Origin of the sequence: Neobacillus mesonae (assembly GCF_023715155.1) — a bacterium.
Classification (GTDB): Bacteria; Bacillota; Bacilli; order Bacillales; family Cytobacillaceae; genus Neobacillus; species Neobacillus mesonae_A.
Genome location: NZ_JAMBNQ010000011.1, coordinates 57,672 through 115,342, shown reverse-complemented (window position 1 = coordinate 115,342; position 57,671 = coordinate 57,672). Strand labels below are relative to the sequence as shown.

Sequence of the window (57,671 nt, the reverse complement as noted above, 5' to 3'; positions counted from 1 at the left end):
TTCCTTAGGAAGCTGTCCGGTTACTTTTGACCCTTTTCCGAGTACAACAGCTTCAAGTCCGGCATCCTTTAAGCTATTTACGGTTTGTTCAACAGATTCCCCTTGATAATCGCCCAGCTTAAAGGAAGTTGTCTTTTCTTGCTTAGAAGGCTGGATATTTAAATAATGAAGGCTGTTTTCCATTACAGGATTAAAAACGGCTGATACCGGAATCGCACCTTGCCCAGCCTCCATTCCCGTTAATTTAGGCTGCTGAACAGCGACATAGACAATTAATTTTGGGTTTTCCTTAGGGGCCATTCCTAAAAATGAAAACATATAATTATTGACGCCTGTCAAATATTTCCCATCTGGTCCCGGAATATTGGCTGTCCCGGTTTTCCCAGCGACACTGTAACCATCAATTTTATACCTGCCGCCAGTTCCTTTAGGCGAGGTAACAACCGTCTCCAGATAATCCCGCACCTTTTTTGCTGTTTCAGCAGAAATTGGCTTGGAAACCACTTCTGGGACGGTTTTTTTAATCGTCTTCCCAGTATCATGGTTAACAATCTTTTCAACAACATGAGGCTTCAGCATTTTTCCATCATTGGCAACCGCCGTCGCTGCCTGAATTTGTTGTATCGGTGTAATCGCTGTTCCTTGACCATATGCTGTTGTTAATTTTTCAATCGGCCAAGTAAACATAATTTTCCCTGAGGTTTCATTGGGTAAATCGATTCCTGTTGGTTTATCAAACCCAAACTTCGATAGATATTTTCTAAATGTATCAAACCCCAATTTTTCCTTCGCGATTTTTGCAAATGCCACATTTGAAGACCGCTGCACTCCCTCAAGATAAGTAATACTGCCCCAGCCAACACCATTATGATCATGAATAGGCTGGTCTTTTTTAGTTACACGATAGGAGCCGGACATATATTTTTCATTTGGATTAAAGACGCCTTCCTGAACAGCAGCAGCTAGTGTGAATATTTTCATAGTCGAACCTGGCTCAAAGGAAGTTTCAATCGCCTCATTATGCCAGCTCTCACTGATGCCTTCTTTTGTTTTAGGGTGAAATGACGGGCGCTGCCCCATTGCTAAAATATTCCCTGTCTTAGGGTCTGCCACAATGGCAATTATCTTTTCCGGCTCATATTCTTTAGCTACTTTATCCATTGCATCTTCTAAAAAGGTTTGGATTTTCTTATCAATGGTTAGATATACATCATTACCATTTTTAGCAGGAGTGATTTTTTGTTTATCACCTGGCAGGATGTAGCCCCATACATCACTATCAAAATTAACTTTTCCATTTTTCCCGGTCAGTTCCTTATTTAGGGATTCTTCAATACCCATTTTCCCGACTGTTTTATAAGTTCCATCCTTTTGTTCAATCTGATCCGCGTAACCTACTAAATGGGAGGCAAAAACTCCATTTGGATAAAAACGTTTGGATTCACGTTGAAATGTGATTCCTGGTAATTGAAGCTTTTCAATTTTTGATTTTATATCGTAACTGATATCCTTTCCAGCCTTCCCAAATTCTACTTGAAACCTTTTTTTCTTTATTCCATCTGTGAGAATTTGATAAATTTCCGATTCTTCCATATCCATGTACTTTGCTAATTCCTTTGCCGTTTTCTCAGGATTTTTTACATGCCTTGGCTTCTTAGGATCCGTTGTCATCTTTTTACTCAAAATGGCGACTAACTTATAGGCTGCCGTATCTTCTGCTACAATTTCTCCATTTCGGTCTAAGATTTCTCCTCTTGCTGCCTGCAGGACACTTTGATGGCTGTATTTCTCCTGTGCTTTTGCAGCAAGCGGCTGACCTGCTGCTTCCCCTGTAATTTGAATAGAAAAGTATCTAAAAAGTACTACAAAAAAGAGCAGACCGAATATCACAAACAATATCGCTGCTCCAACATTCATATATGGCTGTTTTTTGTTCATTGTGCAGGCACTACCTTGACGTTATTATTATTAAGCTCGAGGCCCATCTTTTTCGCTTCTTTATAAATTCGTTCATATTTGCTTAAATCTTTTATTTCTACTTGCAAATCAGCATTCACCTTTTGCTGTTCATTAATTTTCGTTTCAACGTTTTGAATTTCCTTATTCATCTCATAAATTTCCGCTTGATTCGATATCAGGTGGACAGCACCAAAACAAACCAGTCCAGCAAATGCTACTCCAATTATTTTTTCTCCTGGAGTCAGCCAGGACTTTTTTATTTTTATTTTTCTTTCTTCCTGTACAGTTTGTTCTACCCGCTGTTCTCCGATTTTCCTGGCAAGATTACTCACGCATTTCCCCTCCAGTTTATTTTTTAGATTTTTTCTCCAATTCTGAGCTTCGCTGATCTCGCACGATTATTTTGTTCTAGTTCTTCATCAGAGGGAAGAATCGGTTTCCGTGTAATTAATTTCAATATAGGCTTGTATTCGTCAGGAATTACTGGAAGCCCATGGGGTAGTTCGGGGGTTGAACTCGCACTTTTAAATGCCGCTTTACAAATTCTATCCTCTAAAGAATGAAAAGTAATTACACAAATTCTTCCACCTGGCTTTAATAAATGAATGGCTTGGTCAATTGATTGTTCAAAAACACCTAATTCGTCATTAACTGCAATCCTGACAGCCTGAAAAATTCGTTTGGCTGGATGTCCGCCTTTCCTTCTAGCAGGCGCTGGAATTGCTTCCTTGATTAGTTCAACTAATTCTTCTGTTGTTTCAATCGGTTTGATCTGCCTGGCAGTTTCAATTTTCCTGGCAACTTGCTTTGAAAACTTCTCCTCGCCATATCGAAAAAATATACGAACTAAATCCTCATATGGCCAATCATTAATCACATCATAAGCCGAAAATTGTGAATCTTGATCCATTCTCATATCTAATGGTGCATTATGATGATAACTAAATCCTCTTTCAGGCGTGTCCAATTGTGGAGAAGACACACCAAGGTCATAAAGAATACCGTCAACTTTAAAAACTCCACGACTTTCGAGCTCTTCACGCAAATGAATAAAATTGCTTTTTATAATTTCAAAGCTGTTCCCATATTCAGATAGTTTCGTCCTAGCATGTGCTATAGCTGTTTCATCCTGATCAAATGCAAATAATTTTCCGCCATCTGTAAGCTGTGATAGAATTCTGGAGCTATGTCCTGCTCCACCTAATGTACAATCTACATAAATTCCATTTGACTTAATATTTAAGCCATTAACAGCTTCCTCTAACAGCACAGTTGTATGATTAAACATGTTTGTACCACCTTTTCCAATCTCATCCACAGAACATATATTGATATAACTTTTCCATTATATATCAAAGCCAATCATATTTTCTGCTATTTCCGCAAAAGAATCTTCAGACTGTGAAAAATAGTCTTCCCAAATCTGTTTGCTCCAAATTTCAATTCGATTGGAAACTCCTAAAATTACACATTCCTTTTCCAATTTTGCATATTGCAAAAGTGGTGCCGGGATATTAATTCTTCCCTGTTTATCAAGTTCACTCTCTGTTGCCCCTGAAAAGAAGAATCGGGTAAAGGCACGGGCATCTTTTTTCGTCAAAGGTAATGCTTTTAATTTTTCTTCAATAACCTTCCACTCTGTTAATGGGTAACCAAACAAACATTGATCCAAACCTCTGGTGATTATGAACATTTCGCCAAGATCATCCCGGAATTTGGAGGGCACTATTAAACGTCCTTTGTTATCAATGCTGTGATGGTATTCACCCATGAACATACCCACTACCCCCACTTTCTATTAAAAATGTACCACATTCCCCCACTTTCCACCACCTATTTTTAAAGTATTCGCCCCTTTTTCTTTAAAATCCTTTTTTATTATGGAAAATTTTTATAAAAAAGGCTGTATTAAACGCAACTATTTCATTGGCTCAAATCAACTTGTTAACCAAAAACAGCAAAAAACTCCACTGTATGGAGTGGAGTTTTTCTATAGTTTGATTACTTTATGAGATCCATCAAAGGAAAAATGCAGCTTCATTAAATTTCTAATGAAATTTAGACCATAACAATTTAAATAATAAAATACATTCCACACTCGTTCTTGCGGGAAGCCATCTGGCCGCAATGCCAATTGAACGCGCGCAAACTTTTGCAGGACAACATCATGTTTCAGTTGTACTGCTTCTTCCATTTTGGTTTGCATAAATTGAATTTCTTTTAATAAATAAGACTCATTTTTCTTCAACAGCGGTAATAGGCCGCGATCCAGCTCAATGGTTTTGGCTTCTATCACTTGATACCGTTTTACCAACTGTTCTTTAGCAGCTGAAAATAACTCTTCAATCTCTTGGTCCTTTATAGATTCCAAGTATCTTTCCCTGCTGTCTGCAATTCCCAATTGTAAAACCGATAAGAGGTCTAGATTTAATTCGGTTAAATCTGTTTCAACTGAACGGTCCAAAAATGTAATATTTAACCGAGGCACTATTGGCGGCATTTTGATATGGAAATGTTCAAAAACCAGCTTTAGTTCGGCCCAATAAGAAATTTCACCAGGTCCCGCAATAAAGGCAATAGTAGGAAACAGTAATTCCTGCATTAAGGGTCTTGTTACCACATTGTTACTCAAATATCCCGGATTCTCATTTGCAATTACCACCAATTCAGATGCAGTAAAAGAAATTGCACCACTTTTCCCCACAAAACAGTCGGTTTCACGATCATACTCAAGTAAAATTCGTTCATGCCGTTTTTGATCATAATAAAAGAGGTTGGCAGATTGTTCACTAGCATCAATCGTAATTGGAAAACCTTTAGATTCTATCTGCTTTTGCTGTTCTAATAATGAAAATGTAATTGCATCATGGTGTTCAATTTGCTGGGTTAGAAACCCTTTTTGCAGCTGTCGGAATGACGAATTGCCTGAATCAACCAGCAGCAGTCCATCGTCCTTAAACAATTCCATAATAATATTAGCAAAGAAGTCAACAAAGGTTGTAGATTGGGATACCTGCATACGGGCAAAATCTAATAAAGAATTCGTATGTTCTGTTTCACCAAATGTCTCAATAATATTTGTCACCCATGAAAGACAAATCTCTTTATCCAACTGGACTTCTGAAACCATTTTCTTTTGTAAAACTTTCTCAGGATACTGCCACTTAAAAACGTCCTTATCAAGAGGAACATTTATATGATTCACTTCTTGGAAATCGTGGTCTTCACCGGCAATCCAAAAAACTGGAACTACTGGGACTCCTAATTCTTTTTCCTTTTGTTCTGCCAACTTAATAATGGATATGACTTTATGTATTGAATAAAGGGGCCCTGTTAAAATTCCTGCCTGCTGACCGCCAATGACAACCACACTATTTTTTTCTCTTAACTTATCAATCGATTTATTTACCGCTTCCGATGATGGATATTGCTTCATAAAGTCTCTTATGTGGTCCGCAACCTCTGTTCTTGGAAACTGCCGGTCGCCCAGTTCCGTTAAACGATTCACATCTTCGTTTGAATCATTATACCGGTAATGAAAAAACGGTAGAATTTCTGCAGATTGTTTCAAATAATTTGAAGCAAACCGATTGGTTGCTGGTAGAGAGAGATTTAAAATCTCCATTCATGTACTTCCTTTCTGGTCACCCAAATTCGTTCTCTTTAGCAGTATACCATTCACCGCCTATTTTAAAAAAAACTTTGCCTAGAATTTTTTAAGTAAAGGCTATGTTAAACTTGGCTGTTGTTTTTCACTCCCCAAGGCAGTCTTTATCAGCATGGGTATCGCACGACTAAAAGCGATAGCTTTTAGAAGGAGGCACAAGCGTTCCGTGGATGCTCCTCGGCGCTAACGTCTGCGGGGTCTCCCCTGGCACGTACTCCCGCAGGACATTGAATTACGTCCTTGAATTCTCCCACGCACGAAGGAATTGCGTTAGCAATTACGAGGATTCTTCGTACCTTTCGCTGCAATCAACAGGGTTTTAAAAATTTCACCCCTCTTTTAACAGAGCCTAAGTAAAAAAAGTAAATACCACAGCCCGGTAAATCAAACCATAAAGTGTTAAACCAACATAGGCTAAGAAAAAGAAGATAAAGTTAAAACGCCAAAAACCCTTTAAAACTCTTTTATAATCAATTTCTCCCTTTACTTTCCAATGAACAAGGACGAATGTCATGGCAATGACAATGATAATGAGAAGAATAAAGCCAAATAAAGAATGACCCCAAATTGTTTTAATTAAAAAATGAACTGAAATAATAAATAAAATTGTCGTGTAATCAAGTGCTTTATGCACTGATTTGCGGGTATTTTTTGATACCAGCTTATAAATCATAAAAATAAACAAAAAACCAAAAATCGGCATGGAAAAGAATAAGGTCAGAACATTTGAAAGAATTCCCGTCATCTTAGTACCTCTTTTCCGCCGGTTTCTTTCCCTTTAATTAAATTATAAAGACTTTCAGTCAAGGGAGCTTCCTTACCATGTTTCTGAGCCTCAGTTAGAATAAATCCTAATATGGCGTCAATTTCTGTCCTCTTGTTCGCCTCCAAATCCTTTAACATTGAAGATTTATTCTCTGAGGTTGTTCGGCAAATGTCCATTACTTGTTGAAAATAGGACAAATCATTTTCAAATTTAAAAATGGTGGAAAGTTCCTCAAACAATTTTTCCATAGTTTTAAAATAATAGGGATTTTGCATTAATGCACCATTTTTTACTTGAAGGATTGCTGTTAATGGATTAACAACCGCATTTACAATTAATTTGTTCAGCAGCATTTCATGAAAATGATGTTTCAAAACAAATGGAAACTCCACTGGTGCAGAATTTATAAAAGAATGTAAAGCGTCTAATTTCCCTTTAAATAAAGCTACATTTGTTGCTCCGGCACCATTATGATGAACAGTATAAGGATTTTCTCTCAAAGCCCCATGTTCAATAGAGCCTAAATAAATATTCGGAACCAAGAGATATTCCAATTGTTTTAAATGGCTCATTCCATTTTGTAAAAACAGAAGATTTTCTGGGGCAGAATGCATTTCTATGATTGATTCAAGAATGTCGTTCAACTGGTACTGTTTTACAGTAATAATCGCGAGATCCTCCATTGCCTCCCACCTTGTTATTGGCAATGCAGAAACAAAAGAAATAGAGCTTCTAGATTCTTTTTTTAGTAGAATACCATTCTTATTAATTTCTTGAGCCTGTTCTTCAGTTCTTGTATAAATAATGACATCAAAATTTCTGCTTAAATAGGCAGCATATAACAAGCCAATGGATCCAGCACCAACTATGCCAAGCTTCATAGAATTATCCCTCATTTAATCGAAAGTCTTTACAGGTATTTTATCAGATAATTCACGTGTGATGGTAAAAAACAATGATGAAAAAATTACTGTCCATGAATACAAAGATTTTCATTTTACAAGAACATGATTTTTCTAGTTGATTAAAAATTTCTTTCCATTTTCGTAAGCGTTTCCGAGTGTTTACTTGAAGAATTTTTTATAAGAATGTAATATAATGTAGATAATCCATTTTGAATAATATGAAAAGTTATTCACTTTATGGTATTCAAGCCAAGAAAAAAACAAAAAATATATGAAAATAAGAAGGTAATTTAGGAGGGGCGCAATGAAAGCAACGGTGGAAAGATTAAAAATAAATTTTAAAACATTGGAAGAGTTTAAGAAATTTAAAGAATATGGAATTCAAGAACTTTCTATGCTCGAAGACCTTGAAGCAAATATTATCGACAATGATAGCGAATCACCTTTTTATGGAATTTATTTTGGTGACAAACTTGTTGCCCGGATGAGCTTATATCAAATCGATGCCAAATTCGACCGCTATTTCTATCCGCCGCAAAATTATTTGGAATTATGGAAGCTCGAAGTATTGCCAGATTATCAAGGCAAAGGGTTTGGAAGCCAGCTTGTAGAATTTGCAAAAAGCTTAGGACTGCCACTTAAGACCAATCCAAGAATGCAATCCCGAGGATTTTGGGAAAAGATGAATTTCACCAGTGTTGATTACGAAATGGAACGTGACCTTGGTGAAAACCCGCTTGTCTGGTATCCTGAAGGTGTCGAAGCACAAAACAATAAAGAGTAATACAAAAAGCGGACCCGTTGTCCGCTTTTTGCTATTTTTCAACTCGTTCAAGATTACCGTTTTTGTCCATTTGAAATTTTACCTTTGGCTGCCTTTCCTCCTCTTGAAAAACCACCATTTTTCTAGCCCTCTCCATAATTTCAATGAGAGAACGGTAATCTTCTTCAATCGCTTTTAAATTTTTCGTTAGTCTTTCATTCTCAGCAGCCAAATAATATGTCTTCTTCTCCAACTCTTTTATTTTCTCAACAGCATTTTCACGTTCTAATGCCATCTCGGCTTGGGATTCTGCTTTTTTATTGAGTTCTTCTAAAAAATCAATGACAGATGCAAAAGTAATTTTTCCAGTGTTTTGTTCTTTTACCACTGGTGATTGTTCAATTATTGGTTCTTCTTCTTCTAGCGCAGCTTCTTCATTAATTGAGGTACTTTGCAATTTTAATTCTTTACGTTGTTTCTTTGCTAACTCGATGCCAGATTTGTATTGCTTTCTTACATATGAGTTCCAGCGAAAACCACAGGCTGCTGCAGTCCGCGAAAGCTGTTTTCCAACTTCCTCAAAGGCCTGCAGCTGTGTACCGCCATCACGAATATGTCTTAATACAACCTCAGCAAGCAACAAATCCTCATCTTGGGACCACGCATCTTGACGGGTTGAAGTCATAAGAATATCCCTCCTAGTAGTGTTTTTATCATTCATATGCTGCTACTAGAAAAGATAGACTTAAACTAAGCTCGTGTTTTATCGATTTTTTCTTTACTTTCACCTTTTTCCAATAAATTGTTTTACATAGTTATGATGAGCCTCACTCTCCCACAAAACAGCACATCTTTTCACTTCATCTTCTATTCTTCCACGAAGCTTCGACTCTTCCCACTTTGCAATCCATAATTTTTTATAGGCTTGCAATACTGAACCATCCGCTTCCAACATATGTTCAAGAAATAATTCACACGCTTGGAGGGAATCCCCTTCGTAGAGCTGTTGGATGAACCCTTGTTTAAGTAAATATTCTGTAGTATGTCGCTCCGCCCCCATTAGAAGATTCATCGCATTCGATGCAGGCAGTTTCTCTGCAAGGATTGAACCGCCGCCCCAACCTGTCGTAATTGACTGCTTTCCCTGTACAAAACCAGCTTTTACTCCTTTTCTCGCAAGGCGGAAATCACAGGCAGAAGCTATTTCACATCCGCCTCCTATTGCGGTACCGTTAATCAATGCAATAGTTGGTTTAGGCAAAGTTAATAGTGAGTATAGAATATTACTCATTTTTGTAAGCATTGGCAGTACTTCTTCCCTTGTCCGAAGGTGATGAAAAACAGATAAATCTCCTCCTGAACAAAAAGCTTGTTCCCCTTCACCCGTAATGACAAGCGCTTTAATGTCAGCAGCTGCTGCATCACTAATTGCCTGAGTTAATCCTTCCATTACTTCCTCATTGATTGCATTTCTTTTTTCACTTCTTGCAATCGTAAACAATAAATAACCTTTTTTATGTTTTTCAATATTATAAGCCAAATTCCCCTTCCTCCTCACTTGATCAAAACTCCATATATAACAAAAGCACAAGGGCTTTACGCACCTTGTGCTTTGTATCAAAGTTGTTATTAGTCGTTAACTACTTCTTTTCCTTTGTATGTCCCGCAAGCTTTGCAGACGCGGTGAGCAAGTTTCATTTCACCACAGTTTGGGCATTCTACCATACCAGGAACATTTAATTTAAAATGAGTACGACGTTTTCTTTTTGCAGTTTTAGAAGTTCTTCTAAAAGGTACAGCCACTTCAAACACCTCCTTAAAGAGTATAAATAAAGTTTAAAGAAACCGCAAGTGGTTCTTTACTTATTTCTTTGATTGTCATTATCAAAAAACTTAGCAAGTCCTGCTAGTCTAGGGTCAATTTTTTCGGACTCTGCTTCTTCAGTAATCACTTCCCAATCCTTGCCGGATTGTGGTGCAGCATCCTCAGAATCGCCATCCTCGCAAAAAACCTGCATCGGTATTTCAAGTAAAAGAATCTCTCTGATGATTGGCTTTAAATCAATCATCTCACCTTTTACTTGATGAACTTCCTCATCAGCCTGATAAACAGCATTCTGAAGAAGAAATGTTTCTGTTGTTTCTACATTAATTGGGAGTTTTACGTCCACTAAAGTTCGAGAACAAGGAAGAATTAAATAACCCTCAATTTTGAAATGAAAGGTTATTTTCGTCGAGTCAATATCTCCGCGGCCAGTGATATGCATAGGAGAAACTTCTCTTATAGTTGGATCATCTTTTTTTAGATCATCAAACTGAATGATTTCATCAAACGAAAATTCCTTGTTTCGATATTTTTGTAATTGACTAATCGTCCATTTCAATTGAATCACCTCAAGGCAACAAAGGTAATTATAGCCTTCGATAAAATTTTTGTCAATATTTTTTCTTTACACACAGGAAAGAAGAAGCCATTGGAAATAGTACACCATGTTTTTGATTTTAGTATTATTAATAGTTTATCCATCTCTCTTATATACAAACGTTTTCCAACCATTATACCTTTACATAAAAATTTTGCTATAATAAAAAATTATTTAGGTAAGGAGAGAATATATTTGAAATCTGTTGGTCTAGTTGTTGAATATAACCCTTTTCATAATGGGCATGCCTTTCATTTACAAGCATCTAAAAAAAAGGCAGAGGCAGATGTTGTCATTGCAGTAATGAGTGGAAATTTCCTACAAAGAGGTGAACCTGCACTTGTTTCCAAATGGTATCGTACTCAAATGGCCTTATTAAATGGAGTGGATATCGTATTTGAGCTGCCTTATTGTTTTGCTGTTCAAAAAGCAGAGACGTTTGCAAACGGAGCCGTTTCGATTTTAAATGCAGCAGGATGTAATTCTTTATGCTTTGGAAGTGAGAGCGGGGAGATTTCAGACTTTCTAGAAACCATTGCATATTTAAAGGACCAGCACAAGGTTTTTAATGAAAATATCAAACACTTTATGGAGACAGGGTTAAGTTATCCGAAAGCTATTGCATTGGCATTTCAACAGCTGCCAAACTCGGAAAAGTATTTAGATCTGTCAAAGCCAAATAATATACTCGGCTTTCAGTATATACAAGCGATGCAGGAGCATGGCAGTACGATGAAGCCCTTGACTGTAGCAAGAAAGAATGCAGACTACCATGACGAGCATTTCGCCTCTGAAACAATAGCAAGTGCAACAAGTATCCGAAAAGCTATTTTTTCAAAAGAAAAAGAAAATGTCAATATAGGACAATATGTTCCTGGGCCAACTAACATGTTATTACAAGAATATCAGCATCGTTTTGGCCGTTTCCATTGCTGGGAAGATTATTGGGACCTCCTTCAATATCGGCTCATTACCTCTTCCCCTGAAGAACTTCAGAATGTGTACGAAATAGAAGAAGGCCTTGAAAATAGATTAATTGAGGCAGCCCATACTTCAACTAATTTTCAAGATTTTATGAGCCAAATGAAAACAAAACGGTATACGTGGACAAGATTACAGAGATTATCCGTTCATGTGCTGACAAATTCCAAAAAAACCGAGATGAAAAGCTTATCTGGAAATGCTGCATACTTAAGACTTTTAGGGATGACCTCAACAGGAAAAGAATATTTGAACAAGATGAAAAAACATTTCAGCCTGCCGCTTGTGGCCAAATTATCGGCATATAAAAACTCTGACATATTACCTGATATAAAAGCAGCACGTGTGTACGCTATGGCGTTCCCCAAAAATATAAGAAAGGAAATGCTTCTCCAAGAATTTAAACAGCCGCCTATTTTTATACCATCTTAACGAAAAATTCCCCCCCTTAGCTCAAGGGAAAGGGAAACTATCCAGGCTGATTGAATTTTCACTTTATAAAAGGCTGTTTTCGTAAACTATGTTGTTATGCCAAGAAAAGCGGTGGTTTATTCAATTTAGGAATAAGCGGACTCTGCGAAAAAGCTGGATTACAGGATAGCCCCCTTGGAAGTAAAAAATAAGCGGAAGTTTTCCCGTTATTTGCAAAATGAAGCTTAAATAGTAAAAAATAAGCGGAGTTTTTTCCGTTATTCAATGAAAAGCACCCGATTTTAGCAGTTTAAAATCAAATAAGGGAAATTCCTCCGTCTATTTCAGCTAATTAACATCCAATTTCCTAAATAACGGGAATTTCTACCTCCATTTTTTGAACGAATCTTAAAAAGGGAGCAAAAAGCAACAATCTTTTAGAATAGAGCCTTATAAAAAAATAAGATGGTGTAAGAGTCACCATCTTATTTTTTTACTGGCATCTTTTCGAGGTATTGTATAGCCTCATTAAAATTATCAATTGGTATTATTTTCATTTTCGTTTTAATATCGCGGGCGGTTTTCACTGCAGCCCGGTAGTTAGAATCTTTTGCCCCTTTTTCATTTGGTGCAAAAAAGATTTCTGCTCCTGCCTTATCAGCAGCAACAATTTTTTGTTCTATTCCTCCAATAGGACCAACTGTTCCATCTACATCAATGGTACCTGTACCGGCAATCTGGTATCCCTTTGTAAAATCTTCCTTTGTCAGCTGATTATAAATTTCTAATGTAAACATCAATCCTGCTGAAGGGCCGCCAATATCATCTGTTTTTACTTTTACTTCAGGAGCTACCACAATTTCTTTATCATCAACTAATGTAATCCCAATTCCAGCACGCTTTGGGTCTTGTTTCAAAGGCTTAAGCGTTAATGTAACTGTCTGTTCCGCCTTTTTTCTTGTAAAAGTTAAGGAAACTTTATCACCTGCCTGTTTTTTTCCTACGTATTCGATAAATTTTTCTGAGGAGGAAAATTGTTTTCCATCAATTTTATATATGCGGTCACCAGCCTGAAGTGCCCCATCAGCAGGCATCCCAGGGAATACCTGCATAACATATATTCCCTTATACTTATAATTTATCGGCAGACCCGCCTTACGATAAGCCACTTCTATAGCATTCAGCTTCGATGACGCCATTAAATGCAGCTGTCTGACATTATATTCTTCCTCTGTTTCCTGTTGATTTAATATCAATTCTTCGGGATAAATTTCTTCATATTTTCCCATTTTTGCTTCCAAATAAGAGTAAATATTTGCTCTGCCCATACGGACAGTCGTTAACATAAAATTCCCCTTTTCCTTATAACCATCCTCCACCGTAACGATGGGTGAAAGTTCTTTTGCCATACCAGGCTTTGAAACATAATAAGGTAAAGAAAAATACATTCCGCCAGTTAGAATAATCACAAGGATTAAAACGGAAATAAAATAAATTTTTTTACGCAAGCTAAGTTCTTCCCTTCCATTGCTCGATTTCTGCTGCTATTTGTTTAATATGCTTTTTCGCTTCTTCTTCTCCAAGCTTAATAATTTCTTCAATATTCGTGAAGGCCCTAGAGCTAAATTCCTCTACAGGGGGCCTAATCATAATATTAGCAGCATTTTCCTGACTATTAATAATTTCAGTTTGCATAATATCAATACTTTGCATGATTACATCATAAATGGAAGTGATCTCGGCACCTTTCTTAACCCTTGAAACATCAACAGCAATGACAATATCTGCACCCATTTCCTTTACAACCGAGATGGGGACCCGATCTGTCACACCGCCATCAACTAGAAGTCTCCCTTGATATTTGACCGGTACAAAAATCCCCGGAATCGAGATACTCGCTCTTACTGCTTCGGCTGTGGGACCTTTAGTAAAAATAACTTTTTCCCCTGTTAATAAATCAGTTGCAACTACAGAAATAGGAATCGATAATTCTTCAATATTTTTATTATGTGTAAAAATCCTAATGAGTTCTTTAACTTTCTTCCCACCGATGAAGCCCATCTTTGGAACGGTAAAATCCAAAAAATACTTTCTTTTAAAGGCTGTCGAAAATGTATATAATCGGTCAAGGTCAATTCCCGCTCCATAAAAACATGCAACAAGTGCCCCCATGCTGCTGCCGGCAATTAAATCGATTGGAATGCCAGCATCTCTCAAAACTTTTATGACACCTAAATGAGCAAACCCACGAGCACCGCCAGACCCAAGCGCCAAGCCAATTTTTGGGGACTCCATTTATGTTACCTCCCAACCTCATTAAGAAAAACAGACTTCGCTTTTAGGAAATCTCGTTCAATTTTATGGTCTAAATTAATGTTCTATGAGTATATTTCTTTTATATGGGGACAGGCAATACACAAAGCTTTATACAAAGAATATTCTTATTTTAACATTTCAATTATGGAATTTACTAGTGACACCACCTCTAGGAGGGAGGACTATAATTTTGTTTAGCTCTAAATTTAAAACAGTAGTATTATCAGTATCTGTATCGATATTAGCTGTATCGCTTATTTTTTTTCCGCAAGAGTCTTTAGAAGCCTCTAGGAGAGGCCTTGATATGTGGTGGAAGATCGTTTTCCCATCCCTTCTTCCTTTTTTTATTGTATCGGAATTATTAATTGGCTTTGGAGTTGTCAAATTTATCGGAGTTCTTCTTGAGCCATTAATGAGGCCTTTATTTCGCGTACCAGGTGCTGGGGGATTTGTTTGGGCAATGGGTCTGGCTTCTGGTTTTCCAGCAGGGGCAAAATTTACGGCAAGGTTACGGCAAGAAGGTCAATTATCGCAAATTGAGGCGGAAAGACTGGTCTCGTTTACCAATTCCTCAAATCCATTATTTATTTTTGGGGCTGTTGCAGTAGGTTTTTTTAAAAATGCACAATTAGGCATTATTTTAGCACTTGCGCATTACTTAGGTAATTTTTGTGTTGGAATCATCATGCGATTTTTCGGAAAAGAACCATCTAAGGAGTCAAAGAAGGAGAAAAACAGCATTTCTATCCGAGGAGCACTTTCCACCCTCCATCAAACCAGATTAAAAGATAATCGTCCAATCGGAAAACTACTAGGAGATGCCGTCAATACCTCTATTCAAACATTGCTGATGGTTGGCGGATTTATAATCATTTTTTCGGTAATCAACAAAATACTTTATATATTACATATTACAGAAGCATTAGGGAAAATAGTGGAAGTGATGTTCTCTAGTCTCGCTTTTCCGGAAATGTTAAGTATACCTTTTATTTCAGGTATTTTTGAAATTACGTTAGGCAGCCAGCTGACAAGCAATGTTGGAGCTGCTACATTGTTGCAGCAAGCGATGATTACAAGCTTTATATTAGGTTTTAGCGGTTTGAGTGTTCATGCCCAGGTGGCTAGCATTTTGGCTCAAACAGATATCCGTTACAAGCCGTTTTTCATCGGAAGAATCCTTCAAGGAATTTTCGCAAGCTTGTTTACCTTACTATTTTGGAAGCCTGTTTATACGCGTTTAAATAACAAAGAACAGCCTGCAGACGTGCTGCCAGTTGGATTTTTTGGTGAGGGATCATGGAGCCATGACATTTATCAAAAAATGATTGAATTAGGTCCATTGATCACACTATCCTTTCTTATTTTATATGTATGCATTCTATTTTTCCGCTTAAAGAAGACATGATAACAGCCAGAGATGTCTATCCCTGGCTGTCAAAATAATTATTTATTATATTTCTTTTTCAGTTCTTTCTCAACAATTGGCGGAACAAGTGCTGTAATATTCCCATGAAATTTTGCTGCTTCTTTCACAATACTCGAACTTAAGAATGAATATTGATTATTCGTCATCATAAAAAAAGTCTCAACATGATCGTTTAAATATCTGTTCATTGAAGTTATTTGCATTTCATATTCAAAATCAGAGACCGCACGCAACCCCCTTAAAATGGCTGTTGCGTTCACACTTTTTGCATAGTCAACCAAAAGTCCAGAAAATTCATCAACTACAACATTTGGGATTTCTTTTGTTACTTCCCTGATTAAATTAATTCGTTCTTCAACTGTAAACAATGGGTTTTTTGCCGAATTATTTAGAACTACAACATATACCTTTTCGAAAACTCTGGCTCCCCTGCGGATAATGTCTAAATGACCATATGTAATTGGATCGAAACTTCCTGGACAAACGGCTATGCTGGCCAAATGATCTCCCCCTTAATCCCCTTTTAATCTTGAATAAATTGTTACCGCGATAATACCATATTGTTCGTGTTTTATTTGTACAAGCTTACCTACTGTATGAGGTAATTTTACGTCAAAACTATGTTCACAGACAACTAATCCGTTTTCATTTATGATATTATGTATATCCATTCTTTCCATTAATGCAGTAAGCTGCTGTTTTTTATAGGGTGGATCAAGAAAAATATAATCAAAACGGATTTCTCTTTTCATCAGTGCCTTTAAAGCACGATCAGCATCATTTCGATAGACCTCTGCCTGTTCTTCAAAATTGCAGGCTTTAATATTATCATATATAGTTTGGACAGCCTTAGCCTCCCGGTCAGTAAATATTACCTTATTAAGTCCTCTGCTAAGAGCTTCTATTCCTAATCCACCGCTGCCTGCAAAGAGATCCAGACCAATGCCTCCTTCAAAATAAGGCCCAATCATATTAAAAATTGCTTCTTTCACTTTATCAGTAGTTGGTCTCGTTGAATTCCCCGGTACTGCCTTCAACGGCCTGCCCTTACACATACCAGAAACCACTCTCATGTATTATCACCACTTTGTTAAACTCTAAAAAATCATGTTTCCTATTTATCCTATCATAATCTAACAAAATCAGACAAACCACGGGAGATATTGTCATTTTTAAACATTGAAGCGAAAAATAAAAAAAATACGTATAAGCTTCTTGGATGTGGAAATAATGTAATTAACAACATCAATTCGAGGATGTTGTTGCCAACCGCGGAGAAGACTTACGTTTCCCCATAAGTTCTTCCTCCGGTTTCTCCTCTCCCTTTGCCTTCTATCCTTTTAGGAGGATATAGAAGGACCCTGCGGATTAGATCTGCAGGGTTTTTTTTGTTACTCTTTTGTCAATTAATTTGCGTGTTCAAGGTTCAAACGGTTTTACGGGCGGTTAACAAAGCACCTGGGCTAAAGGATTGTGGTGGTTCCCCCGTACTCCCGCAGGCATTGAATATCACCATTCTATTCTTACCATCAAAAAAATAAAAAAAAGCGAGGATTTCTCCTCACCATTTAGATTCCCATTTTATAATCATATTCCTTTGCTTTATCCGGGGTTGAATTCTCATACTCCATTTTCAAGAAAGGCTTATAGGACGGCTCTACTTTTTTGACAAATGAGAAAGAATTCAACTTCTCCATAATGTCTTCAATATCATCCTGATTGCAATATAACACGACGTATTTTAATTTTTTTGATACATAATGGACATTTCCGAACCTTCTAAGCATTTTTGCATGTTTTAAAGAATAAAGCCATACAACAAGTCCTTGTCTTTGAATAAACATAACGTTTCCCCTTCAATAAACCATCTTTACATTAAGTCTAGCATATCAAAACATTCTATTTCAATTTAAAGCTGAAATGAAAAGAAAGAAACCGGCCTAATCACCGATTTCTATTATTAACCACAGCCGCAGCTGCCGCCGCTTCCACAGCCGCCGCCATGTCCACTATCGAAAAATGGATTTCCTGTCGGTACCTTAATATGTTCTGAAACAGCACCGCCAATTGCCATACTTATTTCATCAAGAAGACTTTGAAGGTCATTCTCTGCTAATTTAAATTCAGCAACATTGGGATCTAAATCCATTTCTCTTTTATATTGCCGAATCTGCATCATCACCCTTTTATAATCCGGGTGATATTTTCCAAAACGCTGCACCTCTTCATATAATTCTTTTAGCATTACAAAGCGATGTATCTTTCTTTGCGTTTCTTGGTTATTTTGCATTTTATATAAACAAAGTCGATAGTTTTGAACAACATCAGACTCTAATACCATTTTAGCTAAGTTTTCGGCGTACTCTAATAATTGTACTCTTTCTAAAGTAGCAAGCACTTTAAGCCCACCTCCATCTCTCATTTTAACATGAAAAATGGGATAAAGCGAATTCCTCTGGATTACTCAGAGATTCTCACCGAGAATTCTTTATTCAATCCATATGGCACATTTTTTAAATTAACCACCTCAAGCTTAATATTATGTGTACCAGGCTTTAGTCCTTTGATGATAAACGCTGCAGCGTCCACCTCAGATGTCCTTTGTCCATCAATCCAGACAATTATTTTTCCTACTTTTTGGTTTTTATGGTCGGATTGGCGAAATGTTATACCATTTACAATACATTCCACAAGTACAATATTTCCTTTTATCTTATGCTGAACCATTAATTCGGGGATAGAACCTTCTTGCAAAATTGAGTTATGTGTACCAGAATTGTCTATTTGCATATTACTTTTATCTTTTGCAGAAACTTCAGGCATACCTGTAAGAATGCCAAGTAATAGGATTACAAAGATTAATTTCATCAGTAAAATCACTCCTTATGGTTGTATTGTTCGCCTCCGATTTAATTTTTAATCTTAAAAAACATGAATAAAAAAAGGCCACATTCTTTTAAAATGTGTCCTTTCTAATTTTGATCTTTCATTGCTTGAAACATTGAATACATCATTGAGGCCATTTGTACTCCATTTGTGAATTTTTCAACTTGATCTGGGATTGTTTTTTTGTAGTAATGTAATGATGCAATTTCCAGTGCTTGAAGATCATATGGATTTCTTGATAATTTGCGGTACCAAAGCGGCTGTTCCCGAACAAATTGTTTTAAATCCTTTTGGCGCTCTAAATATTCTAATACCTCTTTTCTCATGTTTATTCCCCGCACCTTTCACTAATCCTGCCTAAATGAAAATGGATTCTTCGGTCCCTCCGGTGGTCTTACCGCTCCTCCTCCACTGCCGTTGTTGCCTTGAAATTGGGCCAGAAGGCCTTGGATAGCTCCAACAGCCTGACTAACATTATTTAGATGGGATTGCATTTGATCCGCATCCATTTTTTTCACGACCCCAAGAATATTGGAAATAAAATCGCCTTTTGATTCTGAATTCGGCTTTTCCTCCTGTTCACTTTCAACCCCTACAGTTTCCCACCGTTTGTCATCTTCCCCTAATAGGTACCAATCCTCATAAAGTTCCTGCCAGGTTGCTTTCCCTTTCCTAACCTCTTGTATAAGTTTAGGATTATTTTTTACAAATTCCTTAAATTTCAAGACGGATGGGTGTAATTTTTTTTGTGTCATTTTTATCACCTCTGCCGTAATCGTACCTATGATACAATATGAAAAAAAACAAGAAAGGTGAAAATCCAATTTTTTAAACGTATTTATTATTCTGCCTCAAAGTGGTAAGATGACTAAAGATATACAGTGAAACTTCAATCAGTGTGGGTTTTTCTCATCCTGCACTAATTGTTAACTGAACCAATCGTGCTTTTACGGGCCGTAATACGGGATAAACGAAAGAGGTACATAGAATGAAAGAGGAACTAAGACAGCTGCTTAATCAATGCATTGAAAATGGATCTGAAACAGAATTAAACGCCATCAAATTTCTTTTAGAGGGAATCAAAGATAAAATGGATCATCATTCTATCCCTTTTCTAGGAAAACTGCTGCATATGGAAATAATAAGTGACAAGGATTGCTGTGAAATCACGATTCCGCTTAATCCAGTTGTAAATAATAATTTAGAAATACTTCATGGCGGCATAACTGCTACGGTGCTTGACACTGTAATGGGGACTTTAGCTAACACCCGATTGCCTGAAGGCTTTGCAGCCGTTACAAATCAATTAAATATTCATTATATTTCACCTGGTATAGGTGATTCCTTACGATGCAAAGCTGAACTCATTCACCAAGGTTCAAAAACTTTCGTCATCACTGGGGAAGCCTACCGTAGTGATGGTAAAAAAATCGCCCATGCTACCGGAACATTTTTTATTGTTCCCAAAAAATAAAGCGGAGATTTATGGAGATGTCCATTCATAGGGTGTCTCCATTATTTCTCCGCTTTTTGAATAAAATTTTGTGTATAAAATTCTTTAAATACACCAACACCAAGATGAGTAAAACTCTTACTTAATAATGTCTCCCGATGGCTTTTACTGTTCAGCCATCCTTCAACAGCTGCCGGTCCATCGGTATAGTTTGCAGCTATGTTCTCGCCGGCTGACTTAAAAACTACTTTAGCCTTGCCCAGGCGATCTGTTAGGCTTCCGAACTCTTTAGAGTTGTGAGAGAAATCATTATTGTCCGACATATCTTTACTATGCATATAAGCTGTTTCCGCCGTTCCTGTATCCCAAAGCAGCGGATGTTGTTGATACCTGGACCTTAAAACATTCGTAATATCAAAAATTTCCTTTTCAGTACCTTCCTGAATTAACTTCCATTGTTCCACGCTTGGTTCTTCAGGCTTAATCAACTGACCAGTAAAGACCAGTTCATAGGGCTTCTGCTTGATCATAGTCTCTGCATTTAAAAAACGTATACTTGAAAGAATACCAGTAAATTTATCAATGTATAATTGAACATAAATATTACCAAGCTGGACAATCGGACGAAGATTCAAATCCGTATCATTTAGTTCAAACCGATAAGAACTGTGGTTAAAATCAATATTAATGTTTGTATCAATATATTGAGTGTTAAAGATCTCCTCAACAGGCTGCCCAATTTCAAAAGGAGCAACATCTAAATTTTCCCCTAAGGCAAATATTGTTACAACACGATTTTTCTCTACTCCCACTTGCAAATAATGTTTATAATCCTTATTATAAATGTACCATTGATATCCATATAATGATTCATCGATTCGATTGGGCTCACCTAATTCTTTTTTTACAGCTGATACATCTTTACCTATTAATAAGGCTAGTCCTTCCTTTGGGGCATGGGCTTGATTGTCTTTACTTGGTTTATAATCAGGTTTTTGTGACGACGATGGCTTGTTCATTTCCATCGTATGGTCTTCCTTTATTAATACCTTTTCATCTGGTACTTCATTTATACTCATATAAAAACCAACAGTTAAAAATACTGCTGATAAAATTAAAATTCTAAATAAAGATCGCAGAGGCTCTCATCCTCTCTATACCTGCTATCTATAATGTATAGATAAGATTATTATATCATTTCCTTTCATGATAAAAATAGCCAATCTAATAAAAAACAGGTACGGAAATGTACCTGTTAACAAAATTTTAATGCTGCATTGGTGTTGTTTGCTCAGAAATATCAGTCAGGGCCGCCTTTGCTTGATCATCGGTTAATTCTCTTATTGCAAAATCACCAAGAGAGACAATTCCTATAAGTTCTCCATTTTCAACAACAGGCAGACGTCGTATTTGATGCTCCGACATTAATTGTACTGCTTCCCTCGAGGTCGCATCAGGTGAAATGGTAATCAGTTCCTCGCTCATTACTTTTTCAACCTTTGAGGATGGCGGATTTTTTTCAGCAATCCCTCGAATGACAATATCCCGATCGGTGATCATTCCAACTAATTTCTTCTTATCAACAATAGGGATGGCCCCTACATTTAATTCTTTCATTTTTACAGCAACTTCATATACATTATCTAAAAGAGTGCAACACTCCACATCTTCCGTCATAATTTCACGGATTTTTTCCATTATATCACCTCAAATTTTTTCTGTTTTTGACGGTTATAGTTTTTCCTTACAAGAATGAATTATTCGTAAATGAATTCATTGCAAGTTAAGGCGTTTTCATCTATTATTAAAATGAATTAATATTGCTAGATAACCAATAATAATTTTTAGGGTATTGGCATTGTCTTTAGGAGGGATTCGAAATGAAATTTGAAAATACCGGTATTGAGAATTTTAAAGCTGATCTAAACCGATTAGATGAAGTAATGCAGGAACACGGTTTAGTTCGTGCCGGTCAATGGGACTATGAGCGGGTTACATACGATCGAAAATTTGAATTAAGAGAAGGAACTTTTTATCTTCGCATCCAAGGCTATGCACTTGATGGAGATGTAGATATCTTCAAAGCTACCATTCAATTAATGACACCATTTCTTGGAAAGCATTATTATCCACATGGTGTTGAATACGGTGAAGATGAGCATTTCCCTGCAAGTCTTGTCAGTCAATGCAAAAAAATTCTTGAAGAAGTAAAAGCAGAAATTGAAAAGTTTGCAAGTTAAAAATAAAATTATTAAAAGACGCATGAATTCATGCGTCTTTTAATTTCCCATAAATATCAAAATCCAAGAATGGCCTTAATCATGGAAGTGGTCTCCCCACCCTTATAGAAAACGTATAACAACAAGTATACAACTACCCCTGTAATGGCAGAAAAGAACCAGACAATGCTTGTAAAAGGTCCCAGCCTGCGATGAAAAGACAACTTATTCTTATAGCCGGAATATAAAGATAAGATTCCTAACACTGCACCAATGGTGGCTAAGTTGATATGAAAAATTAAAAAGGTCGTGTAATAGACTTTTATATTATCTGGTCCGCCAAATGAAGTATTCCCAATAAAAAGAGTTCTTGAAGCATAGATAATAAAGAAAACAAGTGCAAAAACTGCGGCAAAAAACATAGTTTTTTTATGTGATTCTATCTTTCTTTGTTTAATTTGCCACCAGCCTATTGCAACTGTAATACCGCTTAAAACGATAAATGTGGTGCTTATTGTCGGCAATATCGGCAATGAATTCATAACTAATCCTCTCATTTTCGTCATCTTAGAATAATATTAATGCAGTTCCTAAACTTTTTCAAATAATATCTTATATCCGAAAAAAACTCCCAAAAACATGGGAGTTTATTTAACGGGTGTAGGATTTAATATTTGATTAATTTCCTTTTCAGATTCTTCCTGATCTTTACGATACCACTCAAAAAATACTTGTGCTAATATGACCGCATAAATGATTTCTTGAAGAATTTTCATTACAACTCCGCCTAGTCTTTGATCATCAAGAATTTTCATTGAAGTAAACAGTTCGGGACCACTAAGATTTAAATTTGAGAATACATTTGTGCCGACACAAAGACTCATAACCTGTCCCCAAACATGTGGATCGTGATAGGTTGCGTAGAGTGATTTATCTGCAAAAATAATCATTGCACAAGCCGGAGTCATCAGCATACCATTCACAAACAAAAATGCCACCTTTTTAATCCCGCTTAATGAACGCTGCTCAGGCAGCGGACTTTGTAAGGACCACCACATAAACAAAGCAGTTAAAAATAAAAGAATAGAATAACCAGAATGATAATAGCGATTTTGCATAACCTCATCAAATATTAATGGAATATGGTAGATCGAGAATAATCCATTAAATAGAAGAACGGATACAACCGGTTTCGTCAGTATTGTAAAAACAGCATTTACTGGTTTTATTTTCAACAAACTTCTCCAAAGCCATACCGGAATCGCTTTGATAAGTATAGGCGGAATCAAGAGAACTAAAATGACCATTGTCACACCATGGACAGAAAACAATAGATGTCCCATTAAATCCAATGGTGATCCTTTGATAGCATATAAAAGAATCATGGATGTCAAAAATAAAACAGTCTGCCTAACTGTTAACGGTTCACTATCTTTAAACCTTGAACGAAACGTAGTGGTGATAAGAAAAAATATCACAGTAAGAACAAGTAGTATAGTTAAAAAATACGGGCTCCAAAGAGCTTTAAATCCAAAAATATTTAACGGCACCTAATCTCACCTCAATTAGTTATAAGCATCCCGTCTCTATTATACCCGTCAAAAGAAAAGAATACAAAATGGTAAAAAAGAAAATCGGCATTACTATGCCGATTTTCACTTTTTATTTTGCCGTTAGAGGCTGATTGTCAAACAATTACCACCAAATAATCGTCATAAAAGTTAATACGATTACGAAGGCCATAAATACACCCGTAAAAAGAAACATTGATGGAGCCTCATGACCTTCATGGCTCATATGCATAAAATAAAACAGTTGAAATATAACCTGAACTACAGCTAAAAGGAGAATGAACGGAATGATAAACCATGCCGTAAATCCTTTAGCAGCTACAGCCGCAAATGCAATGAACGTTAAGAAAATCATGATTGAGAAAGAAATCACCTGATGGCGCATTTCCTCTGCATTTTTTTTGCGGCGATATTCAAGGTCAACTCTTGGATTACTTGAGCTTAATGGCTGATTTGTCATTTTTATCCCACCATCCCCATTAAATATACTACCGTAAAGATAAATACCCAGACAACGTCGATGAAGTGCCAATATAGACTGGCGACATAGAATTTTGGAGCATTGTACAGGTTAAGACCACGTTTAGAGTTGCGGATCATTAGCGAAATAATCCAGGCCAAACCAAAGGTTACGTGGGCACCATGGAAGCCTACAAGTGTGTAGAATGCAGAAGAAAACGCACTGCTCGTAAATGTATGATGGTACTCGTGTACATAATGATTAAACTCATAAATCTCGGATCCCAAGAAGCCGAAGCCCAATAATACCGTAACACCAAGCCAAACCATCATCTTTTTAAAAGCAAAGTTTTTCATATGATACATTGCGTAAACACTTGTCAGTGAACTTGTTAATAGCAGCATTGTTGCTACTAGTGTCAACGGAAGATCAAAAATATCTTTTGCCAATGCATGAGTTGAATCTGGAACCTTATCCTTTAATGCAAGATAAGTTGCGAAGAGAGAGGCAAACAAAACTGTCTCTCCCCCTAAGAATAACCAAAAACCTAAAAATTTATTTTTAGCTTCAAGGGTGGCCCTTTCAGGCGAAGCAGGCCATGTTTCGTACGTAAATTTTTCTTCAGCTTGCATTATGCCTCAGCCCCCTTTTCTTCATCCATTAATTCTTCTTTATGAATATGGTATCCATGATCATCTTTCACGGAACGTACCAACATGGATCCAAAAGTAACAAGTAAACCAATGATTAATACAGGTAAAGCCCATGACTTATCATCTGCATGGTACAATGCACCAAACGCTGCAATAAATAAGCCTAAAGTAATCATAAATGGAATGAAGGACGAATTTGGCATGTGTATATCACCAACAGGTTCTGCCGGTGTCATAGCTTTTTTGCCTTCCATTTTTTCAATCCAGTATGCATCTAAACCACGGACAAGCGGAAGCTGCTTAAAGTTATAGTATGGAGGCGGAGAAGAAATTGCCCATTCAAGTGTTCTTCCATCTTCCCATGGATCATTACCAACTTTAACATTTTTCACTTGCGTGATAACCACGTTCAACAATAAAACAATTACTCCGGCAGACATAAATCCTGCACCAATGGAACTTACCATATTTGATGTATCAAATCCTTGTCCTGGAAGGTAGGTAAATACACGACGCGGCATTCCCCAAACTCCTAGGAAGTGCTGGATAAAGAATGTTAAATGGAAACCAATGAAGAATAACCAGAAAGTGATTTTTCCTAATGTTTCATTTAACATGGTGCCAAACATTTTTGGCCACCAATAATGTGTTCCTGCAAGAAGTGCCAAGACAACACCACCGACAATTACATAGTGGAAGTGTGCAACAACGAAATACGTATCATGGTATTGATAGTCTGCTGCAGCGGTAGCAACCATGACACCTGTTACCCCCCCACAGACGAATGACGGAATAAATCCGAAAGCATAATACATTGGGGTTGTAAACTTAACACTTCCTCCCCACATTGTAAACAGCCAGTTGAAAATCTTAATACCAGTTGGAATACCAATTGCCATTGTTGCCACTGCAAAAATCGCATTAGCTACAGGTCCTAAACCAGTGGTAAACATATGGTGCGCCCAAACCATGAATCCTAAGAAACCGATTAGGACTGTTGCGAATACCATTGATGAGTAACCAAACAGACGTTTTCGAGAAAAAGTCGAAAAAATTTCCGAGAAAATACCAAATGCAGGCAGTATAAGAATATACACTTCAGGGTGACCAAAAACCCAGAAGAGATGTTCCCAAATAATTGTATTACCACCCATGGCTACTTCAAAGAAATTAGCGCCAAATAAACGATCAAACATCATTAAAGTCAAACCAACTGTTAATGGAGGGAAAGCAAATAAAATCATTGCAGAAGCAACAAATGTTGTCCATGTAAACAGCGGCATTCTCATATAAGTCATTCCTGGAGCACGCATTGTAATAACGGTTGCCAGGAAGTTAATCCCACCAATTAAAGTACCAAGACCAGATATCTGTAATCCTAATACATAAAAGTCAACACCATGTCCTTTTGAATGAACCGCAAGTGATGCATAAGATGTCCATCCTGCATCAGGTGCTCCGCCTAAGAACCATGAAAGGTTTAGGAATACACCACCAAAAAAGAACAACCAAAAGCCTAAAGCATTAAGAAATGGGAATGCAACGTCACGTGCACCGATTTGCAGTGGCATAACCGCATTCATAAAAGCAAATAACAGTGGCATGGCCGCTAGGAAAATCATTGTTGTTCCGTGCATAGTGATAATTTCATTAAATGTTCCAGCGCTAACAAAATCATTATTTGGAACAGCAAGCTGTATACGGATAAATACTGCTTCCATTCCGCCTACTAAGAAAAACAATCCACCTGCCATGAGATAGAGAATGGCAATCTTTTTATGGTCAACTGTTGTTAAGTAGTCCCATATTGTACCGCCAAATCCCTTTTTTTGAGCATAGGTACTCACAATTTAACCTCCCTTTCTTTCCGATTCCCCTTAATCCTGAACTTTTAAGCCCATAAGATATTCAGCTAAAGCATCAAGCTGCTGATCAGTCATCTCTGGATATTTTCCTGACATTTCGTTACCTGGTTTATAAGTTTCAGGATTTTTTATCCAATTTTTTAATTCCTCTTTGTTATGATCTAAAATACCCGCAATACGTGATCTTTCTCCAAAGTTCGTTAAGTTTGGTGCAACACGTGCAGTATCAGGCATTTTATTTTGTGGTGTTACAGCATGACATCCGATACAGCTTTTATTAAAGATTTCCTGACCTTGTGAAGCTAAATCTGATGTTGCCTTTTCAGGTTCTTTCACTGCCTGCATATCTTTAACCCAAGTATCGAAATCGTCACGGTTCATAGCTTTTACTTTGAAATCCATTAAGGCATGTGATGGTCCACATAGCTCAGCACATTTACCATAGAATAGGTTACCTGCTTCATTCGCACGCTTTTGATCGAAAACTAACCAGAATTTATTGATGTTGTCCGTGTTAGTATCCAATTTACCGCCAACGGCTGGAATCCAGAAGGAGTGCTTTACATCCATTGATTTTAAGTTGAAATATACTTTTTCATTTGTAGGTACAACTAAATCCTGACTGGTAACAATCTTTTGTCCAGGATATTCGAAATCCCACCAATACAAATGTGAACGAACATTAATAACAAGTGCATCTGAATTTTTCTTATCCATTTCTTTTACATCAGCAAGTTTAAATGTTGCTGCAACTGTAGGCACAGCTAAAATTAATAGTAAAAGAATAGGGATAACAGTCCAAAGGATTTCTAACAAATGATTTCCTTCTACTTGTTTAGGAATTCCGTTATCGCCTTTTTTTCTTCTAAAACGGAAAAAAACAATGACGAAAATCACCATTACAACTACAATTACTCCAACCATGATATAAGTACTTAGTTTCATTAAATCAAATTGGATATCTGCCACTTCACCGGCCGGCCTTAATGCCGAAAGATACGGTTTCCCGCTGCACCCGGAGAGCGCTAGCGCCAAAATCGCAAATAACGAAACCAGACGCCACTTTGCAAGCCTCTTCATAGCTTCATCAAACCCCTCTTTCGTTTTTAATTTCTTTTTAATGTTTGATCAAAGAAGTATGTAGTTTCTTTCCCTAATAAGCTAACTTGGGAAAGAATTTAGCAAAACTAAATTAATGTAACAAGAACCATCGCCACAAAAATAATAGTTAAATATTGCAGTGAGTAAACAAACATTAGTTTTGCCCACTTTATGTCATCTTTGATCTTATATCCATAAATCCCTAATGCGAGCCAGCCTATATTCAATAGGGTGGCTAGAATTAGAAATGGGATTCCTAATTTAACAAGAAGTATTGGTAATGGCAGAAGTACCGTTACCCAAAACAAAATGTGAAGTTTCGTTGTTTTAAACCCCTTCACAACTGGCAGCATCGGTATTCCTGCAGCTCTGTATTCATTCACGCGTCTCATAGCCAGTGCATAAAAATGCGGAGGCTGCCAGGCAAACATTAGAATAAACAATGCCCAAGCAATCATATCAAGATTGGCATCAACAGCTGCCCAGCCAATAAGAGGTGGAACAGCACCAGAAATACTGCCGATAATCGTATTCGAAACTAATTGTCGTTTCGACCACAAGGTATAAAGGAAAACATAACTAAAAACTCCAAGCAGTCCAATTACTGTTGCAGTTATAGTGGTAAAAAATAAAAACAATGTCCCTAATCCTATTAAAAAAATACCTAATCCTAAAACTTTGAATGGAAGAACTTTTCCAGTGACAGTCGGTCTTGTTTTTGTTCTTTCCATTAAGTGGTCTATATCGCGGTCAACATAATTATTGACAACACAGGAACCAGCAATGATAAATGAGGAGCCTGCTATTGTATAAAAAATAACATCTAGATGTTCTAAAAAACTTTGGCCGGTAAAATGAAGTGCAAGCCATATACCTGTAAAGGTGGTAATAAGGTTTGAATTTACGATCCCGATTTTAATCAAGGCCATAAAATCTTTCCATGCTGAGGTTTTAACAGAATCAGCATGTAATCCCGCTGCTGCACGATCATCAATGGCAGCCTTAGAGTTAGACATCCATTTCTCCTCCTAATTCTTAATACCAATATTCTCAATCAACAAATAAACAATACTCAAATTCAACAATTATTTTGCTGAAGCCTATGTATCCAGAATAGTAGAGAAAGTTATCGTGATTATAACAACACTTTCTCTGTATATTAAATCACACTTTGGGATATTTTTGTGAACTTTTTTTGAATAATTTTTGTCTAATTTGTGAACGGGATTATTTTACCCAAAATAAGAATAAATCTTTACTATATTTTTATATTTCCCATAAAACTAATACAAAAATAGAGAAAAAGAGGAAAACACCTAATTTTTTCTTTTGATTCTAAAAATTATAAATCCTTACCTTTATTTCTAACAAACTCTAATGAAAGTTTCAACTATTTTCACTATAATAATAGTTGAAATAAAAAATTATTTATTAAAGCTCTTATATTGAATGGAATAAAAAAATAATTAGATGAAATTCTGTTCTTTTTATAAAGAATTCGTTATGATGAATAAGGGTTTTCAATATGCTTGTGCAATCATTATACTGTCAACATTATCCAAAATACAAATTTTTGAACTAATGGTAAGAAGGTGAATTTTTTGCGTCAATCTTTAAAGTGGTTGGCGGTAGCCACTACAATTGTTATGATTTTAATTTTATTAGGAGGGGCTTTAGTAACCAAGACCGGATCTGGTATGGGGTGCGGCAGATCTTGGCCCCTATGCAATGGGCAATTTCTTCCCACTGATATTGATACCAAGCTGATAATCGAGCTTGCCCATCGTCTTATCTCAGGTTTAGGCGGGATTATGGTCGTCATTTTATCTATTTGGTCTTGGAAAGAAATTGGACATATTAGAGAAACTAAATTTCTTTCTATTCTTTCTATTTTCTTTTTAGTATTACAAGGTTTGATTGGGGCAGCTGCTGTTCTATGGGGGCAATCTGATTTTGTACTCGCCCTCCATTTTGGAATTTCACTCATCTCTTTTGCTGCTGTTTTTTTATTGATGCTGCTTATATTTGAAGTAGATAAAAAATTTGAAGCTGAAAAGCTTTTAATCGATAAGAGAATGGGATTTCATATTATCGGTATCAGCATTTATAGTTATTTGGTTATTTATACAGGCGCACTAGTCCGACATACAAATGCCAGCTTAATTTGCCGGGACTGGCCGCTTTGTTTGAATGACAGCCCCGCCCTTCCCGGGAATTTATATGAATGGGTTCAAATGGGGCATCGAACAGCTGCCGGAATCCTATTCCTATGGATTGGTTATACTGCCTTATTATCTATCCGCCATTATAAACACCAAAAGGTATTATATTGGGGATGGATCATTTCATTCATTCTTGTGTGCATGCAGGTTACAGCTGGAGCATTTATTATTATCAGCAGGCTGAATCTTTATATTGCCTTGCTGCATGCATTATTCATTACCTGTTTATTTGGGATATTAAGTTATTTTATCCTCTTATTTTCCAGAACTAAACGTTATCATTAAAAAAAGCTGCCGTTTTAATCGTTTAAACGGCAGCTTTTTGTTTATTCTTTTACCAGTTCAATCATAAGATCCCCTGTTTGAATAGCATCTCCACTAGTAACGTAAATATCTTTTACCACACCGGAGAATGGGGCTTGGACAGTTGTTTCCATTTTCATTGCCTCAGTAATCATCAAGTGATCACCTCGTTCAACCTTTTCACCCTTTTCTACTACAACCTTAATCACCGTGCCAGGCATTGTAGCGGAAATATGGCTTTCATTTTTAGGGTCACCTTTTACCCTTGCGGCGACGGTTGCCTTGATGCTTTCATCTTTAATAATAACTTCACGCGGCTGGCCATTCAGCTCAAAGTAAACAACCCTAGTTCCGTCAGCTTGAGGCTGGCCGACAGAAACCAATTTAACAATTAAAGTTTTTCCTGTTTCAATTTCAACTTCAATTTCTTCACCTAATCTCATTCCGTATAAGAATGTTGGGGTGTCAAGAACTGAGACATCGCCAAACTGGTCTACTGTCTTTCTATACTCCAAAAATACCTTTGGATATAAGGCATAGGAAATGACTTCTAAATCAGTTGCCTGCCGTCCGATTTCATGATAAAGCTCTTCTTTAAGCTGATCAAAATTGACCGGTTCCAATAATTCACCAGGTCTTACTTCCAGCGGCTTCTTACCTTTCAGAATTACTTTTTGCAGTTCTTCAGGAAATCCTCCGTAAGGCTGGCCAAGAAACCCTTGGAATAATTCAACCACAGAGTCCGGGAAATCAAGTGAATATCCCTTTTCCAAAACGTCCTGTTCGGATAAATTATTTTGCACCATGAATAGTGCCATATCACCGACAACTTTTGAAGAAGGAGTTACCTTTACAATATCTCCAAACATATGATTAACGCGGGAATACATTTCTTTTACATCATCCCATTGATCACCTAAACCTACTGCTTTTGCCTGCTGCTGAAGATTACTATACTGTCCTCCAGGCATTTCATGCTGATAAACTTCAGAATGAGGGGCTTTCATGCCGCTTTCAAAGTCTTGATAATATTTACGTACATCTTCCCAGTAGTGAGAAAGCTTTTCAAGGGCATCAATGCTAACAGCCGGCTTTCTGTCACTGCTTTCAAGAGCATAATATAAAGAATTGGCACTTGGCTGTGAAGTTAAGCCTGCCATTGTACTTAAAGCAGTGTCAACAATATCAACGCCGCCATCAATGGCACGTGCATACGTAAAAATTTGATTACCGCTTGTATCATGAGTATGCAGATGGATTGGAATATCAACTGTTTCTTTTAATTCTGAAATTAAGCGGTAAGCTGCTTCAGGTTTCAATAAACCAGCCATATCCTTGATAGCCAGTATATGTGCACCTTGATTTTCAAGTTCTTTAGCCAAGTTTTTATAATATGTCAAATTATATTTTGTCCTTGAAGGATCCAAAATGTCCCCTGTATAGCAAATCGCTGCCTCAGCAATCTTTCCGGTTTGTCTAACTGCATCAATAGCAGTTTCCATACCTTTAACCCAGTTCAAGCTGTCAAAAATTCTAAATACATCTATTCCAGCAGCGGCTGACTGCTTGGCAAATTCTCGAATTACATTATCTGGATAGTTTTTATAACCAACTGCATTGGCACCGCGGAACAGCATTTGGAATAATACATTAGGAATTTGTTTCCTCAATGTATGCAGACGCTCCCATGGATCCTCTTTTAAAAACCTGTATGCTACATCAAAAGTGGCACCGCCCCACATTTCTAAAGAAAATAAGTCAGGCAAAAGTTTGGAAGTTGGTTCTGCAATATGTCCAATATCGTTTGTTCTCATTCTAGTTGCAAGCAATGATTGATGGGCGTCACGGAAAGTAGTATCCGTTAGTAATACTTGCTTTTGTTTTTTTACCCATTCTACTAAACCTTCTGCACCTTGAGTGTCTAAAATTTGTTTTGTTCCTGGTTTGGTTGGATAATCGTATGGCAATGCCGGAATTCTTGGCTCAGCAAAGATTGGACGCTTTTTCTTTTCAATTCCTGGGAAGCCGTTTAAGGTTACATTCCCAATATAATTCAGCATTTTTGTTCCCCGGTCTTTACTTACTGGGAAATTAAACAATTCCGGAGTGCTGTCAATAAAGGAAGTATCATATTCGCCGTTTAAGAAATTTTCGTGTTTTACGACATTTTCCAAGAATGGAATATTAGTTTTAATTCCCCTGATCCTAAACTCCTGCAAGTTTCGAACCATTTTTGATGCTGCCTGTTCAAATGTTACAGCCCAAGTTGATAGTTTTACTAATAATGAATCATAATATGGTGTAATAATCGCTCCCTGGAAGCCATTTCCTGCATCCAGACGGACACCAAATCCCCCGCCAGATCGATACGCCATTATTTTTCCAGTATCAGGCATAAACTGATTTAACGGATCCTCTGTGGTAACCCTTGACTGGATTGCATATCCAAATAGCGGGATTTTATCCTGAGCAGGAATACTAATAATCGGGCCATGCAATTCATGTCCCTCTGCAACAAAAATCTGTGTTTGGACAATATCAATCCCAGTAACCATTTCTGTTACTGTATGTTCTACCTGTACACGCGGATTTACTTCAATAAAATAAAAGTCGCTGCCAGAAACAAGAAACTCTACAGTCCCTGCATTAACATAGTTGACATTTTTCATCAATTTAACTGCCGCATCACAGATACTGTTTCGCAGTTCAGCAGAAAGAGAAACACTAGGAGCTGTTTCAACTACCTTTTGATGACGGCGCTGGACTGAGCAGTCTCTTTCGTACAGGTGGACAATATTTCCATATTTATCACCAATAATTTGAACCTCAATATGTTTCGGCTTTTCAATTAATTTTTCAACATATACTTCATCATTGCCAAATGCTGCTTTAGCTTCAGATTTCGCCCGATCAAAGGCTTCTTGTAATTCATCACGGCTTTTGACAATTCTCATTCCTCTTCCGCCGCCGCCTAAAGCTGCTTTAATCATAATTGGGAAACCAAATGAATCAGTGAATACTTCAACATCCTTTATACTTTGGACAGGTCCGCCGCTTCCTGGAATAACTGGAATGCCTGCAAGTTCTGCCTGATGTCTTGCTTTTACCTTGTCACCAAACATATCTAAATGCTCTGAGGCAGGTCCAATAAATACGATACCTTCATCTTCACAGCGTTTTGCAAAATGAATATTTTCAGATAAGAAGCCATAGCCTGGATGAATGGCATCAGCACCGCTTTTTTTGGCAATAGCAATAATTCCGTCGATATCTAAATAAGCATCGATTGGTTTCTTCCCTTCACCAACTAAATATGCCTCATCTGCTTTATAACGATGGTATGAGCCTGAATCCTCTTTTGAATATATTGCAACAGTACGAATATTCAGTTCAGTGCAGGCACGAAAAACCCTGATTGCTATTTCCCCTCTGTTAGCAACTAATACTTTATTTATTTGTCTTGACACAAGAAAGCACCTCTTTTGTTTGTGTATGTGTATATTTAAAATGCCAAGCACCAAGACAGGCCCTTGGCATTTGATTATATATAATGAACTTTTCCATCGCGGCTCTCTGTACCTTTAACAGTTTGGCCATTTTTATTCTTGTATTTCTTTTCAAACTTAACAAACATCGATACATTCACAAGTATCCCTGCGGCTGCAGCAAGCATTAATAAAGAGGAACCTCCATAGCTGATGAAAGGCAGTGTAACACCGGTAAGAGGAATTAACCCTGATACACCGGCAAGATTTATAAAAGATTGAATTCCTATCATACTGGAAATACCTATAGCAAGCAGACTGCCAAATGGATCTTTACACTGGAGTCCAATATATATTCCTCTTAAAACGATATACGAGAGTAGTAGAATAACAAAACCGACTCCCCATATTCCCAATTCCTCAGCAATAACAGCCATAATAAAATCTGTATGTGATTCCGGAAGATACCCAAGTTTTTGAATACTTTGGCCCAGTCCCAAACCATTAATACCGCCAGAACCAATTGCGATATAAGAATTCGCCAAATGGAAGCCTGCATTTTGGACATATTCTGGAGCAAAAGGGTTGTCCAAAACAGCAAAACGGCTTGCACGTTTTTCTGAAAAAATATGTCCTTTTAAAACAAATGCAACAGGCAATAGAACAATAAGTGTCATTATTAAAAGTTTCGAGATATTTTTAAAGTTCATCCCTGAGCAAAGAACGATTGTTCCTGCAATAAGAGCGATAATGCTTGCTGTTCCATAGTCAGGCTGAAGGATAATCAGGAAACATACAACAAATAAATACGCCAGCGGAGGCAGTACACCCTTATTAAATTGATTAATATATTCCTGCTTTTTGGCATAAACAGCTGCTAAATAAATAATAACCCCAAGCTTAACGAATTCAGAAGGCTGGATTTTTAATGAACCAATTTTATACCAGCTTTGTGCACCGCCGGCTACATCACCAAATATAAACAAACCTAACAGGGTGATAAGCGATGCCGCTGTAATTAAGACTAGAACATTTGTAAACTTCATGATCTTATATGGAATAATAGCAGATATAAGAAAGATTATTAGAAATCCACCCAGCCAAAGCTTTTGCTTTTGATAGAAATAATCTGGCTGCACATCATACCTTTGAACTGCCCAGGCCATACTTGAACTATAAATCATGACTAAACCAAACGCACATAATAAAAATATAGCGATGATTAAAGTAAAATCATATGATCTTAGAATTTTTTTTCCCATATAAGACGTCCTCATTTTCATTATTGGTTTTACCATTCTATTATAATAGAAAATGAACGCTGTGACTTGACCTTAAGTGATTTTGTTACAATATTTTAATATAGAATATTCAGAATAGGCTGGTAAAAAATAATAAAAAACCCAAACAATCGATTGGAATTGTTTGAGTTTTCCCGTTATTTCCTAAGGGATGCATCATGAAGCGCAGATACTTCTTTTTCTAATTTATCGATTATTGCTTTACCATCCTTGCTATCAAGCAAGCCTAATCGAACAGCAAAGTCTATTTCCCTTGACAGGCCAAACATTTGAGTATCCAATACCTCTTCATAAAGAGGGCATTGAGGCATCGTGAGATTGTCCATTTGCACTTTGATAAGCTTTAAAATTTTCTCAGCGTCAGCCTGCAGCAAGGCATATGCTTTTTCTTGGTGATTCACGATCATTTCAGACGCCAACATTGATCCCCCCATTTCAGAGCGATTATTCAACTTATCTATAAATTTTAACGGTTATCATGGAAAATTGCAAGAATTATGAGGGTAATTAAAGAAAACAGTTAAGATTATGATTTTGTTCCAAAAAAAGCTATACTAGTATTGGCTAATTATTAGGGGGGATTAAGATGAACAAAATTGTAACGATCTCTGGAAAGGCAAAATATTCTATAACACTTGATCCAAGCACATGGATTTTTGACGACCGCAAGCTGGATTTAACCACCTATTTTGTTAAGGAAAAAGAAGAAGACCGTTCATTAGAAGAATATACAAAGTCTGTTTCTAAGCATTGGGACCGTGAAATTATGGAGGGTGCCGTTTTCCCGCCAACATTAAAAACTGAAAAGAAATTTCTTAAAGAAAAGGTTTTAACAGGAACTTTTGGGATGCTATTTAAACCATTCATCGAAAATGCTGAACTTGAAAAAGATGCTTCTTTCCTTCTTATTCAGTCAAAAGACGGAGAAGTGGAACTTCCGATAGAGACAGCTAAAGAATTAATCTTGAAGTTCTCCGATAATGGTAAACCTTTAACTGCTGATGGCCCAGTTCATATTTACTATGGAGACGGTTCAAATCTCCAAAACCCAATTAAAAACGTAACAGGATTTATTGTAAAATAATTTTGTCATCATTGGATGAATCGGGTGCCTAATCGGCACCCATTTTATTAAAGTAAATCCGCTGCTAACCTGGCTAAACCGGATCTTTCTCCTTTTAGCAGCCTAACATGACCGGAAACAATTTGGTTCTTGAACTTTTCCACAACGTAAGTTAAACCATTGTTATAGGCATCAAGGTATGGATGATCAATTTGCTCTGGGTCCCCCATCAAAACAATTTTACTGCCCTCTCCTACACGGGTTAAAATGGTTTTTACCTCATGTTTAGTCAAATTTTGCGCCTCATCAATAATGATGAATTGCTTAGGCAGGCTTCTTCCGCGAATGTATGTTAATGCTTCAACCTCAATTGAACCCATACCAGCCAAAATTGCATCCAGTTCTCCAGGCTTTTTTGTATTAAAAAGAAATTCTAAATTATCGTAAATAGGCTGCATCCATGGCCTCAATTTCTCCTGCTTCTCCCCAGGGAGAAAACCCAAATCTTTTCCCACAGGTACAATCGGCCGCGCTACTAATAGTTTTTTATATTCCCTGAAATCCTCTGTCTGCATTAAACCAGCCGCAAGAGCAAGCAGTGTTTTTCCGGTCCCTGCCTTTCCAATTAAAGTAACAAGCGGAATATCCTTGCGCAGTAATAATTCGATTGCCATGGTTTGCTGCACATTTCTAGGATGAATCCCCCAAATATGTTCTTGATTCAAAGCAAGCTTTTTTACTTTTTTACCGAAAGGATCAACCATGCCTATTGCAGAGGCTGAACCTCCAAGAGCATCCTTGATAATTAGAAATTGATGTGGATAAAACCGGTATTGCCCTATTTCCGTAACCTGAATTTCCCCTTTTTCGTAAAACTCTTTTACTTTCTCAACAGGAACAAACACTTCAGAAAAGCCAGTATAGATATGGTCGATTTCAACTACGCGGTCATTTAGAAAATCCTCTGCCACAAGTCCGAGTGCATCGGCTTTCACCCTTACAAGGGCATCCTTACTAACTAGAATGACAGGCTTGCCATTCTCTTTTGTTTGTTCTTCTAAGAATAAATTTTTCGCCACAGCTAGTATTCGGTTATCATTTGTTTTTTCAACAAAAATATCCTGCAGCTCGTGAAATGAACGATGATTTAGTTCAATTCTAATTGTTCCGCCATTTTCTAGGGGAATTCTTTCATGAAGTTTACCTGAAGCTCTAAGACCATCTATTAATCGTGATACGTGTCTTGCATTCCTTCCTATTTCATCCATATATCTTTTTTTAGAATCCACTTCCTCAAGTACCACAGCTGGAATTACAACTTCATTTTCTTCGAACGAAAAAATTGAATACGGGTCTTGCAATAATACATTTGTATCTAGGACGTATATTTTACTCAAAGCGACGCCTCCTGCTTGTCAAGGTGTTAGGCCTGTATGAGAGTTGCCTACCTCCTGATAGATGGACATTGGTAAAATATATGTTTATTGGAATAAAGATAGAAGGCATTCCGCACAATAAATGTGAACGGAATATAGGTTTATTTCAGCCAAAAAGAAGTAAAAGGTGATGGAGGATGATTCTAAATGAAAAAGGTCCTAATATTGATGGTTATATGTTTTACCTTAACCGGGTGCAATAATAATAACAATAAACAAATTGACGAAAGTAAAGACTCTTCATTAGTCAATGTTAAAAATAGTTATATTGAAAATGTCGATCGTAAGTCCGGCCAGGAAATTTCGAAACGGTTAGTGGAGCTTGCAACCAGCATCCCGAATGTTAATGATGCCACTGCTGTTGTGCTGGGCAAATATGCGATAGTAGGTCTTGATGTAAACGCTAAGATTGACCGCTCACAGGTTGGCTCCATTAAATATTCTGTGGCTGAAAGTTTAAAGAAGGATCCTTACGGTGCCAATGCAGTGGTAGTAGCAGATGCTGACACAACCCAACGACTAAAGGAAATTCAAGCAGATATTAAAGACGGCAGACCTATTCAAGGCATAATGGAGGAGCTTGCCGACGTGGCTGGACGACTGATGCCGGAGATACCTGGAGATTTAATCACCCCCAATCCTAAAAGGGCTGTTGAAGAGCCAGATAAAAAATTATCCAATCCTGAAAAAGATAAATTAGAAAAAGAACAAGAAAAGCAATCAAATTATCATAAATGAAAAAAGCTTAGGGAACTAAGCTTTTTTCATTGCATCCATGACCTGTTTATCTAAGCGTTCGGCAGCTCTTTTATCATAGGTCTTATCATATTGTACTTCGGTAACAATTTTTGATCCATAAAACATAACATCTCTTACTTCATTAATCGAAACCTCAATTAATGCAAGTTTTAATGGTACATCTTGAAGCCTTTCTTCTTTAACAATTGCATTGCCTTGAATAGAATAAGTAGATTCATTTGCGATGATGTTAATGACTACTTTATTATTGTTAGAAAGATTTTCAAGAATTCGTGAACGGTTATCAATTGCAAAGTAGATAGTACTCTCATCCTTTGCTACTATCCAAGAGATGGCACTGACATTAGGACCGCCGGTTTCATAATCAATTGTAGCTAAAGTAACAAACCTTTCTTTTTGCATCACATCAAACAAGGGTTTCATTAATTTTGGTTCCACTTGGTTTACCATTTCAATAACTCCTTTTTCCAATACATCATTCTGATAAAAACAGTTATCCTCATATTACTACTACGACGTTTTTTCATCAAGTTTAACATCTGATATTACCATGCACGGATTTCCCATGTTATAGTAAAGATAATCTTTCTAAGCAATTAAATTCAAAGAGGTGCCTTTCATGCGAGTAAAATGCGTAATTTGTGATAGAGTGGAGAGTATAGACGATGAATCCGTGATCGCTAAGCGGCTTCGAAATCGTCCGATTCATACATATATGTGCAAGGAATGTCACGACAGGATTAGTGATAAAACAAATGCCAGAATTGAATCAGGCAATTTCAAACTATACCGTTCAAAACCGGACAAAGATGAATGGTAAATGAAGAAGTGCAATCTCACTAAATTCAAGCAAACAAAAAACCTCAAGGTCCTCCAAATAGGAAGAACTTGAGGCTTTTTTAATCCTCAACCGTATAATTTACGTATTTTTCAGGTTCTTGATTAATTTGGTTCAGCATGATTTCAATTAACTCTCGTGGGAAACGTGTTTTTTTGCTTTCATCTCCCAGCTCATAAGAAACATAATACATACTATCATCTTTTGTAATTTTAATATTAGACACTTTATATTCAGATGATAACACTTCTTCAAAATGGTCTTTTGTTTCCAAAGCAGCTGTATCATCTGGACGCTCATCACAAACCACCTTAATCGTCAACCAATTATATATAACATCCTGTACTGATCTCATTTCTCCTGCCTCCGTTATTTTGCCTCAGTTCTTTGTTTTTTGGATTGATGCAAGCGAATTTTGTAAACAGCTAAAATCAATGCAGCAACCACTAAACCTTCTCCAACCGGAAGAAAAATACCAAAAAAGGTAAAAATGGAACAGCCTAGAATTAAAATGGTATATATGATGATGTTTTTTCCAAGCGGCAGTTTCTTTGCAAATCCTAACTTATAAACAATAATGGATAAAACAACAATGGTAAGGTAGAGCAGCCACATACCAAGTTCAGGCTGCTCATCCACTTTATATAAAGCAGCAAAGAATGAAAGCCGTTCCCCAACATCCATGTTAAAACCCTCCATTAGCTCATTTCTGCATATTTTTTCTTTCTAGCCATTTTTTCACGTTCATTTTTATCCAAGATTTTCTTTCTTAAACGAATTGATTTTGGTGTAACTTCACAATACTCATCTTCATTTAAATATTCTAATGATTCTTCCAGCGTCAAAATACGCGGCTTCTTGATTACAGATGTTTGGTCTTTTGTTGCTGAACGAACGTTGGTGGCATGTTTTACTTTCGTAATATTTACTGAAATATCATTTTCCCGGGAATTTTCACCTACAATCATGCCTTCGTAAATTTCTGTTCCAGGTTCAACGAAAATTGTTCCGCGTTCTTCTACTTGCATTATACCATAAGTGGAAGTTTTACCAGTTTCCATTGATACAAGTACTCCATTACGTCTGCCGCCTACTTGGCCTGAGAGCATTGGCTGATAACTATCAAATGTATGGTTAATAATTCCATAACCACGTGTAAGGGTTAAGAATTCTGTTGTATACCCAATCATACCTCTTGCTGGAACATTGAAAATTAACCGAACTTGGCCATTGCCATTATTAATCATATCAAGCATTTCCCCTTTACGGGCACCAATCGATTCCATTACAGAACCAGTATGTTCTTCCGGTACATCAATTTGTACTCTTTCGATTGGTTCACAGCGAACACCATCAATTTCCTTTACAATGACTTGAGGTTTAGAAACCTGAAGTTCATAACCCTCACGGCGCATGTTTTCAATTAAAATGGAAAGATGCAGTTCTCCGCGTCCAGAAACAATCCATGCATCAGGGGAATCAGTATTTTCAACCCGTAAGCTGACATCAGTGTGTAATTGTTCTTGAAGTCTTTCTTCAATTTTTCGTGATGTTAAATATTTTCCTTCACGTCCGGCAAATGGACTGTTATTAACAGCAAACGTCATCTGCAGTGTTGGTTCGTCAATTCTCAAAATTGGTAAAGCTTCTTGATGCTCAATTGGACATACTGTTTCACCAACATTGATATCTTCCATTCCAGAAACAGCCACTAAATCTCCAGCTTTTGCCTCCTGCACTTCTAAACGTTTTAAACCAAAGAAGCCAAGAATCTTTGTTACCCTGAATTGTTTAACAGAGCCGTCCAACTTCATTAGGGCTACTTGCTGACCTACATGCATAGTACCTCGGAATACCCTTCCAATTCCAATTCGGCCAACATATTCATTGTAATCTAGGAGAGCAACTTGGAATTGAAGCGGTTCATCACTATTATCTACTGGTGAAGGGATATGTTCGATAATTTTTTCATACAATACCTGCATATTTTCATCCTGTTTTTCAGGATCCAGGCTTGCAGTGCCATTAATGGCTGAGGCATATACGACAGGAAACTCTATTTGTTCCTCATTAGCACCCAGTTCAATAAATAAATCAATGACTTCATCTACTACTTCAGCTGGGCGTGCAAAATCACGGTCGATTTTGTTCACAACAACAATCGGTGTTAAGTTTTGCTCTAAAGCCTTCTTAAGAACAAAACGAGTCTGCGGCATACATCCTTCATATGCATCGACTACTAAAAGAACTCCATCCACCATACGCATGATTCGCTCTACTTCTCCGCCAAAATCGGCATGTCCAGGAGTATCCAGAATGTTAATCCGTGTATCTTTATATTGAATGGCGGTATTTTTTGCTAAAATTGTAATCCCGCGTTCCCTTTCTAGATCATTTGAATCCATCGCACGTTCTTCAACATGTTCATTTGATCTGAATATACCTGATTGTTTTAATAATTGGTCAACTAATGTTGTTTTACCATGGTCTACGTGGGCAATTATCGCAATATTTCGAATATCTTCTCTTGTTTTCAAATTTTTCCACTCCTATTTATAAAAAACTTAACAGCTATTTTTAGTTTCATGCACAACTAAAACATTATACCACATTAACAGTGGAAAACTAAAAACTTTTTAGGTAAAATATAATTAAATTGAATTTTAAGGAGTATTAAAATGAACAGAATAAAATGGCCGATGCTTATATATGCATTTTTAGCCGCAGCAAGTATTATGGGAATTGGCGTTGCAATTGCAGAAAAAAGCGTATCAGGAATATTGGGCTGTATAGCCGCAATAATTGTCATTATGGGTATGGGTTTTAAAACTAAAAAGAAAATGCGGGAAAATGGACTGTTGTAAAAAGCGAATTGAAAAAGAAGCCATGCAGGCTTCTTTTTCACCATTTACCATTTTTTAAATAATCCGTTAAAATTTCTTGATGGAGACCTGGCCTTGCTGCAAAAAACGAGTCCTTTGATAAGTAATCCAGCCTTTCTCCCCTTAAATTAGTGATAACCCCGCCCAGTTCCTCTACAAGAATTGCACCTGCCGCAAAATCCCAAGGAGATAAGCGCAAGGAGATATAAGCATCCACTCTTCCAGTGGCAACATAAACTATTTCCAGTGCTGCAGACCCATAAGATCTGGTTCCCCTTGCAGCACGGGCTAAAGGGATTAATAATTCATGGTTTATCCGATGATTTTCCATGACCCATGTTGCATTTAATGCAATAATGGATTCCTTCACATTTCTTTCCTTAAGAGGCAAAATACGTTTATCATTAAAATAGGCGCCATTTCCACGTATAGCATGATAAAGTTCATCATGAACAACATCATAAATAATTCCCATTTGACCTACGCCATTTTCATAAACACCAATCGAGATGGCAAAGTTTCTCTGCTGGTGAATAAAATTCATCGTCCCGTCAATTGGGTCAATCATCCACACGATTCCATCAAGTTGTTCGAATTCATCGCCATATCCTTCTTCTCCCAATATTTTATGTTCCGGATATTGTCCCCTAATCTTACTGATGAAAAATTGTTCGATTTCCTGGTCGATATCTGTTACCAAATCATTTGGATTTGATTTCGTCCGAATCGTTAAAGTCTCCTGGAAAGAAGCTCGAATTCTTTCCCCAGCCTCTTTCACCCATTGACTGGCATTGGTATAAACCGTATCCCAATTCATAATAATCCTCCAATAAAAGTTGTCCTATCTCTTCTTCTAATATATGTAGTTTGAAACGTAACGGTTGAAATATGTACTATTAGATTAATCCAATTTCCTTAGCCGGGCAACTTTTTCCTATTTTTATGCCCAATAATAAACGAACTCCCCCTTCTTATATGGAGTTCGTTTAAATCACCATAGTTTTCTTTTGTTTCATTCTATTTTTTTGCTCCTTAGACGAAAATACTTTTTAACAATATTATAAAGCTTTTAATCGCAGTAATTCTTGTCGGATTTTCTCCAGTTTTTGTTTACACTGTCTAATTTTTTTCTCATCCTTTTCTTCAATCGCCTCAAATAATGTTGCTAACTCATAGTCCATCTCTAATCTCAATACTGCAGTTCTTTCCTTTTCACCAGGTTTTTTTAATGAAGTATTCATCAATTGTTTCACTTTCTCCTCCCCTTTCAAAGGACTCGCTGTTTTTTCGTATAATTCTTTTACTGTATAATATGAGCTATTTAGAAATGTTGGAACAAATATGTGCATTTACCTAGATAGGCAACAAATTACTACGTCTTGTATGATTATGCTACAATAAATGACAAATGATGTTCGGGAGGTTCTTTAAATGGAATTTACAGGCTTCACTAATGAAGATTTTGATGTTTTTTTAATAGATGGCCTTGAACCTAGAATGGATGCTTTAAAGACGAGGATTCGTCCAAAATTGGAGGCATTAGGCAGCTATTTGGCACCTACATTATCTGCTTTAACTGGAGAGGAAATGTTTGTCCATGTTGCAAAACATGCAAGACGGACGATCAATCCTCCCAAGGATACATGGGTTGCTTTTGCCAATAATCGCAGAGGCTATAAAATGCTGCCGCATTTTCAAATTGGCTTATGGAACACACACTTATTTATATGGTTTGCAGTTATCTATGAAGCGCCTCAAAAGAGTGAAATTGGGGAAAAATTCACGAAAAAGGCGTCCACAATATATAAAGAGATTCCTAAAGATTTCGTTTGGTCCGGAGATCATACAAAACCTGATACCATTCACCATCAACAATTATCAAAAGATGAATTGAAAAAGATGTTTGAACGCCTGTATTCGGTTAAAAAAGCGGAATTGCTGTGTGGATTTACACTTACTAAAGAAGAAACCATTAAGCTCGGTTCCAAGGAATTAATCGAACAAATTGATACTGTGTTTAATAAAGTTGTTCCATTATATAAACTCGCCATAGGATTGAAATAAAGAGAAAGCTCCCGGCTATTTCTGTAAGTAGTTCCGTTTCGGTGGAGAAACATACCAAATAGCATGTTAATTAGCAGACCAAATCGCATATGATTTGGTCTCTTATTTTCCTCTTAAATATCAACAATTATGAGATATTACCACTTTAATTAGAGAGCAAAATCGCAGCCTAAAAACATATTGACAATAATTATTGTCAACGTGCTAATTACTATGTGAATTCGTATGCAATTTGCTATGTTGTTTTTTTACTTAAGCAGGTAACCAGAGATAATTAAAATAAGCGGAGATTTTTCGGTTAGACTGCATAATAGAGCTTGGTTCGGGGTATATAAGCGGAGGTTTTCCGATTTAGCAAAGCAAAATGACCCATTTTTACGTTTTTCGAGTCAATAGTCGGAATCCTTCCGTCTATTTAAGCTATTTTCAGTGCTATTTCCTATTTAAAAGAAATTTCTCCGCTTATCTATCAAACTCGCCTTGGCGTCTAATGAACTTGTACAACTTCTCCTTTAATTAAACAAGAAAAACAAATTAAAGACAAAAGCTTGGGAAATCCCAAGCTTTTTTGTGTGCTGGTTATATTGTTATTTACTTGTTATTCATGCTGCGAAATCTAATGTTATTTGTGCTGCGAATTTAGATTTTCTCCACATTATCGGAACTACTTACTATTTCTGCCGGGAGCTTTTATTTAGGACTCCATGATAATTCTTTGACCTGATGCGGATTCCTTTGCCTTTTTAATGGTTCGATATGAGGAATAGCCGCTTGTTTCTTCAAATTCCCCGCAAATTGTCTTTTCTTCTGCTTTACTGGGGACAATTTCTTTAAAACGACGATAAGCCTGCATAAGGTGATCGCGTTCTATTCCAGTTTCATATGCTTTTTCAACTGCTTCGAAAAACTTCACTACATCAATCATTTCCTCAGTCGACCAGCTGTAGTCAATTGGGTATTGATATTCCATTAACTCACCTTCTATTCAATCTTGAACACTTTTTTATTTTCCCCATTTATTCCGAATTTGTTCTGCCTCAGTAATTATTCTTTCAAAGAGTTCGGATGTGGCCGGAACATCCTTAATAAGTCCCATTACCTGCCCGGCCCAGGCAAAACCTTCATCTACCGCACCATTATATATGTACTGTTTGTTGGCTTTACCGCTAATATAATCTTTCAGCTGTTCATATCCTCCATTGTTCTTTTCAATATCTAATATCTTTTCAGTCCAGCTGTTAGCAATTGCCCTCCCTGGTGCACCAAGTGTTCTCTTAATCACAACTGTATCAGTTTCTGTTCCTTCAATCAAAGCATTTTTATAAACTTCACTAGCATGTACACATTCCTTTGTAGCAATAAACCTTGTCCCCATCTCAATTCCTTCTGCCCCCAAACTTAGTGCGGCCATAAGACCTCTTCCATCACCAATTCCACCTGATGCAATAACAGGGATTGACACGGCGTCTGTGACTTGTGGAATTAATACCATTGTTCCAATATCATCGCGTCCCAGGTGACCGCCGCCTTCCTGCCCTACTACCATTACGGCATCGGCACCAAGCTTTTCTGCCTTAATCGCCTGTCTCCTTGCAGCAACAAGGACAAGCGTTTTAATTTCAGTTCCCTTTAATTGTTCAAAGATCGGTGCTGGATTACCTCCAGTCATTGAAATGACAGGAACTTTTTCATCTATCGCAACTTGCAGAAGTTCACTATATTCCCTTCCATGCTGACCGATTGCGAAGTTAACTCCAAAAGGATTTTTCGTCAATTCTTTTACCTTTCTGATTTCTCCCCTTAGCTTATCAGGGCTTCCTAATGACATTGCTGTAATTTGTCCGAGCCCCCCCGCATTGGACACAGCGGCAGCAAGCTCTGAATAGGCTAAATAGGCAAGGCCGCCTTGGATAATTGGATATTGAATGTTAAGAATTTCCGTCACTCTTGTTTTCCAGTTCATTTTTACATCCCCCTAAAAGAAATAGATAATAGTTATTTCTTTTTAAAAGGGTAATTTTCCTTTCATTTTGGAAAACTAAATCAAAGTTTATAAAAGGGAGTCAAATTTATTTAAATGTCCTATGCATAACAAAAGAATAATGCTATAATTCATTTGTTTTGTAATAGTAAGGGAATTTTTTAATAAGAGGTGTGGTTTTAATTGTCTCAAAATCAAACACCGTTATTTGACGGTTTAGTAAAACATGCTAAAAAAAATCCTGTTCAATTTCATATTCCCGGCCATAAAAAAGGGGCTGGAATCGATCCGGAATTCCGTAAATTTATAGGTGATAATGCTTTATCTATTGACTTAATTAATATAGGGCCGCTGGATGACCTTCATCATCCAAAAGGGATGATTAAACATGCCCAAGATTTAGCTGCTGCAGCCTTTGGTGCTGATCATACTTTTTTTTCTGTTCAAGGCACAAGCGGGGCTATTATGACAATGGTAATGGCCGTTTGCGGACCAGGTGAAAAAATTATAGTTCCCAGGAATGTCCATAAATCAGTCATGTCAGCGATAGTCTTTTCTGGGTCAATTCCAGTTTTTATTCATCCAGAAATAGACAAAGAATTAGGAATTTCTCATGGGATTACGACGGATTCTGTTGAAAAGGCACTTGAACAGCATCCAGATGCCAAAGCTGTTCTAGTTATAAATCCAACTTATTTTGGTATTTCAGCAGATTTGAAAAGAATCGTTGAGATTGCTCATTCTTATCATGTACCTGTTTTAGTTGATGAGGCACATGGAGTCCATATTCATTTTCATGATGAACTTCCTTTGTCTGCTATGCAGGCAGGCGCTGATATGGCGGCAACCAGCGTCCATAAACTAGGTGGTTCTTTGACACAAAGCTCTATTTTAAATGTAAGGGAAGGGCTGGTATCGGCAAAACATGTACAATCAATTTTAAGCATGTTAACTACTACCTCAACTTCCTACCTGCTGCTGGCCTCACTGGATGTTGCCCGGAAGCAATTAGCCACAAAAGGAACAATGCTGATTGATAGGACCATTAAGTTAGCCAGCTCCATTCGAAAAAGAATTAATGAAATTGACCGCCTATATTGTGTAGGTGAAGAAATACTTGGTACAAAAGCTACATTTGATTATGACCCGATGAAACTCATTATTTCGGTTAAGGATTTGGGATTAACAGGCTATGAAGTGGAGAAATGGCTAAGAGAGAAACATAATATCGAAGTGGAATTGTCAGATTTGTATAATATCCTCTGTATTATTACATTTGGTGATTCAGAGCATGAAGGAAATATATTAGTCGAAGCATTACAGGACTTGGCCAAAGAATTTGAACATCGTGCAGAAAAAATTGAGCCTGTTGAAGTCTTATTGCCAGAAATTCCAGTACTGGCTTTAACACCTAGAGATGCATTCTATTCAGAGACTGAGGTCATTCCATTTGAAGAGTCTGAGGGAAGAATTATTGCTGAGTTCGTGATGGTTTACCCGCCTGGAATTCCAATTTTTATACCTGGTGAGATTATTACAAAAGAAAACCTTCATTATATCAAGAAGAATCTTGAAGCAGGACTTCCCGTTCAGGGGCCTGAAGACGATGATTTAAAAACCATTCATGTGATAAAAGAATATAAGGCTATTCAATAAGAAAGAAGCACAAGCACCTTCAGACCTGTGATATTTATTCTAAGCAGGTCAGACTTAACACCAGTCAATATTCTAAGTACTGAAAACCGCTTATTGACTTTTAAGATAGCAGGTGATTCTACCTCTATCTTCTAAAGGGAATTATTTTCGCAAGATATTTATTGAGCTGTTTTTAGGATGAAAACTGTCTGAACGCTTTTTAAAAAAGCTAACGCTCTTCCTTCATACGATGTTAATGCTGTCAAAGCTTTCCTTGTGGAGCAGGGCATTTCTCGTAGTTAAAAACTTATACATTCTGATAATCTTAACAAAAAAACAGGATTCCTGATTAAGGGATCCTGTTTATTATTTATTCTTGATCATGTTTTACGCTTCTTTATCTTTTTGGTGACCGCAGCAACATTCACATTTTGAATAAAGAACAGTTACCTTTTCATCTTCAAAATGATCAATAGTTGAGTTACATGTTTGACATACAATTGTCCCCATATTTCCTATCCCCTTTACACTTAATGGAAATAAAATCTTTAAGATGAAAGCGTTTGAAATATCCTTAGATTTATAATAATATATCACATTTGATTTTTCAAGCCCAAATTGTATGTCACATTAAAAAACAAAGTCATGATAAATTAAATTTTTAAAAGAGTTCTGTTCCTTCATTCAGTTGGTGAAGATGGGGAATAGTTTTAAGATGGAAAGGTCACAAAAAATTAAAGATTATAAGTTGTTTGGTAAATTATTCAATGCTAGAATGAAGAAGAATGAATATCATCTGTTAATGGGGGGGAATGATGATGGCGGAAAACGCATTTATAAAGCTTGTGCCTTCATCTGCAAAACAAACAATTTCGGTCGAAGACGTAAAGGAATTATTCCTTTATTATAAAAATATTACGTCAAAAACAGGTGATCAATTAGATTGGCAATATGAAAACGCCGCTTTTCCTTATGAAATAAAAGAAACGGTAGAAGGAAAAGATAATTGGTTTTATTTACGATCCAGCCATGATAGGTATAATATTATTTTAGTTGGCGTCGATAAGGAAAACGTTCAAAATGAAGATGGCGATGAAAGAGAACAATACTATATTCAAATTACTCTTCCAGATCAATCCAGTTTTGGAGATAAGGGCAAAGCAAATGAATTTTGTAAATTCCTTGCGAAAAAGCTTCAAGGTGAACTCAAACTGTTTAATGGCAGAGTCATGTACTTTTATCCCAGAAAATAATGCTCCTAATTGGAGCTTTTTTTAATGGATTAACAATGCCATTGTATAATGTATGGATGTATAAACAACTAAGCTTAATGTTGTAATAAAAAATGTTTTCTTGGCTGAATTTGTTACTTTATTTCCTATTATAAAAGCCAAATAAAAGAACACAAAAAACATGATAACCTTATAAATCAACTGATCATGTTTTGACAGCCATTCTATAAATGTATAACCGCTCCAAATCATAAACTGCAGCAGCATTACTACATAGACTTTCAATATCATCACCACTTTAAAAGCACATTATTTTAATATATATGAACGGCTTCTGCAGTAATTTCCAATTTCATGTTTTAATTTCCCTAAAAATTCTTTTTATTAAACTTAATCGTTGAAGATCTTAGCAGTTGAATTGCACTCCAGGCACAAGCTTGTTCTGTGGAGCCTGCTGGTGCTTTGGAACTGTGGGAAAACCTCCTGTCCTCTGCTCCTGCTGTACATTAAATGATATCCTTGAATTTCCCCATGCACGGAGGAATTGCGTTAGGATTTACGAGAAGTCTTAATGTATTCCGCTTAAACATAGAAAAGCCAAAAAAAGTCCTTTCCGCTTTTAGCGGAAAGGACTTTCCATGATATTACTTAATAATATGGATAGGTGTTCCAAGAGCAACTTCTGCTGCTTCCATTGAGATTTCTCCCAATGTTGGATGAGCATGAATGGTCATAGCAATATCTTCTGCTGTCATTCCAGCTTCAATTGCAAGACCCAGCTCCGCAATCATATCAGATGCATTTGCACCGGCAATTTGCGCACCGATAACCAAATTATCTTCCTTACGGGTAATTAATTTTAAGAAACCATCTGTGCTGTCTAGTGACAATGCACGTCCATTTGCAGCAAATGGGAATTTGGCTGCAACAATTTCAATACCTTCGTCTTTAGCCTGTTGTTCAGAATAGCCAACAGAAGCTAACTCTGGATCAGAGAAAACAACAGCTGGGATACCTAAATAGTCAATTTCTGAGGGATGTCCTGCGATAGCTTCAGCAGCAATTTTTGCTTCATATGATGCTTTATGTGCAAGCTGCGGACCAGGTACAATGTCACCAATAGCATAAATATTGCTAACATTGGTACGACATTGTTTATCGATCTCAATAATTCCACGTTCACTCATTTTAACACCGGCTTGTTCTAAGCCCATTTCGTCTGTGTTTGGACGACGGCCCACCATTACGAAAACATAGTCTGCTTCGACTTTCTTTTCTTCGCCCTTGTCTTCGTATGTTACAATTACGCCATTTTCTGTTTCTTCAACACCTTTAGCGAGTGCTTTTGTAACAATTTCGGCGCCTTTTTTCTTCAAAGAGCGTTTAACAAGAGATGCCATTTGTTTATCAAATGTACCTGTTCCTAGGATTTCATCGGCACCTTCTAAAATAGTCACCTGGCTTCCGAAGTTTGCATAAGCTCCGCCAAGCTCAATACCGATAACACCGCCGCCAATAACGACAATTTTTTCAGGAACTTCTTGTAAATTAAGAGCACCAGTTGAATCAAGTACACGTTTAGAATATTTAAATGTTTTAAGTTCAATTGGGCGTGAACCAGTAGCAATAATTGCATTTTTGAAATTATAGGTTTGAGCAGATTTTTCACCCATTACCCTTAATGAGTTACTGTCGACAAAAAATGCCTCTCCGCGTACAACATTTACCTTGTTACCTTTTAATAGGCCTTCGACACCACCGGTTAATTTCTTTACCACACCAGCTTTAAATTCTTGAACCTTTGAAAAATCAACAGTTACATTTTCAGCTGTGATTCCAAATTTATCAGAGTGTTTTGCTGTTTCGTAACGATGTCCAGCTGCAATGATTGCTTTTGAAGGAATACAGCCCACGTTTAAACATACTCCGCCAATGTTTTCCTTTTCAACTATGGTCACTTTTTGACCAAGTTGTGCGGCACGAATAGCTGCTACATATCCCCCAGGTCCTGCACCGATGACTATAGTATCTGTTTCAATTGGGAAATCTCCAACTACCATTTTTATTACGCCTCCATTAACAATAGTTCTGGGTCGTTTAATAATCTCTTAATATGATTTAAGGCATTTTGAGCTGTTGCACCATCAATCATTCGGTGGTCAAAGCTTAAAGATACTGCTAATACGGGTGCTGCTACAATTTCTCCATTTTTAACAACAGGCTTTTCAGCAATACGGCCGATACCAAGAATGGCCACTTCAGGATGATTAATAACCGGAGTAAACCATTGACCGCCGGCAGAACCAATATTACTGATTGTGCAAGATCCGCCTTTCATTTCATCTGGAGCTAATTTGCCGCTGCGTGCTTTATCTGCCAATTCATTAATTTCTTGTGAAATAGTGAATACAGATTTACGATCAGCATCTTTAACAACAGGAACTAATAAGCCTTTATCTGTATCTGCAGCAATACCAATGTTGAAGTAATGCTTATGAACAATTTCTCCTGCCGCATCATCAATTGATGTATTTAAAACTGGATATTCACGTAATGCACTCGTTAAAGCTTTAACAACATAAGGAAGGTAAGTTAATTTGATACCTTTTCCTGCTGCCACTTCCTTGAATTTTTTACGATGAGCAACAAGTTTTGTTACATCCACTTCATCCATCAAAGTAACGTGAGGCGCTGTATGTTTAGAGTTAACCATAGCTTTTGCAATCGCCTTACGAATTCCGCTGAGTTTTTCACGTGTTTCAGGATATTGACCTTGCGGAATAGCAGCTTCAACTTTGCTTACAGCAGTTTCTGCTGTTTCGGCTTTTGCTTCTTGCGCAGCTTGTGCTCCGCCATTTAAGAATGCATCGATATCGCCTTTCATGATTCGGCCGTTATCTCCAGATCCAGCTACTAAATGAATATCAACGCCTTTTTCACGAGCATACTTTCTAACAGATGGCATTGCAATAATTCGACGATTAGGATCGACTTCTGCTTGCGGTGCTGCAGTAACAGCTGGTTGTGGAGCTGCTTGTGCTGCAGGTTCAGCTTTAACCTCAGGAGCTGCTTGTGGAGCTGCCTTTTCTTCCGGCTTAGCTTCTTCTTCACCGTGATCGCCTTTAAATTGTAAATCCTCGTATCCTGGTGCATCAAAGGTTACAAGGACTTGTCCAACAGTTGCAACTGTCCCCTCTTCCACTAATACATCGATTACTGTTCCTTCAACAGGGGAAGGAATTTCTACAACGGATTTATCATTTTGTATTTCACAAAGTACATCATCTTCGTTTACTTTATCGCCTGGTTTAATAAACCATTTGACAATTTCGCCCTCATGCAGACCTTCACCGATGTCAGGCATTTTAAATTGAAATGACACTGGGACTCATCCTCCTAATAATTGTTTTTGAGGCAGTTTTTTTAGAAGTAATAGGGAAACAGAACACATGTCTATTTCCCTTATCTATTAGAATGTTAAAACTTTTTTAGCCGTTTCCATTACATCTTTGTAATTTGGAAGCCACACTGATTCTGCTTGAGAGAATGGATATACCGTATCTGCTGCAGCAACACGTAATACCGGTGCGTCAAGACTTAGAATTGCACGTTCATTAATTTCAGAAATGACATTTGCAGCAATACCAGCTTGTTTTTGCGCTTCCTGCACTACAATGGCACGTCCAGTTTTCTCTACAGATGCAATGATTGTTTCAATATCTAAAGGACTAATTGTTCTTAGGTCGACAACTTCAACTGAATATCCTTCTTTTTGAAGTTCATCAGCCGCTTTAAGTGATTCATGAACCATTGCCCCATATGTGAAGATTGATAAATCAGTTCCTTCACGTTTTACGTCAGCTTTTCCTAGTGGAATTGTATATTCTTCCTCAGGAACTTCCTCACGGAATGCACGATACAATTTTAAATGCTCAAGGAAAATAACAGGATCATTATCACGAATTGATGAAAGCAGTAAACCTTTTGCATCGTATGGTGTTGACGGAACAACCACTTTTAATCCAGGTGTTTGTGCCATTAAACCTTCCAAGCTATCTGAGTGAAGTTCAGGCGTATGAACACCACCGCCAAATGGCGAGCGAACAGTGATTGGCATATGATAACGACCGCCAGAACGGTAACGCATACGTGACATTTGTCCAGCAATTGAGTCCATTACTTCAAACACGAACCCAAAGAATTGAATCTCCGGAATTGGACGGAATCCTTGTAATGCAAGACCGATAGATAGACCGCCAATACCCGATTCTGCTAGTGGTGTATCAAATACACGGTCTTCGCCAAATTCATTTTGAAGTCCTTCAGTTGCCCGGAAAACACCACCGTTAACACCAACATCTTCTCCAAAAACTAAAGTTTTTGGATCTTTTTTCAGTTCGGTACGCAGTGCATCAGTAATTGCTTGAATCATTGTCATTTGAGCCATGACTTACTTCGACTCCTTTGCTTGATAAATTTCATATTGTTCTTTAAGAGTGTAAGGCATTTCTTCAAACATATTAGAAATTAAATCGGTAACCTTTTGTTTAGGAGCCGCATCCGCTTTTTTAATTGCCTCTTTAATTTCTTCTTTTGCCTGTTCAATTACTTGATTTTCTTTTTCTTCATTCCATAGACCTTTCTTTTCAAGGAACTTACGGAATCTTACAAGCGGATCTTTCTTTTCCCATTCATTATCAAGTTCTGCTGTACGATAACGCGTAGGATCATCGCCTGACATAGTATGTGGACCATAACGGTATGTTAATGTTTCAATTAAAGTAGGGCCTTCTCCATTAATTGCACGTTCACGCGCTTCTTTTGTTGCAACATAAACTGCTAATGGGTCCATACCATCAACCTGGATTCCCGGAATACCTGCCGCTACAGCTTTTTGAGCTAATGACTTTGCTGCAGATTGTTTTGCAACAGGAGTTGAAATCGCAAAACGGTTATTTTGAACAATGAAAATAGCTGGAGCTTTAAATGCACCTGCAAAGTTAATGCCTTCATAGAAGTCCCCTTGCGAAGTACCGCCGTCCCCGGTATATGTAATGGCAACAGCCTTTGTTCCATTCTTTTTAATACCTAAAGCAACACCAGCTGTTTGAACATATTGTGCCCCAATTATAATTTGCGGTGATATAACATTTACACCTTCAGGAGTTTGATTTCCTTGGAAGTGACCGCGTGAGAAAAGGAATGCTTGGTATAAAGGCAGTCCATGCCAAACAATCTGTGGAACATCACGATATCCTGGTAAAATAAAATCTTCTTTTTCTAGCGCAAATTGACTTGCAAGCTGTGATGCTTCCTGCCCGGCTGTAGGAGCGTAAAAGCCAAGTCTTCCTTGGCGGTTTAAGGAAATAGATCTTTGGTCAAGGATTCGGGTATATACCATCCGGTGCATCAGTTCTTGAAGCTGTTCATCTGATAAATCCGGCATTGCTGCTTCGTTAACAATTTCTCCATCCTCATTAAGAATTTGCAAAGTTTGAAATTGTTCTTCAACAACGTCTAATACCTTTTTTGCATCTTTCTTGGCGCTTTGCGTTTTTGAAGCCATTTTGGTCACAACTTCCCTTCTATTTAGACTCAAGTTAAAATAAAATCCACCTTTGTTAGAATGCCCCAAAAAAGATTGAAAAGTATAAACAATATTTCTGGAGGATTCTACACATTTTTACAGTGAATTTAGGTATCATTACTCATTAGCTTTTCACAGAAAAGATAACTTAAAACCCAAAAATCACTATCCTATAACAGATAAAACTGTATCAATTTTTATCTGATAAAAATTAATACAATTATCGAATTCATATTGAGTTTACATCATTCAATTAAATGCGTCAAATACTTAACCTAATAATTTTTCATCACGATAAACTTATTAAATTTTATATTTTAAATTCCTCTGTGTTATTACTTTTTAATAGGCTGTTATACAAAATCGCACATTTTTAAGCACTGTTATAATATAGAAAAAAATCGACTGTCGATAAGCCGATTTTCTGAAATCATTATTTTTTTGTCGTTAAATCTGCTTTTTTATAAAAAGCTGCCTTCTTTGCATTATACTGTTCGGTCAATTGATTAAAATTTTCATTTGCCGTAGAAATCCGTTTATACATAACATTTATTTTTTTTACTTGTTCCTCCAGAGCTGACAATGGAAGATTTTTGTTTTTAAACATTTCATATAATTTTTTGTCATTTTCAAGAGCAACTGAATATTCTTTGTATAACTCTTCGTGCGCTCTGTATCTTTTCATCATAATATCGGATAATTCTTCTGTGATTTTTTTTAAATCAGGATCCTCTAATTTTTCTTTAAGCTCTCCGATTTTTCGAAATTCACTTTCAGATTCCTTTATACTTTCTGTTTCTTTTTCCATTAAATCTTTTCTTTTTTCTACTGAAGAAAGGGCTTGATCAGACAGCTTAACAATTTGATCATATTGTTTCATGCCCAAATGGATAATCTGATCATACATTTCTTTTTCTTTCTTCTCTAACCTGACAAGCGGTTCCTGCTGCTCCTCAAATACCTTTTCTTTTGCAACCGTTTTTTCTAATACCTGATAGATATCCTCAACCGCGTTATTTTTTTGAGAACATCCCGAAAATATTACACACATCGCTGCAATTATTGTAAAAAAATATCCTTTCCTTTTCATTAGAAATCAGCCCCCTCCTTACCACTCTATACTATAACGATTCATGTCTTGTTTTACAATTCAAACCGGACGATTCAGACGCTTTTATTAACATTTAGGAAATTGTCTGGTAGACTATTTGCATATTACTTTATTTGAATTACAGGAGTGAACGTATATGTTAACGATGGAGGATATCATTAGAGATGGCCATCCTACACTTCGAAAAACGGCTGAAGAAGTCCTTTTGCCGCCGTCTGAAGAAGATAAGCAAATATTAACCAGTCTTTTGGAATTCGTGATTAATAGCCAAGATAGTGAAATCGCAAAAAAATACGGTTTGCGTCCAGGGATTGGTCTTGCTGCGCCGCAAATCAATGTATCAAAACGAATGATTGCTGTTCATGTAACAGGTGATAAGGGTGAACTTTATAGCTATGCCCTTTTCAACCCTAAAATTATTAGCCATTCAGTGGAAAAGAGCTATTTAAAATCTGGAGAAGGCTGTCTTTCGGTAGATGAAGCAATCCCTGGCTATGTTCCAAGGTATGCTAGAGTGACAGTAAAAGGCTTCAATGTGGACGGTGAAGAGGTAAAAATCCGCTTAAGAGGCCTTCCTGCTATCTGTTTCCAGCATGAAATTGACCATTTAAATGGAATCATGTTTTATGACCATATTGATAAAAAGAATCCTTTTAAACCAATTGAAGATGCCATTGAAATCACCAGCTAAAAACCCGGCTCAATCTGAACCGGGTTTTCTATTTATATAAGTTTCAACTCTTTTAACCCATGCCAGACACCATTGTCAGAGACATCAGCTGTAATATAATCCGCCGCTTCTTTTGCTTTAGAGACTCCATTCCCCATTGCCACACCAGTTCCAACAGCCTTCAGCATATCAATGTCATTTAAGCCGTCTCCAAATGCATATACGTCTTTTAATTCAAATCCCAAGCGATCAATCATTTTCTTGATCCCTTCAGCTTTAGAACCGCCCTTTGGTAAAACATCACAACTTAACGGATGCCAGCGAATAAATTGAAAACGTTCAAAATTATTTATATATTGCTGCTCCTCATTTTCTTTGCAAAAGAGTAAGGATTGATAAATAGTATGTTTTTTATAAAAATTAACATCTTCCTCTGGATGAGAGAATCCTAAGTCAGCCATACTCTCCTCTATAAAAGGGTGATGCTTCACACTGCTCTTCATAGTGCTTTCATTCATAAATATCAAAGGATGCCGATTCTGCTCGGTTTCCCTTAAAAAACGTTCTAATTCCTGTCTAGATAATTCATTTCTATAAATTACCTCATTCTCAAAAACAACAAATTGACCATTAAAACTAACAAAAGAATCAATATCAAGTTCTTTGCGTAATCCTTCAAACATAAATGGCGCTCTGCCAGTAGCAATAGCGACAAATACGCCGTTTTTCTTTAACAATTCGATTGCTTTTTTTGTACTGGCAGGAAGATTTTTTTGATGATCCAGTAATGTCCCATCTATATCAAAAAACACAATTTTCTTCATTTACTTTCTCCCCTGTCAAAAACAGTTCCCTGCATAATCTCTTTAAAACCCTATACGATAATAAATGAAAAGTCAATTTATAGCTTTTCTGATTCCATGATTAACCATGAAAGAATAAATATTTTCATCATATAATAATAGTAAAACAAGATATGATCGGCGATTTAGAGCACATCTAAAAGAATTTCATTATTTTGTCATTGCAGACCTTTCACTTTGGACAAGGAAAGTTTAAAATAAAATTAAGGAGATGAAACCACTATGTTAAAGAAGCTAAGGAAAAAGCTCTTAAGACAGTGGAAAGATTTATTACGAAAAAAATCAATTGCTTAATCGAAAAATGCGAAGGCGCCTTTGGACCAAGCACGGCATGTTCACTGTGAAGCAAATTCTCTCAGCAGCTGTTTATCAAGTATCCCGTGCAAGCAAAATACCAATGTTGACTTCAGACCA

The 57,671-nt window shown here is 37.0% G+C and carries 63 protein-coding genes (1 of these 63 only partly in view); 14 read left to right on the top strand and 49 right to left on the bottom strand.

Annotated features, from left to right (window positions below; translation table 11 throughout):
- From M3183_RS11990 to M3183_RS11960, 7 genes are all read right to left on the bottom strand, one after another.
- Positions 1–1,938: the 5' portion of a penicillin-binding protein gene (locus M3183_RS11990; protein WP_251469869.1), read on the bottom strand. It extends 303 nt beyond the left edge of the window; only the first 1,938 of its 2,241 coding nucleotides appear in the window; the start codon lies at positions 1,936–1,938; its stop codon lies off the left edge, out of view.
- Entirely contained in the window at positions 1,935–2,291 is a 357-nt protein-coding gene (gene ftsL / locus M3183_RS11985; protein WP_251469868.1) for a cell division protein FtsL, read from the bottom strand. Before ftsL ends, M3183_RS11990 begins: the two co-directional genes overlap by 4 nt.
- Positions 2,292–2,314: 23 nt before the next feature.
- The gene (gene rsmH, locus M3183_RS11980) at positions 2,315–3,247 is read right to left on the bottom strand and encodes a 16S rRNA (cytosine(1402)-N(4))-methyltransferase RsmH (protein WP_251469867.1); all 933 of its coding nucleotides are present in this window, start codon (positions 3,245–3,247) and stop codon (positions 2,315–2,317) included.
- 57 nt (positions 3,248–3,304) lie between these two features.
- Positions 3,305–3,736: a division/cell wall cluster transcriptional repressor MraZ gene (gene mraZ / locus M3183_RS11975; protein WP_251469866.1), complete on the bottom strand. Its 432-nt coding sequence runs from the start codon at positions 3,734–3,736 to the stop codon at positions 3,305–3,307.
- Between the two features lie 213 nt (positions 3,737–3,949).
- Complete coding sequence (bshC, locus tag M3183_RS11970; RefSeq protein ID WP_251469865.1) at positions 3,950–5,584, bottom strand: bacillithiol biosynthesis cysteine-adding enzyme BshC; 1,635 nt, start codon at positions 5,582–5,584, stop codon at positions 3,950–3,952.
- A gap of 391 nt (positions 5,585–5,975) precedes the next feature.
- Positions 5,976–6,371 (bottom strand): DUF3397 domain-containing protein, encoded by a 396-nt coding sequence (locus M3183_RS11965; protein ID WP_251469864.1) that lies wholly within the window; start codon positions 6,369–6,371, stop codon positions 5,976–5,978.
- Entirely contained in the window at positions 6,368–7,273 is a 906-nt protein-coding gene (locus tag M3183_RS11960) for a 2-dehydropantoate 2-reductase (RefSeq protein ID WP_251469863.1), read from the bottom strand. Before M3183_RS11960 ends, M3183_RS11965 begins: the two co-directional genes overlap by 4 nt.
- Before the next feature lie 328 nt (positions 7,274–7,601).
- Here M3183_RS11960 and M3183_RS11955 point away from each other — a divergent pair, with 328 nt between their 5' ends.
- Positions 7,602–8,081, top strand: coding sequence for an N-acetyltransferase (locus tag M3183_RS11955; RefSeq protein WP_251469861.1), 480 nt, complete (start codon positions 7,602–7,604; stop codon positions 8,079–8,081).
- 31 nt (positions 8,082–8,112) lie between these two features.
- Here M3183_RS11955 and M3183_RS11950 read toward each other — a convergent pair whose 3' ends face one another.
- From M3183_RS11950 to M3183_RS11935, 4 genes are all read right to left on the bottom strand, one after another.
- Positions 8,113–8,745, bottom strand: coding sequence for an RsfA family transcriptional regulator (locus M3183_RS11950; protein WP_251469860.1), 633 nt, complete (start codon positions 8,743–8,745; stop codon positions 8,113–8,115).
- A gap of 99 nt (positions 8,746–8,844) precedes the next feature.
- The gene (locus M3183_RS11945) at positions 8,845–9,600 is read right to left on the bottom strand and encodes an enoyl-CoA hydratase/isomerase family protein (protein WP_251469859.1); all 756 of its coding nucleotides are present in this window, start codon (positions 9,598–9,600) and stop codon (positions 8,845–8,847) included.
- Between the two features lie 89 nt (positions 9,601–9,689).
- Positions 9,690–9,863 (bottom strand): 50S ribosomal protein L32, encoded by a 174-nt coding sequence (rpmF, locus tag M3183_RS11940; RefSeq protein ID WP_042456138.1) that lies wholly within the window; start codon positions 9,861–9,863, stop codon positions 9,690–9,692.
- A gap of 56 nt (positions 9,864–9,919) precedes the next feature.
- Positions 9,920–10,444, bottom strand: a complete 525-nt coding sequence (locus M3183_RS11935) for a YceD family protein (RefSeq protein WP_251469858.1) — start codon at positions 10,442–10,444, stop codon at positions 9,920–9,922.
- A 234-nt stretch (positions 10,445–10,678) separates the two neighbouring features.
- Here M3183_RS11935 and M3183_RS11930 point away from each other — a divergent pair, with 234 nt between their 5' ends.
- On the top strand, positions 10,679–11,896 hold the full coding sequence (locus M3183_RS11930) for a nucleotidyltransferase (protein WP_251469854.1): 1,218 nt from the start codon (positions 10,679–10,681) through the stop codon (positions 11,894–11,896).
- Positions 11,897–12,360: 464 nt separating this feature from the next.
- Here the strand turns inward: M3183_RS11930 and M3183_RS11925 are convergent, their stop codons facing one another.
- Together M3183_RS11925 and M3183_RS11920 are read right to left on the bottom strand one after the other, a co-directional pair.
- Positions 12,361–13,383: a SepM family pheromone-processing serine protease gene (locus M3183_RS11925; protein ID WP_285879494.1), complete on the bottom strand. Its 1,023-nt coding sequence runs from the start codon at positions 13,381–13,383 to the stop codon at positions 12,361–12,363.
- A gap of 1 nt (position 13,384) precedes the next feature.
- Positions 13,385–14,170 (bottom strand): patatin-like phospholipase family protein, encoded by a 786-nt coding sequence (locus M3183_RS11920; RefSeq protein WP_251469851.1) that lies wholly within the window; start codon positions 14,168–14,170, stop codon positions 13,385–13,387.
- A gap of 211 nt (positions 14,171–14,381) precedes the next feature.
- Here M3183_RS11920 and ylbJ point away from each other — a divergent pair, with 211 nt between their 5' ends.
- Positions 14,382–15,596, top strand: a complete 1,215-nt coding sequence (gene ylbJ, locus M3183_RS11915) for a sporulation integral membrane protein YlbJ (protein WP_251469848.1) — start codon at positions 14,382–14,384, stop codon at positions 15,594–15,596.
- Positions 15,597–15,634: 38 nt separating this feature from the next.
- Here ylbJ and coaD read toward each other — a convergent pair whose 3' ends face one another.
- From coaD to M3183_RS11880, 7 genes are all read right to left on the bottom strand, one after another.
- Complete coding sequence (gene coaD / locus M3183_RS11910; RefSeq protein WP_251469845.1) at positions 15,635–16,117, bottom strand: pantetheine-phosphate adenylyltransferase; 483 nt, start codon at positions 16,115–16,117, stop codon at positions 15,635–15,637.
- A gap of 12 nt (positions 16,118–16,129) precedes the next feature.
- On the bottom strand, positions 16,130–16,690 hold the full coding sequence (gene rsmD, locus M3183_RS11905; RefSeq protein ID WP_251469843.1) for a 16S rRNA (guanine(966)-N(2))-methyltransferase RsmD: 561 nt from the start codon (positions 16,688–16,690) through the stop codon (positions 16,130–16,132).
- 495 nt (positions 16,691–17,185) lie between these two features.
- A complete protein-coding gene (locus tag M3183_RS11900) occupies positions 17,186–17,461 on the bottom strand; it encodes a YlbG family protein (RefSeq protein ID WP_251469842.1) in 276 nt (91 codons plus the stop codon).
- 116 nt (positions 17,462–17,577) lie between these two features.
- On the bottom strand, positions 17,578–18,015 hold the full coding sequence (locus tag M3183_RS11895) for a YlbF/YmcA family competence regulator (protein ID WP_251469841.1): 438 nt from the start codon (positions 18,013–18,015) through the stop codon (positions 17,578–17,580).
- A 62-nt stretch (positions 18,016–18,077) separates the two neighbouring features.
- Positions 18,078–18,485 (bottom strand): hypothetical protein, encoded by a 408-nt coding sequence (locus tag M3183_RS11890; protein WP_251469840.1) that lies wholly within the window; start codon positions 18,483–18,485, stop codon positions 18,078–18,080.
- 104 nt (positions 18,486–18,589) lie between these two features.
- On the bottom strand, positions 18,590–18,829 hold the full coding sequence (locus M3183_RS11885; protein WP_251469838.1) for a YlbE-like family protein: 240 nt from the start codon (positions 18,827–18,829) through the stop codon (positions 18,590–18,592).
- Positions 18,830–18,850: 21 nt separating this feature from the next.
- On the bottom strand, positions 18,851–19,258 hold the full coding sequence (locus tag M3183_RS11880; RefSeq protein ID WP_251469835.1) for a YlbD family protein: 408 nt from the start codon (positions 19,256–19,258) through the stop codon (positions 18,851–18,853).
- Positions 19,259–19,491: 233 nt separating this feature from the next.
- Between M3183_RS11880 and M3183_RS11875 the strand changes: the two genes are divergently transcribed.
- Positions 19,492–19,977 carry a PaaI family thioesterase gene (locus M3183_RS11875; RefSeq protein WP_251469832.1) on the top strand — a complete coding sequence of 162 codons (486 nt, stop codon included), beginning with the start codon at positions 19,492–19,494 and terminating at the stop codon, positions 19,975–19,977.
- A gap of 41 nt (positions 19,978–20,018) precedes the next feature.
- Here the strand turns inward: M3183_RS11875 and M3183_RS11870 are convergent, their stop codons facing one another.
- On the bottom strand, positions 20,019–21,035 hold the full coding sequence (locus M3183_RS11870; protein WP_251469829.1) for a CAP domain-containing protein: 1,017 nt from the start codon (positions 21,033–21,035) through the stop codon (positions 20,019–20,021).
- Positions 21,036–21,222: 187 nt separating this feature from the next.
- The gene (locus tag M3183_RS11865; RefSeq protein ID WP_251469826.1) at positions 21,223–21,654 is read right to left on the bottom strand and encodes a CBS domain-containing protein; all 432 of its coding nucleotides are present in this window, start codon (positions 21,652–21,654) and stop codon (positions 21,223–21,225) included.
- Positions 21,655–21,836: 182 nt separating this feature from the next.
- Between M3183_RS11865 and M3183_RS11860 the strand changes: the two genes are divergently transcribed.
- Positions 21,837–22,196: a YugN family protein gene (locus M3183_RS11860; protein ID WP_251469823.1), complete on the top strand. Its 360-nt coding sequence runs from the start codon at positions 21,837–21,839 to the stop codon at positions 22,194–22,196.
- Positions 22,197–22,252: 56 nt separating this feature from the next.
- Here M3183_RS11860 and M3183_RS11855 read toward each other — a convergent pair whose 3' ends face one another.
- The 7 genes from M3183_RS11855 to cyoE form a co-directional block, all read right to left on the bottom strand.
- A complete protein-coding gene (locus M3183_RS11855) occupies positions 22,253–22,717 on the bottom strand; it encodes a DUF420 domain-containing protein (RefSeq protein WP_251469821.1) in 465 nt (154 codons plus the stop codon).
- 105 nt (positions 22,718–22,822) lie between these two features.
- Positions 22,823–23,725: a cytochrome c oxidase assembly factor CtaG gene (gene ctaG / locus M3183_RS11850; protein WP_251469818.1), complete on the bottom strand. Its 903-nt coding sequence runs from the start codon at positions 23,723–23,725 to the stop codon at positions 22,823–22,825.
- Between the two features lie 145 nt (positions 23,726–23,870).
- Positions 23,871–24,206 (bottom strand): cytochrome c oxidase subunit IVB, encoded by a 336-nt coding sequence (ctaF, locus tag M3183_RS11845; RefSeq protein ID WP_251469815.1) that lies wholly within the window; start codon positions 24,204–24,206, stop codon positions 23,871–23,873.
- A gap of 2 nt (positions 24,207–24,208) precedes the next feature.
- Entirely contained in the window at positions 24,209–24,838 is a 630-nt protein-coding gene (locus M3183_RS11840) for a cytochrome (ubi)quinol oxidase subunit III (protein WP_251469812.1), read from the bottom strand.
- Positions 24,838–26,706: a cytochrome c oxidase subunit I gene (gene ctaD, locus M3183_RS11835; protein WP_251469810.1), complete on the bottom strand. Its 1,869-nt coding sequence runs from the start codon at positions 26,704–26,706 to the stop codon at positions 24,838–24,840. Before ctaD ends, M3183_RS11840 begins: the two co-directional genes overlap by 1 nt.
- 30 nt (positions 26,707–26,736) lie before the next feature.
- Complete coding sequence (gene coxB, locus M3183_RS11830) at positions 26,737–27,804, bottom strand: cytochrome c oxidase subunit II (protein WP_251469808.1); 1,068 nt, start codon at positions 27,802–27,804, stop codon at positions 26,737–26,739.
- A gap of 107 nt (positions 27,805–27,911) precedes the next feature.
- Positions 27,912–28,841 carry a heme o synthase gene (gene cyoE / locus M3183_RS11825; protein WP_251469806.1) on the bottom strand — a complete coding sequence of 310 codons (930 nt, stop codon included), beginning with the start codon at positions 28,839–28,841 and terminating at the stop codon, positions 27,912–27,914.
- 585 nt (positions 28,842–29,426) lie between these two features.
- Between cyoE and M3183_RS11820 the strand changes: the two genes are divergently transcribed.
- Positions 29,427–30,332 (top strand): COX15/CtaA family protein, encoded by a 906-nt coding sequence (locus M3183_RS11820; RefSeq protein ID WP_251469804.1) that lies wholly within the window; start codon positions 29,427–29,429, stop codon positions 30,330–30,332.
- A 41-nt stretch (positions 30,333–30,373) separates the two neighbouring features.
- Here the strand turns inward: M3183_RS11820 and pyc are convergent, their stop codons facing one another.
- The 3 genes from pyc to M3183_RS11805 form a co-directional block, all read right to left on the bottom strand.
- Complete coding sequence (gene pyc / locus M3183_RS11815) at positions 30,374–33,817, bottom strand: pyruvate carboxylase (RefSeq protein WP_251469802.1); 3,444 nt, start codon at positions 33,815–33,817, stop codon at positions 30,374–30,376.
- 74 nt (positions 33,818–33,891) lie between these two features.
- Entirely contained in the window at positions 33,892–35,097 is a 1,206-nt protein-coding gene (locus tag M3183_RS11810; protein ID WP_251469800.1) for an FtsW/RodA/SpoVE family cell cycle protein, read from the bottom strand.
- Between the two features lie 176 nt (positions 35,098–35,273).
- The gene (locus M3183_RS11805; RefSeq protein WP_251469799.1) at positions 35,274–35,555 is read right to left on the bottom strand and encodes an Fpa/YlaN family protein; all 282 of its coding nucleotides are present in this window, start codon (positions 35,553–35,555) and stop codon (positions 35,274–35,276) included.
- 167 nt (positions 35,556–35,722) lie between these two features.
- Here M3183_RS11805 and M3183_RS11800 point away from each other — a divergent pair, with 167 nt between their 5' ends.
- A complete protein-coding gene (locus M3183_RS11800; RefSeq protein WP_251469796.1) occupies positions 35,723–36,220 on the top strand; it encodes a peptidyl-prolyl cis-trans isomerase in 498 nt (165 codons plus the stop codon).
- A 47-nt stretch (positions 36,221–36,267) separates the two neighbouring features.
- On the opposite strand, the gene M3183_RS11795 is transcribed toward M3183_RS11800, so the two are convergent.
- On the bottom strand, positions 36,268–37,596 hold the full coding sequence (locus M3183_RS11795; protein ID WP_251469793.1) for a PhoH family protein: 1,329 nt from the start codon (positions 37,594–37,596) through the stop codon (positions 36,268–36,270).
- Positions 37,597–37,782: 186 nt separating this feature from the next.
- Here M3183_RS11795 and M3183_RS11790 point away from each other — a divergent pair, with 186 nt between their 5' ends.
- The gene (locus M3183_RS11790) at positions 37,783–38,373 is read left to right on the top strand and encodes a YhcN/YlaJ family sporulation lipoprotein (protein ID WP_251469790.1); all 591 of its coding nucleotides are present in this window, start codon (positions 37,783–37,785) and stop codon (positions 38,371–38,373) included.
- Positions 38,374–38,388: 15 nt separating this feature from the next.
- Here the strand turns inward: M3183_RS11790 and M3183_RS11785 are convergent, their stop codons facing one another.
- Positions 38,389–38,844 carry a pyridoxamine 5'-phosphate oxidase family protein gene (locus M3183_RS11785; RefSeq protein ID WP_251469788.1) on the bottom strand — a complete coding sequence of 152 codons (456 nt, stop codon included), beginning with the start codon at positions 38,842–38,844 and terminating at the stop codon, positions 38,389–38,391.
- A 169-nt stretch (positions 38,845–39,013) separates the two neighbouring features.
- On the opposite strand from M3183_RS11785, the gene M3183_RS11780 reads away from it, so the two are divergent.
- Positions 39,014–39,214 carry a YlaI family protein gene (locus tag M3183_RS11780; RefSeq protein ID WP_251469786.1) on the top strand — a complete coding sequence of 67 codons (201 nt, stop codon included), beginning with the start codon at positions 39,014–39,016 and terminating at the stop codon, positions 39,212–39,214.
- Positions 39,215–39,293: 79 nt separating this feature from the next.
- Here M3183_RS11780 and M3183_RS11775 read toward each other — a convergent pair whose 3' ends face one another.
- Genes M3183_RS11775 through typA form a run of 3 tightly spaced genes read right to left on the bottom strand, consistent with a single transcriptional unit; the run spans position 39,294 to position 41,769 of the window.
- Positions 39,294–39,587, bottom strand: coding sequence for a hypothetical protein (locus tag M3183_RS11775; RefSeq protein ID WP_251469784.1), 294 nt, complete (start codon positions 39,585–39,587; stop codon positions 39,294–39,296).
- A gap of 14 nt (positions 39,588–39,601) precedes the next feature.
- The gene (locus M3183_RS11770; protein ID WP_251469783.1) at positions 39,602–39,916 is read right to left on the bottom strand and encodes a YlaH-like family protein; all 315 of its coding nucleotides are present in this window, start codon (positions 39,914–39,916) and stop codon (positions 39,602–39,604) included.
- Between the two features lie 14 nt (positions 39,917–39,930).
- Positions 39,931–41,769, bottom strand: coding sequence for a translational GTPase TypA (gene typA, locus M3183_RS11765; RefSeq protein WP_251469781.1), 1,839 nt, complete (start codon positions 41,767–41,769; stop codon positions 39,931–39,933).
- Between the two features lie 141 nt (positions 41,770–41,910).
- Between typA and M3183_RS11760 the strand changes: the two genes are divergently transcribed.
- Positions 41,911–42,096: a YlaF family protein gene (locus tag M3183_RS11760; RefSeq protein WP_251469778.1), complete on the top strand. Its 186-nt coding sequence runs from the start codon at positions 41,911–41,913 to the stop codon at positions 42,094–42,096.
- Positions 42,097–42,133: 37 nt separating this feature from the next.
- Here the strand turns inward: M3183_RS11760 and M3183_RS11755 are convergent, their stop codons facing one another.
- Complete coding sequence (locus tag M3183_RS11755) at positions 42,134–42,931, bottom strand: inositol monophosphatase family protein (RefSeq protein ID WP_251469775.1); 798 nt, start codon at positions 42,929–42,931, stop codon at positions 42,134–42,136.
- Positions 42,932–43,172: 241 nt separating this feature from the next.
- Positions 43,173–43,367, bottom strand: coding sequence for a hypothetical protein (locus M3183_RS11750; RefSeq protein WP_251469772.1), 195 nt, complete (start codon positions 43,365–43,367; stop codon positions 43,173–43,175).
- A gap of 178 nt (positions 43,368–43,545) precedes the next feature.
- Between M3183_RS11750 and M3183_RS11745 the strand changes: the two genes are divergently transcribed.
- The gene (locus M3183_RS11745) at positions 43,546–44,178 is read left to right on the top strand and encodes a YktB family protein (RefSeq protein ID WP_251469770.1); all 633 of its coding nucleotides are present in this window, start codon (positions 43,546–43,548) and stop codon (positions 44,176–44,178) included.
- A gap of 694 nt (positions 44,179–44,872) precedes the next feature.
- On the opposite strand, the gene M3183_RS11740 is transcribed toward M3183_RS11745, so the two are convergent.
- Both M3183_RS11740 and M3183_RS11735 read right to left on the bottom strand, forming a co-directional pair.
- On the bottom strand, positions 44,873–45,148 hold the full coding sequence (locus tag M3183_RS11740) for a UPF0223 family protein (RefSeq protein ID WP_251469768.1): 276 nt from the start codon (positions 45,146–45,148) through the stop codon (positions 44,873–44,875).
- 33 nt (positions 45,149–45,181) lie between these two features.
- Positions 45,182–46,141 (bottom strand): NAD(P)H-dependent flavin oxidoreductase, encoded by a 960-nt coding sequence (locus tag M3183_RS11735; RefSeq protein ID WP_251469766.1) that lies wholly within the window; start codon positions 46,139–46,141, stop codon positions 45,182–45,184.
- A gap of 201 nt (positions 46,142–46,342) precedes the next feature.
- Here M3183_RS11735 and M3183_RS11730 point away from each other — a divergent pair, with 201 nt between their 5' ends.
- Complete coding sequence (locus tag M3183_RS11730) at positions 46,343–47,815, top strand: aminotransferase class I/II-fold pyridoxal phosphate-dependent enzyme (protein ID WP_251469764.1); 1,473 nt, start codon at positions 46,343–46,345, stop codon at positions 47,813–47,815.
- Positions 47,816–48,181: 366 nt separating this feature from the next.
- On the opposite strand, the gene M3183_RS11725 is transcribed toward M3183_RS11730, so the two are convergent.
- On the bottom strand, positions 48,182–48,304 hold the full coding sequence (locus M3183_RS11725; RefSeq protein ID WP_251469762.1) for a GapA-binding peptide SR1P: 123 nt from the start codon (positions 48,302–48,304) through the stop codon (positions 48,182–48,184).
- A 308-nt stretch (positions 48,305–48,612) separates the two neighbouring features.
- Here M3183_RS11725 and M3183_RS11720 point away from each other — a divergent pair, with 308 nt between their 5' ends.
- A complete protein-coding gene (locus M3183_RS11720) occupies positions 48,613–49,047 on the top strand; it encodes a DUF1885 family protein (RefSeq protein WP_251469760.1) in 435 nt (144 codons plus the stop codon).
- 21 nt (positions 49,048–49,068) lie between these two features.
- Here M3183_RS11720 and M3183_RS11715 read toward each other — a convergent pair whose 3' ends face one another.
- The 6 genes from M3183_RS11715 to M3183_RS11690 form a co-directional block, all read right to left on the bottom strand.
- Positions 49,069–49,317, bottom strand: a complete 249-nt coding sequence (locus M3183_RS11715) for a hypothetical protein (RefSeq protein WP_311315367.1) — start codon at positions 49,315–49,317, stop codon at positions 49,069–49,071.
- Between the two features lie 353 nt (positions 49,318–49,670).
- A complete protein-coding gene (gene lpdA, locus M3183_RS11710) occupies positions 49,671–51,086 on the bottom strand; it encodes a dihydrolipoyl dehydrogenase (RefSeq protein WP_251469756.1) in 1,416 nt (471 codons plus the stop codon).
- Positions 51,087–51,091: 5 nt separating this feature from the next.
- Positions 51,092–52,408 (bottom strand): dihydrolipoamide acetyltransferase family protein, encoded by a 1,317-nt coding sequence (locus tag M3183_RS11705; protein WP_251469753.1) that lies wholly within the window; start codon positions 52,406–52,408, stop codon positions 51,092–51,094.
- Positions 52,409–52,495: 87 nt separating this feature from the next.
- A complete protein-coding gene (locus M3183_RS11700) occupies positions 52,496–53,473 on the bottom strand; it encodes an alpha-ketoacid dehydrogenase subunit beta (protein ID WP_251469751.1) in 978 nt (325 codons plus the stop codon).
- Positions 53,474–53,476: 3 nt separating this feature from the next.
- A complete protein-coding gene (gene pdhA / locus M3183_RS11695) occupies positions 53,477–54,592 on the bottom strand; it encodes a pyruvate dehydrogenase (acetyl-transferring) E1 component subunit alpha (protein WP_251469750.1) in 1,116 nt (371 codons plus the stop codon).
- A gap of 454 nt (positions 54,593–55,046) precedes the next feature.
- The gene (locus tag M3183_RS11690; protein WP_251469748.1) at positions 55,047–55,703 is read right to left on the bottom strand and encodes a YkyA family protein; all 657 of its coding nucleotides are present in this window, start codon (positions 55,701–55,703) and stop codon (positions 55,047–55,049) included.
- A 157-nt stretch (positions 55,704–55,860) separates the two neighbouring features.
- On the opposite strand from M3183_RS11690, the gene def reads away from it, so the two are divergent.
- Entirely contained in the window at positions 55,861–56,415 is a 555-nt protein-coding gene (gene def, locus M3183_RS11685) for a peptide deformylase (RefSeq protein ID WP_251469746.1), read from the top strand.
- 32 nt (positions 56,416–56,447) lie between these two features.
- Here the strand turns inward: def and M3183_RS11680 are convergent, their stop codons facing one another.
- On the bottom strand, positions 56,448–57,218 hold the full coding sequence (locus M3183_RS11680; protein WP_251469744.1) for a Cof-type HAD-IIB family hydrolase: 771 nt from the start codon (positions 57,216–57,218) through the stop codon (positions 56,448–56,450).
- Positions 57,219–57,671: the final 453 nt, after the last annotated feature.

Excerpts from the sequence above, each read along its gene's own strand:
- rsmH (WP_251469867.1), bottom strand. The coding sequence starts at position 3,247 with ATGTTTAATCATACAACTGTGCTGTTAGAGGAAGCTGTTAATGGCTTA.
- mraZ (WP_251469866.1), bottom strand. The coding sequence starts at position 3,736 with ATGTTCATGGGTGAATACCATCACAGCATTGATAACAAAGGACGTTTA.
- bshC (WP_251469865.1), bottom strand. The coding sequence starts at position 5,584 with ATGGAGATTTTAAATCTCTCTCTACCAGCAACCAATCGGTTTGCTTCA.
- M3183_RS11965 (WP_251469864.1), bottom strand. The coding sequence starts at position 6,371 with ATGACGGGAATTCTTTCAAATGTTCTGACCTTATTCTTTTCCATGCCG.
- M3183_RS11960 (WP_251469863.1), bottom strand. The coding sequence starts at position 7,273 with ATGAAGCTTGGCATAGTTGGTGCTGGATCCATTGGCTTGTTATATGCT.
- M3183_RS11955 (WP_251469861.1), top strand. The coding sequence starts at position 7,602 with ATGAAAGCAACGGTGGAAAGATTAAAAATAAATTTTAAAACATTGGAA.
- M3183_RS11950 (WP_251469860.1), bottom strand. The coding sequence starts at position 8,745 with ATGACTTCAACCCGTCAAGATGCGTGGTCCCAAGATGAGGATTTGTTG.
- M3183_RS11920 (WP_251469851.1), bottom strand. The coding sequence starts at position 14,170 with ATGGAGTCCCCAAAAATTGGCTTGGCGCTTGGGTCTGGCGGTGCTCGT.
- rsmD (WP_251469843.1), bottom strand. The coding sequence starts at position 16,690 with ATGAGAGTGGTTTCTGGTATGTGTAAGGGCAGGCCGTTGAAGGCAGTA.
- M3183_RS11900 (WP_251469842.1), bottom strand. The coding sequence starts at position 17,461 with ATGTTTATTCAAAGACAAGGACTTGTTGTATGGCTTTATTCTTTAAAA.
- M3183_RS11890 (WP_251469840.1), bottom strand. The coding sequence starts at position 18,485 with ATGAAATTAATCTTTGTAATCCTATTACTTGGCATTCTTACAGGTATG.
- M3183_RS11885 (WP_251469838.1), bottom strand. The coding sequence starts at position 18,829 with ATGAGAAAAGAGGTATTAGAATATTTAGAGCGCCAAAAGGATTTAAAA.
- M3183_RS11880 (WP_251469835.1), bottom strand. The coding sequence starts at position 19,258 with ATGACACAAAAAAAATTACACCCATCCGTCTTGAAATTTAAGGAATTT.
- M3183_RS11875 (WP_251469832.1), top strand. The coding sequence starts at position 19,492 with ATGAAAGAGGAACTAAGACAGCTGCTTAATCAATGCATTGAAAATGGA.
- M3183_RS11870 (WP_251469829.1), bottom strand. The coding sequence starts at position 21,035 with ATGAGTATAAATGAAGTACCAGATGAAAAGGTATTAATAAAGGAAGAC.
- M3183_RS11865 (WP_251469826.1), bottom strand. The coding sequence starts at position 21,654 with ATGGAAAAAATCCGTGAAATTATGACGGAAGATGTGGAGTGTTGCACT.
- M3183_RS11860 (WP_251469823.1), top strand. The coding sequence starts at position 21,837 with ATGAAATTTGAAAATACCGGTATTGAGAATTTTAAAGCTGATCTAAAC.
- M3183_RS11855 (WP_251469821.1), bottom strand. The coding sequence starts at position 22,717 with ATGAATTCATTGCCGATATTGCCGACAATAAGCACCACATTTATCGTT.
- ctaF (WP_251469815.1), bottom strand. The coding sequence starts at position 24,206 with ATGACAAATCAGCCATTAAGCTCAAGTAATCCAAGAGTTGACCTTGAA.
- M3183_RS11840 (WP_251469812.1), bottom strand. The coding sequence starts at position 24,838 with ATGCAAGCTGAAGAAAAATTTACGTACGAAACATGGCCTGCTTCGCCT.
- coxB (WP_251469808.1), bottom strand. The coding sequence starts at position 27,804 with ATGAAGAGGCTTGCAAAGTGGCGTCTGGTTTCGTTATTTGCGATTTTG.
- cyoE (WP_251469806.1), bottom strand. The coding sequence starts at position 28,841 with ATGTCTAACTCTAAGGCTGCCATTGATGATCGTGCAGCAGCGGGATTA.
- M3183_RS11810 (WP_251469800.1), bottom strand. The coding sequence starts at position 35,097 with ATGGGAAAAAAAATTCTAAGATCATATGATTTTACTTTAATCATCGCT.
- M3183_RS11800 (WP_251469796.1), top strand. The coding sequence starts at position 35,723 with ATGAACAAAATTGTAACGATCTCTGGAAAGGCAAAATATTCTATAACA.
- M3183_RS11790 (WP_251469790.1), top strand. The coding sequence starts at position 37,783 with ATGAAAAAGGTCCTAATATTGATGGTTATATGTTTTACCTTAACCGGG.
- M3183_RS11785 (WP_251469788.1), bottom strand. The coding sequence starts at position 38,844 with ATGGTAAACCAAGTGGAACCAAAATTAATGAAACCCTTGTTTGATGTG.
- M3183_RS11780 (WP_251469786.1), top strand. The coding sequence starts at position 39,014 with ATGCGAGTAAAATGCGTAATTTGTGATAGAGTGGAGAGTATAGACGAT.
- M3183_RS11775 (WP_251469784.1), bottom strand. The coding sequence starts at position 39,587 with ATGAGATCAGTACAGGATGTTATATATAATTGGTTGACGATTAAGGTG.
- M3183_RS11770 (WP_251469783.1), bottom strand. The coding sequence starts at position 39,916 with ATGGATGTTGGGGAACGGCTTTCATTCTTTGCTGCTTTATATAAAGTG.
- M3183_RS11760 (WP_251469778.1), top strand. The coding sequence starts at position 41,911 with ATGAACAGAATAAAATGGCCGATGCTTATATATGCATTTTTAGCCGCA.
- M3183_RS11755 (WP_251469775.1), bottom strand. The coding sequence starts at position 42,931 with ATGAATTGGGATACGGTTTATACCAATGCCAGTCAATGGGTGAAAGAG.
- M3183_RS11745 (WP_251469770.1), top strand. The coding sequence starts at position 43,546 with ATGGAATTTACAGGCTTCACTAATGAAGATTTTGATGTTTTTTTAATA.
- M3183_RS11740 (WP_251469768.1), bottom strand. The coding sequence starts at position 45,148 with ATGGAATATCAATACCCAATTGACTACAGCTGGTCGACTGAGGAAATG.
- M3183_RS11735 (WP_251469766.1), bottom strand. The coding sequence starts at position 46,141 with ATGAACTGGAAAACAAGAGTGACGGAAATTCTTAACATTCAATATCCA.
- M3183_RS11725 (WP_251469762.1), bottom strand. The coding sequence starts at position 48,304 with ATGGGGACAATTGTATGTCAAACATGTAACTCAACTATTGATCATTTT.
- M3183_RS11720 (WP_251469760.1), top strand. The coding sequence starts at position 48,613 with ATGGCGGAAAACGCATTTATAAAGCTTGTGCCTTCATCTGCAAAACAA.
- M3183_RS11715 (WP_311315367.1), bottom strand. The coding sequence starts at position 49,317 with ATGATATTGAAAGTCTATGTAGTAATGCTGCTGCAGTTTATGATTTGG.
- lpdA (WP_251469756.1), bottom strand. The coding sequence starts at position 51,086 with ATGGTAGTTGGAGATTTCCCAATTGAAACAGATACTATAGTCATCGGT.
- M3183_RS11700 (WP_251469751.1), bottom strand. The coding sequence starts at position 53,473 with ATGGCTCAAATGACAATGATTCAAGCAATTACTGATGCACTGCGTACC.
- pdhA (WP_251469750.1), bottom strand. The coding sequence starts at position 54,592 with ATGGCTTCAAAAACGCAAAGCGCCAAGAAAGATGCAAAAAAGGTATTA.
- M3183_RS11690 (WP_251469748.1), bottom strand. The coding sequence starts at position 55,703 with ATGAAAAGGAAAGGATATTTTTTTACAATAATTGCAGCGATGTGTGTA.
- def (WP_251469746.1), top strand. The coding sequence starts at position 55,861 with ATGTTAACGATGGAGGATATCATTAGAGATGGCCATCCTACACTTCGA.
- M3183_RS11680 (WP_251469744.1), bottom strand. The coding sequence starts at position 57,218 with ATGAAGAAAATTGTGTTTTTTGATATAGATGGGACATTACTGGATCAT.